Raw genomic sequence first — 57,671 nt, forward strand, 5'->3', positions numbered from 1 at the left:
CTGATGCAGGAAGGCCCGACCATCACCCTCACCTTCAAGACCGGCGCGGGGCTGGCGGCCAACAAGACCGAGGTACGTTACCGTAACGTGGTGATCGGTCACGTCACCGAAGTGGCCCTGAGTGACGACCAGAAAAACGTCAACGCCACCGTCAAGCTCGACAAGCAGGCCGAGAGCTTCACCCGCGAGGACTCGAAGTTCTGGGTAGTCCGCCCACGCATCGGCGCCGGTGGCGTGTCGGGCATCGACACCCTGCTTTCGGGCGATTACATCGGCGCCGACATCGGCCAGTCGAGCACCCGCGTGAAGCACTTCATCGGCTTGGAGAACCCGCCGGCCATCACCTACGGCGAGCCCGGCAAGCACTTCACCCTGCACACCCAGGACCTGGGCTCGCTGGACATCGGTTCGCCCGTGTATTACCGCAAGATCCCGGTCGGCCAGGTGGTCGCCTACGCCCTCGACCAGGAAGGTAAAGGGGTGGACGTGGAGATCTTCATCCATGCACCCAACGACGCCTTCGTGAGCGCCAACACACGTTTCTGGAACGCCAGCGGCATTGATGTGGAGGTCGGCGCCAATGGTTTTGCGCTGAAAACCGAGTCGTTGTCGTCGATCCTGGTCGGCGGCATCGCCTTCCGCGCGCCGGATTACAACCCGAACGACACGGCCGCCAGCGAGAACCAGCGCTTTGAACTGTTCGCCGACCAGGCCGGTGCATTGGCCCCGCCCGCCGGCAAGGCGCAGTACCTGGCGCTACGCTTCGACCAGGCGATGCGCGGCCTCAAGGTCGGTGCGCCGGTCGAGTTCCTGGGCGTGGAGATTGGCCGAGTGGTCGCGGTGAACCTGGACTTCGATGAAGTCAAACGCAGTTTCCCGGTCAATGTCGGCATCGTCATCTACCCGCAACGCTTGGGCCGGGCGCACGAGAAGATGCTCAAGGTGTTGCAGCACGACCCCAATGACGAAGCCTCCGCCGCCAAGCTGATCGGCACCTTTATCGACAACGGCCTGCGTGCCCAGGCGCGCAGTGGCAACCTGCTCACCGGCCAACTGTACATCGCCCTGGACTTCTTCCCCAAAGCCGAGAAGGTGGCCTTCGACCCGACGGCCCGCCCGGTGGTCATCCCGACCATTCCAGGCAGCCTGGAGCTGCTTCAGGAGCAGTTGCAGACCATGGTCGACAAGCTCAACCGGCTGCCGCTGGAGCGTATTGCCGGTAACCTCGATGCCAACCTGGTAGAGCTGCGCAAGGGCCTGACCCAGTTCAACGCACGGACCTTGCCAGGGGTGCAGAACACCCTGGCAGAGGTCAGCAATACCCTGAAGTCGGCCAATTCGACCCTGGCCGAAGACTCGCCACAGCGTGAACAGCTGACCCAGACGCTCGACGAGCTGGGGCGCATGTCGCGCTCCCTGCGCGAGCTTGCCGACTACCTGGGCCGCAACCCCGAGTCGCTGATCCGTGGCCGCCCGGACAACGCGGGGCCGATGGACTTGCAAGGGCCGCCCCGCAAATGACCACAGGAGTGTTGAACATGACCCAGCTGCCAAGGATTACCCTGCTGGTCGCGCTATTGGCCCTGGGCGCTTGCCGCAGCGACCCGATCCAGTTCCATACCCTCACGCCGGCGCAGCCGGCACCCACGTCGCACAACGCCGCGGACGAGATCCTGATCGAAAGTGTCAGCGTTCCGCCACAGGTCGACCGGCCACAACTGGTCATCCGCCAGGGCGACAGCAGCCTGGCGATTCTCGAGACGCAGTGGTGGGGCGCCACGCTGGTGGATGAGCTGCGCAGCGCGTTGGTCGACCAACTGAGCAATACTCGCCCCGCTCGCAAGCTGTCCCTGCGCGTGGATGTGCAACGTTTCGATTCACTGCCGGGGCAGTACGCACTGCTGGACGCCAGGTGGCGCTTGCGCGCCCGCGAAGCCAATACCCAGCTGACCTGCCGCAGCACCTTGCAGACCGCCGCTGGCAGCAGCATCGATGACGTGGTGATTGCCCAGCAAGCCAACGTCAAGCGTCTGGCGGCCCTGATCAGCCAGGCCGCCGCGTCGTCGAGCGGCACTTGCCCTGCCAATGGTTGAAGCTGCGAATTTACCGTGCCGCCCCTAGCGCCGCCGTCTGCGCTGAGGGCCGCGCCAGCAGGCAGGAGAACACCAGCACAGGAAGCACCGCACAGCTGGCGGCCACCCACAACAGCGCACTGTACCCCCCGCTGACCAGTTGCCCGGCCAACGCCGGCCCTGCTATGGAGCTCAGGGCAAACGCCCCCGGAATCAGCATGATCGACCGGCCACTGCTGTCCAGACGCGCGATGGCCGCAGTCTGATACACGCAGCCCCAGGTGAACCCCACCTCCCAGATCCAGGCGCCCAGGGCATAGCCCAGAAAGCCCTCGGCATTGGCCAGCAGCAACAGCCCGGAGCCCAGAACGGCCAGAACCACCCCATGCGGCAAGCGCACACCCAGGCGGTCACCGACCAAAGCCAATGCGAGGGCCGCCGCGCCGCCCAACAGCTTCAACACGGCGAAAACGACCCCCAGTTCAGTCGGCTGCAGGGCCAGGGCATGCCCCAAACGCTCCAGAAACGCCCACAACCCGATCTGCCCGGCACCAAACAGAAAAAAGCATGCCAGCGCGGCATAGGCGGCGGGTGGGCAGCTGAAGCGTGAAAGCAGCGACCCGTGGTGGGCCGGGCCACCCTCACCGACGAAGTCCTCGCGCCTGGGCAAGGCCAGGGCGCTGCAACTCAACAGCAGAATCATCACGGCCAGCATCAGCGCTGCGCCGGCGTAGTGAAAGTGCGCAATCACCAACGGCGGCAAGGCGAACAACACGGCCGCCACCACCGCCAGCTCGATCCCCAGGCGCATACCCAGGGCACGCTCCTTGTTGGCCATCTGCCCCATGATGCGCATGCCGAGGCAGGTCATCAGCGCCGCAAAGAAACCGATCAACGCCCACACCGGCAACTGCGCCGCGGCGGGCAGCCAGGACGACATCCAGTACGCCGCCGCAGCGCCGAGGGCACAGCCCAGCGTCAGCCCACGCCAGTTCATGCGGTCGATCAACGCCACAGCCACCACGGTGCCCAGCAGATAGCCGGCAAAACACACCGCCCCCAGCATGCCGATCTGCCCGGTATTGAAGCCAAGGCTGTCGACCATCGAGCCGAGCAGGATAGGCAAGGTGTTGAACGGCAGCCCTCCAATCGTCGAAGCGAAACTGGCGGCCAGCATGATCGACAGCGTTTTACGGCCATTCATGTTCATTGCGCACTCCTGCTCGTCTGGGTATCAGCGCTGGCCGACGGTGATGATTTCGCGCCGCTCGGCCATGGCAGGGGGCACGCAGGCTTCGTCCATGAAGAACTGCTCATACCATTCACGCAGCTGATAGACCGGGCCATCGCCTTGCGCGAGGACCGGGTTGTTGACCCGGACCTTGTGCGCCCAGATGTCCACGTCCTGGTAGAACGACTCGCGGTTGCGCATCACATAGTCTTGAGCCAGGGCGCGGTTCTGCTCTTCGCTCCAGCCATCGATCTTTTTCACCATGCAACCAAAGCGCAGCTCGAAGCTGTTGGCGTTGATCGGTACATGGCAGTTGAGCAGGATCGAATGGATCTCCATGCCCTCGAACACCGCGCGCATGCGGGTAAGGTGGGTCGCCGGGCCGTAGTAGGCCGACTCCGCCACCAGGTCGCCACCCAGGCGCTCGGAATCGCCATGGAAAATCTGCTGGGCAATATGGCCTTCGAACACGTTGGCAAAGTACTTGGTCGGCGTGCCGTGGACCGGGCCGAAGTGCTGGGCGTCTGCCAGGTTGTCGACCAGCTCCCGCGGGTTGGTCTCGATAATCAGCTTGTCCATGTGCCAGTCGTGCAGCCAGGCGTCGCTGTCTTGCTCCGGCAGGTGCGGGATCACCACGTCGGCGGCCGGGGCGTTGCCCTCCGGGTTGTTCCAGACGAACAACAGGTTGTTTTCTTCACAGGTCAGCCAGCTGCGGGTCTTGGCCTTGGGCGGTATGCGCTTGCAGTAAGGAATTTCCACGCATTTGCCGGTCGCATCGTACTGCCAGTGGTGGAAGGGGCAGACCACCCGATCGTTCTCCAGCGTGCCGCGCGAAAGGTCGGCGCCCATGTGCGGGCAGTGCGCATCAATCACGCTGATCTGGCCCGCGGAGGTGGCGAAGGCCAGCAAGCGCGTGCCGAAGATATTCAGGGTATGCAACTGGCCGTCACGGTAATCGGCCGCTTCACCCAGGCAATGCCAGCCTCGGCCAAAGCGAGGGGCCAGAACACTGTCGACATTGATTGCTGCGAGCTTGGTCATTGTTATTGTTCCTCGTGTGGAAATCCCCGGTAACTTGCCCGGCCAATCTTCACCGAGCAGGCGCCGAGGCTCATCCTCCGCATGGACTAGATAGCCCCCACACAAACCACTTCGCAGGCTTTGTCTCAGCGCCAGTCGTCGACGATACCGTGCTCCAGGGCAAAGGGTTGCGCGGCAATCGTGCGCCGTTGGAAGCGTGCGGCCTGCTCCGCAGTGGCCAGCCATACCATTACCTGGGCCGGCACCTGCGGCGGTGCCGTGCCGCTGCGCATGGCCAGCACGCCGCGCTCGCCCAGCGTGGCCTTGAGCGCATCGGTGGTGACTACACCGGGGTTGAGCGTGAACGCGCGAACCCCCTGCCCGCCCAACTCGGCGGCGATGACCCCGCTGGCCCTGGAGACTGCCGCCTTGCCGGCTCCATACGCATAGCCCCAGCCCCCGTCCGCCGCCGCCATCGGGGGGTCGCTTTCGCCAGCGCCCGAGGTGACGTTGATCACCACCCCGGCGCCTTGGGCAAGCATCGCCTTGAGTACCGACTGGGTCAGCAGCATCGGTGCCAATACATAGGCCCTGTACACGCGGTCCAGGGTGTGCGCCTGCAGGCTCATGTACGCCCCGTTCAGGTCATTGCCTTGATAGATGGCGTTATTGACCAGCACATCGATCCGGCCATAGGCCGACAATACCGCCTGGCTGGCCTGCAATACCGATTTGCTGTCGAGCAAGTCCATGGGCACCACCAACGCCTGACGCCCCAGTGCACGAATGGCTGCCGCGGTGTCGTTGAGGCTGCCGGGCAAGGGCTTGCCTTGCGCATCATGCAAGCGGTGCTCCAGGTGGGTGCCCTCTTCCACCGTGCGGGCACTGATGGCCACATCGAACCCCGCCCGGGCAAAGGCCAATGCCGTTTCGCGCCCGATACCGCGGCTGGCGCCGGTAATGAATGCCACCTTGGTCATGCGTGCTCTCCCTGGGATAAAAGTCAGAAGCGTGCCGGGCGAACCCTGGCATCCATTCCGCCATCGACGAATACCACGCTGCCGTGCACGAAACTCGCCTGCGCCGACTGCAGAAACACCACCACCTGGGCGACTTCCTCCGGGTGGGCCGAGCGCCCCAGCGGCGCGACGAACTCGCGTACCGCCTTGGCGAAACGTGGGTCATTGAGCGCTGCCTGGTGCAAGGGGGTCTCGACTGCACCCGGCGCCACCACATTCAAGCGGATACCCTGCCGGGCCCAGTCCACCGCCTTGCCGCGCGCGTTGGCGGTCACGGCATATTTGGAGCAGGCGTAGGCCACGTGCGACTGCTCAAGCGCATTGGCCTGTTCCAGGGCGAGGGCTTCGTTGCCCGCGAGCATGGCGGCAACCATCGGCTGTTGGTCGGGGTTAACATGGGTTGCCGCAATCGAGGCGATGACCACCGCTGCCGGCGCCTGGCCTTTGGCCAAGGCCTCGGCCAAGCCATCGAGCAGCTCGGTGACGCCAAAGTAGTTCACCGACACGATGGTATCGGACAACGCGCTGGAGCCCACCCCGGCGCAGCAGACCAGGCCGTCGAGCACACCCTCACCCTGTTCGAGCACTGCAGCGATGGCGACCTGGCGCCCGGCGGCGCTGGACAGGTCGGCAAGCACCTCGGCATTCGCCCGGTCGATGCCGATCACCCGATGGCCTGCGGCACGCAGCAACTGGCACACGGCGGCGCCGATCCCTGAAGCAGAACCGCTGACGGCTGTAACTGGCATAACGTCGTTCCTCGTTAAATAACGGTGCGGGCTAGTATTGGTGGCGCAGCCACCCGCCAACATCGTCCGCACGGACTAAAACGCCCCGGCCTGGCAGGCAGGCGCGGGGCGTTCGTGTGGTGACCGGTGAGGGTCAGGCGCTGTTGCGCAGCGGCGCTGCCAGCTTCAAGGCAGGTGCTTCGAGCTTATCGGGTGCCAGCAGGGCTGCCTTGGGCTTTCCCAGGGCAACCACGCTGTTGAGGATGATGCGCACCAACTCCGTCTGGCGGCGTACGCCGGTCTTGGAAAATATCGAACGCAAGTGGGCGCGGGCGGTGTTGCGGCGCACGTTCAACACTTCGGCCGCTTCTTCAAGCGACAGGCCGTTGGCCAACTCCATGGCCAGCGCGGTTTCGGCGCGGGTCAGGTTGAACAACTGCTTGGTCACGGTCTCGTTGGCCATGGAGCGGCCCACCGCATCACGGATATACACGACCACCACCGGTTTGGTTTTACCCTCTGCCCAGTCCTGGGTCGGAATGGCCTCGACCACCACGCCAAGGTTGACGTTGCCGGACGGCCTGGCCACCGACATGGCCTCGGCAGCGGCACTGACCTTTTCATTGCCCATGTCGCGCGCAAAGGCACTGCGCACCAGGCGCTGCAATTCGCGGTTATCGCTGGGGTAGGTCGCTTCCAGGCGCCCGCCGACCAGTTTCAGGCCGTCGGCGCGCTCAAGCAGCTCCCGGGCCACAGGGTTCAGGCGCAACACGCTGCCCGTCTGGTCAAGCACGATGGTGGCCACCGACAAGCGGCTGATCGCCTGGGAGTACAGCTCACTGATGGACTCGCTGCGGTCGAGCAGGTTGTGCACGTGCATGGCCCGCCGAAGGTGCGGCAGGAACATCTCGCAGAGGGTGCGTTCGGCCGCGGAAAATTTCGGCGCGCTTTTCGGCCGGGTGATGCGAAAGCGCAGTTTGCCGCCATCGGGCGTGGAGATGTCGGCGCCCATGACATGGTAGATGTCCTGGCTGATGCAGTAGGTCTTGAAGTAGGCCGACCCCGTCCACTCGGCCTCGGTCATCAGGTCTTCGACGGTGAACACACGGTCCAGCGGCTGGTTGCTGAAAGGCGTGACCGCTTGCGGGTAGGCCCAGTAACTGACCTCGCCTTCGCCTTCGATGTCGCCCACCACAATCATCAAGCCCATGTCGGGCTGCTCGGGCACGCGCAAGATCAAGGTCACATAGTTGGCCTGGAACAGACCGCGGATGTGCCGCAAGGACTTGGCCATCAGCTTCTGGTCTAGCGCACCGTCGTAAAACTCGCCAATCAGCCGATCGTACTCATCAAGCTCCAGGCCCATTTCGGCCAAGGCTTGAACGCTCAAGCTGGCATTTTCCATCGCCCGTCTCCTCGCAGGGCACAGCCCAGGCCGTGCCCGTTTTTATTGTTATGATTCGAACACTTGCGCATGCGGTGTGCGGCCAGGCTTGGCCAGCACGAGGGGTTTACCCTGATTGAACCAGGCGGCCAATGCCGGCAGCAGGAAAATCGCCCCCAGCACATTGACCAAGAACATGAATGAAAGCAAGACCCCCATATCGGCCTGAAACTTCAGCGGTGCGAACGCCCAGGTGCACACGCCGATGGCCATGGTCAGGGCCGTGAACACCGCCGCTGTGCCGCGTTGGCACATGGCTTGGTAAAACGCCTGGCGCAGGTCGGCACCGGCAGCCATTTCGTGCTGAATGCGCTCATAAAGGTAGATGCCATAGTCCACCCCAACCCCGACCCCCAGCGCCATCACTGGCAACGTCGCCACCTTCAGGCCGATACCGAGCATGGCCATCAACGCATTGCACAGCACTGCCACGATCGCCAGCGGCACCAGAATGCACAGCACCGCCCGCAGTGAGCCGAAGGTCAGCCAGCAGAACAGCCAGACCGAGCCGAACAGCGCCACCAGCATCACCACTTCGGCATGTTTGACGGCATCGTTGGACGCCGCCATGACGCCGACGTTGCCCCCGCCCAGCAGGAACGTGATCTGCGGCACCTGCACCTGCGCAATGATGCGCTGGGCCTCCTTGACCACATGGGCCACGGTGGCGCCATCGTGGTCGGTGAGAAACACCAGAATCTGCATGTGCTGGCAGCCATCGGTCACCAAGCCGTCTTCGGGTACATAAGCCCGCGCACCTTGGCTAAGGCCACGGGCCGAGCCCGGAATGGCCGCCCAGCGCGGGTTGCCTTCGTTGTTGCCGGCAATCACGGTCTTGCCAAACCCTGCCACGCTCTGCACCGACTGCACCCCGGTGACGCTGCGCATCTGGAAGTCGAACGCTTCGACCGCGCGCATCACCGTCGGCGACAGGCAGGCCTCTTCCACACCTTGGGCCTGAACGAACACGGCCAATACATCCAGACCGATGGAGTAACTGCTGATGATGTTCGCGTTGTCCTGGTTGTAGCGCGATTCGGCACGCAGTTCCGGCGCCCCGGCGCCGATGTCGCCCACCTCCAGCTGCCGCGCCTTGACCACCGCAACACTCAGCAGCATCACGCTGAGCACCAGCACCGCCAGCGCCGGGCGTGGCTCGGCCAGCGCCGACAGCCGCCACCACAGCGGGTGCCTGCCGTGTTGCTGAACCTGCCCCTTGCGCAACACCGCCGGCTCCAGGCGCAGGTGCGAAATGATGATCGGCAGCATCAACTTGTTGGTGATGATCATCAGCATCACACCAATACAGGCTGTCACCCCCAGCTCATGCACGATGGGGATATCGATCAGCATGATCACGGCAAAACCCAGCGCATTCATCAACAACGCCAGCGAACCGGGGATGAAGATCTTGCAGAAGGCCGACCGCGCCGCCTGCAGCGAGTCCTTCCCGGCCAGTACTTCCTGCTTCCAGGCGTTGGTCATCTGCACCGCATGGGAGACGCCAATGGAGAAAATCAGAAACGGCACCAGGATCGACATCGGGTCAATGCCCAGGCCCATGAGCGGTAGCAAGCCCAACAGCCACACCACCGGCAGCAGCGCCACCAGCAAGGCCACCACGGTCAGGCGCAGCGAGCGCGAGTACAGCCACAGCAACGCCCCGGTGATCAGGAAGGCGACGGCAAAGAAGCCGATGACCGTCATCAACCCCTCGACCACATCGCCCACCAGCTTGGCGAAACCGACGATGTTGATCTCGACCTGGTCGCTGGCGTACTTGGCGCGAATGGCTTCCAGGCGCTCGGCCACTTCAACGTAGTTGACCGCTTTCCCCGTTTGCGGGTCGATGTCCTGCAGGTCGGCACGCACCATGGCCGATTTCAGGTCATTGGCCACCAGGCGGCCCACTTGCCCGGAACGCGCCGCATTGCTACGCACCTGGGCCAGGTCTTGCGGGGTGCCGGTGAAGCGCGGCGGCACCACCACATCGCCAAAAAAGCCTTCTTCGGTAATCTCGATGTAACGCACATTGGCGGTGAACAGCGAGGTCACGCTCGCCCGGCTGACGCCATTGATGAAGAACACATCATCGGTGACCTTGCGCAGCGTCTCCAGAAACTGCGGGTTGTAGATGTCACCTTCGCCTTTCCACTTCACACTCACCAGAAAGCGGTTTGCGCCGGTGAAGTACTGGCTGAACGTGAGGAAATTGAGCATGTACGCGTGGCGCACCGGGATCTGCTTGTTGAACCCAGGGTCGAGTTGGGTGTGCGTGGCGCTGTAGCCCAACCCCAGGGTCAGCAGCATGAACAAGGTCAACAGCAGTTTACGGCGAGCCAGCAGCAAGTCGGCGCAACGCTCGACCTTGCGTTCAACCCAGGAATCAGCGCGCTTCATGTACAGCCCCCCGCTTGCCAAGGGCGGCAACGCTGTTACCGTTTCCCTGGAATACACCACGCTCACCGGCCACCAGCACCTGGTCAGCCCCCATGACAATGGCCGAGGTCAACGTCCCCAGACCGGGTTGACGATGAATACCGAGCAATCGGCCCTCCCCATCCAGCCGTACCATCGAGCTGCCCGCACCGACAATCAGCACACCTGCGTTGTCGGGCAGCAGCACATGGCCGTACAGCGGTTGGTTACTGCCCACCTTGAGGGCCTGCCACGACTGGCCGAAGTTGTCGGTGACAAAGACATTGCCACGCATGCCATAGGCCACCCAGCGTTCGGCGCTCAGGCGCACCACGCCAAACAGTGAGCCGCTGTAGAAGGCAGGCAGCTGCTGCCAGTGCAGGCCGTTATCGACGCTGAGCATCACCAGGCCCTGCTCGCCCACCAGCATGCGCCGCCCGTCCGGGCCGCCATCCATGGCATTGAGGTGCGCGCGGTCGACCGGCAGCGCCAGCGCCTGCCAGCTGAGGCCCGCGTCATCAGAGCGATAGAACTTGCCATAACTGCCGAAGGCGAAGACCTGCTGGCCGCCAGCGGCCCACACACCGAGCAAGGGCTCGCCGGCATCGGCCTCGATATGCACCTCGTGCCAGCTGCTGCCGGCGTCCTGCGAGCGCAGGATCAAGCCGTCCTGGCCAACCGCGATCAGTTGCTCGGTGTTCAGCGCTGCCAGGGCGGTCAGGGAGATATGCCGCTGCGGTTCAACAGTGGCCTGCTGCCAGCTGTGGCCGCGGTCATCGCTGATGAGAATGGTGCCGCGCTCGCCGACCGCGACCTGGCGCTTGCCGAGGTTGAGCAGCCCGTTGACCTGCATGCGGCCAGTGTCGAGCTGGGTGTCGGCGATACTCACGGGCTGGCGAGGCGTGAACGCCAAGGCAACCACCCCGGCGACCGTGATGCACACCAGATAGGCAATCAGCTGGCGCATGGGCGACTCCTTGCAGCAACATCCAGGCGCTCGACATTATCCATACGGCCCACCCTCTTCTTGTAATAGTGAATCAGCGCCCCGAGGTGCAGTGCGCGCAACGGGTCGTGACTGAGGTGTGTAGATAGTCCGTCTGCTTGGCTGCCGGTACATCGTCCAAATGGCCTAAGCCGGCGCCAAGCAGGCAAGCCCTGGTTAGCAGAGCCTGGTCAGCAGACCTCGAACAGCCCCGCCGCCCCCATGCCGCCGCCGATGCACATCGCCACCACCACGTAGCGCACGCCTCGGCGGCGCCCTTCAAGCAGGGCATGGCCGACCATGCGCGCACCCGACATGCCGAACGGGTGGCCAATGGCGATGGCGCCGCCGTTGACGTTCAGGCGTTGCGGGTCAATCCCCAAGGCGTCGCGGCAATGCAGCACCTGGCAAGCGAAGGCTTCGTTGATCTCCCACAAGCCGATATCGGCGGCCGACAGGCCAAAGCGCTTGAGCAACTTGGGTACCGCCAGCACGGGCCCGATGCCCATCTCCTCTGGGGCGCAACCGGCCACCGCGATACCTCGGTAGATGCCCAGAGGCTGCAGGCCATGCTCAGCGGCCTGGGCGCGGCTCATCAGCAAACTGGCCGAAGCGCCGTCGGAGAACTGCGAGGCGTTGCCGGCGGTGATGAACTCGCCTTGCGCTACCCACTGGCCGTTCTTCCACACCGGCTTCAATGCCGCCAGGTCTTCGGCCCGGGTCGAGGGGCGGTTGCACTCGTCGCGATCGGCCAGCACCTGCTCGTGGCCGTTTGGCTGGCCCTCCTTGTCGAAGCGCAGCTTGTGCGCCTGCAGGGGCACGATTTCATCCACGAACAGGCCATCACGCTGCGCCGCAGCCGTGCGCTGCTGGCTTCGCAGTGCATAGTCATCCTGGGCGGCGCGGCTGATGCCGTAGCGGCGTGCGACGATTTCGGCGGTTTCGATCATCGGGATGTAGGCGCTGGGCATGCAGGCCAGCACCGCCTCGGACTGGTTGCGATAGGTGTTCTTGTGCTTGTTCTGGGTCAGCGACAACGACTCGACGCCACCGGCCACGACAATGCTCATTTCACCGGCGATGATGTTCTTCGCCGCCACGCCGATACTCATCAGCCCAGACGCGCACATGCGGTCCAGGGCCATGCCGGGCACGCTGTCAGGCAGGCCGCCGGTGTAGGCGCACAGCCTGCCGATGTTGTAACCCTGGGTACCTTGCTGCACGGCCGCCCCCATGATCACGTCATCGACCGCCCCCGGTTCGATACCGGCGCGCTCGACCACCGCACGTACTACATGGCCACCCAGTACCGGCGCTTCGGTGTCGTTGAACGCGCCACGGAAGGACTTGGTCAATGCGGTACGCGCAGTTGCAACGATCACTACGTCATTCATGCTCATGTTCAGGCTCACTCACTCGTGGGGTTGAAGGTGTAGCGGCTGATGGTGTCGACCACGCAGCCGGGGCGCTCGGTGCCCTCGATCTCGATACTGATACGCACCACCACCTGCACTGCCGTACCGATCCTTTCGGCACTGACGACCTGGCCCTGGCCGCGTACCCGCGCACCCACCTTCACCACTGCCGGGAAACGCACGCGGTCGGTGCCGTAGTTCACCCCCATGGCCAGGTTGTCGATGGCCATCAGTTGCGGCATGAACAGGTTGGCCAGGGCCAGGGTCAGGTAGCCGTGGGCGATGCAACCGCCGAACGGGCCGCTGGCGGCGCGCTCGGGGTCGACGTGTATCCATTGCTGATCGCCGGTGGCCTCGGCAAACAGGTTGACCCGCGCCTGGGTAACCTCCAGCCAGTCGGTCACGCCCAGGTTCAGGCCCTGGGCCGCCAGCAGCTGCGTGGCATTGCTGAATCGTGTGCTCATGGCTTGCCCTCACGCCTGTTGTGAACTGACCGACAGCACTTCGCCGACCATGTACGAGGCGTAATCGCTGGCCAGGAACACCATCACATTGGCCACCTCCCACACCTCGGCGGCGCGGCCGAAGGCTTCGCGATCGGCCAGCGTGGCCAGCAATGCTTCGCTGGCGGCCTTCTTCAGAAACGCATGCAAGGCAATCGACGGTGCCACGGCATTGATGCGCACGCCGTACTCGGCGGCCTCCAGGGCGCTGCAGCGGGTCAGCGCCATGACCCCGGCCTTGGCGGCGGCGTAATGGGCCTGCTCCTTCTGTGCACGCCAACCGAGCACCGAGGCGTTGTTGACGATGGCGCCAGTACCGCGCCGTTCCATGTGCGGCAACATCGCGCGGGTCATGCGGAAGGTGCCGGTCAGGGTCACGTCGAGCACCCGCAGCCATTCCTCATCGCTCATGGCAGTGACGCGCTTCTGCCCACCCAGGCCTGCGTTGTTGATCAGCACATCGACCCCGCCCAGGGCCTGTTCGGCGGCACTGACCAGGGCTTGCACCTCGTCCTCGACGGTGACGTTGCACAGCTGGCCATACACCGTCTGCAGCCCGGTTTCGGCTTTCAGCTGCTCGACCGCCTGCTCCAGCCGGCGGGGGTGCACATCGGAAATCATCAACGCCCGGCAGCCTTCTTCGGCGCAGCGCCTGGCAGCGGCATAGCCGATACCGGCACCTGCCGCAGCAGTGATGAGTACGGATTTACCGGCCAACAGCTGATGGCCGGGTACATAGGGAGGGGCTTGCTTCACGATGACTACCTCTGACGGAATACAGGTTGCCGACAGGTATAAAGCCCGAGCCCATCGGGCACATCGTCAAAACGGACGGGGGAAGGCATTGCGGGCTGGGTTTTGCAGCGGGCTGACGCACACAGGCGCGGGGTTGCCCCACGCCTGCACCTTTGGGGCTTCAGGCGCCCCAGACCTTCTGCGCCTTGGGCGCTTCGTGCAAGATGGCGGCAACCACTTCGCCCACCTCGCCGACCTGCCAGCGCGCGCCCTTGTCGCGGGTCACCCCGGTTCGCCACCCATCACCCAGGGAAATCCGCCCGCCCTGGCTCTCGAACAGCTGACCGCTGACATGCCCGGATTCAGCACTGCCCAGCCACACCACCAAGGGTGCGACGTTCTCGGCCGCCCAGGCATCGAAGCTGTCGTCGTCGGGCTTTTTGACCATGTCAGGCATGGCACTTTCAGTCATCGACGTGCGCGCCGCCGGGGCCAGGGCGTTGGCAGTGACGCCATAGCGCCCAAGCTCGGCGGCCTGTACCAGCGTCAGTGAGGCGATGCCGCCTTTGGCGGCGGCATAGTTGGACTGCCCGATCGAGCCTTGCAAGCCTGCGCCGGAGCTGGTGTTGATGATCCGCGCCGGTACCGGTGTACCGGCCTTGGCCAGGTCACGCCAGCGCCGCCCGAGAATATTGGCCAGGCAGTAATGCCCCTTGAGGTGCACGCGCATCACCAGGTCCCAGTCTTCTTCCGAGAGGCTGATGAACATGCGGTCACGCAGGATGCCGGCATTGTTGACCAGCACATGCACCTCGCCAAACGCCGTCAGCGCGGCGTCGACGATGTGCTGCGCGCTACTCAGGGTGGTGATATCGTCGTCGTTGGCGATGGCCTGGCCGCCCCGCGTGTATATCTCGTCCACCACCGCCTCGGCCGCCTCGCGGCGGATGTCGTTGACCACGACATTGGCGCCCTCGGCGGCGAACGCCAACGCATAGGCGCGGCCCAGCCCGCCACCGGCGCCGGTGATAATCACGGTACGGCCTTCACAGATTGCCATGGGAGTGCTCCTGTTGCTGAGTGTTGGCGGCTTCAGAGCCGTTCGATGATGCTGACGTTGGCCTGGCCGCCGCCTTCGCACATGGTTTGCAGGCCATAGCGCCCGCCCGTGCGCTCCAGCGCATGCAGCAAGGTGGTCATCAAGCGTGCCCCGGTGGCGCCCAGCGGGTGGCCAAGGGCGATGGCGCCGCCGTGGAGGTTGGTGCGGGCCGGGTCGTAGTCGAGCTCCTTGGCCCAGGCCATGACCACCGACGCGAACGCTTCGTTGATCTCCACCAGGTCGATGTCGGCCATGCGCATGCCGGCCTTCTTCAACGCCGCACGGGTCGCGGCAATCGGCGCGGTGAGGTGCCAGATCGGGTCGTCGCCCAGTACCGACAAGTGATGAATACGCGCCCTGGGCGTCAGGTTGTAGCGCTTGAGCGCAGCTTCCGACACCACCAGCAAGGCCGCCGAGGCGTCGCAGGTCTGGCTGGACACGGCCGCCGTGATCGAGGGGTACTCCGTGCTTACCGGCTCCAGGCTGGCCATCTTTTCCAGGCTGCTGACACGTGGGGTTTCATCGTGTGCCAGGCCTTGGCAAGCCACGATCTCGCGGGTGAAATAGCCGGCATCGGCTGCTGCCAGCGCACGCCGGTGGCTTTCCAGGGCGAACACTTCCATGTCGGTGCGGCTGAGCTGCCAGTGATCGGCAATCCGTTGCGCGGCGTAGAACTGGTTGACCGGCTGGCTGCCGAAACGCGCCTGCCAGCCCTTGCTGCCCGAAAACGGGTCACTGAAACCCAAGGGTTGGCCGGCCAGCATGGCCGACGAAATCGGGATCTGGGTCATGGTCTGCACCCCACCCACCGCCACCACATCCTGGGTGCCACTCATCACTGCCTGGGCGGCAAAGTGCAGCGCCTGCTGAGACGAACCACACTGGCGGTCGACCGTGGTACCCGGCACATTCAGCGGCAGGCCGGCGGCCAGCCAACTGGTGCGGGCGATGTCACCGGCTTGCGAGCCGATGGCATCGACGCAGCCGAAGATCACATCGTCATACTCCTCGGCCGGTATCGCATTGCGCTCGACCAAAGCCTGCAGCACATGGGCGCCCAGGTCGATGGCATGCACATCGGCGAGGCTGCCCTTGCGCTTGCCGGTCGGGCTGCGTAGGGCATCGACAATATAGGCTTGGGGCATGGTTCATTCCTCGAAGGTGGCGCCCGGCCCAAGCCGGGCCTGATCGCTGAGTACATAGGCGGCTACGCGGGCCTTGTGGGTGGCGCGGTCACCCCATGACGGGTCAAGCGACCAGACACGCTTCATGAACATCTGCAGGTCCACTTCCCAGGTGTAACCCATCGCGCCATGCACCTGGATGCCATGGCGCGCCGCCAGCCAACTGGCATCACAACAGGCCAGCTTGGCTTGCGAGACATATACATCGGCGCCCCGCTCGCCGTGGGCCAATGCGTAGGCGGCGCGATAAAGCGCGGGCTTGGCGAACTCGATCTTGCTGGCGATATCGGCCAGGTGATGCTTGACCGCCTGGAAGCTGCCGATCGGCTTGCCGAACTGCTTGCGCTGGGCCACGTAGTCCACCGACAAGTCAAGGATGCGCTGGGCCAGGCCAAGCAACTGGCCGGCAACCGACAAAGCGCCGCGGTTCAAGGTTTCGGCCCACAACGCGCGGCCTTGCTCCCCCCCGATCAACAGCGTATCGGGGCTTGGCTGCCAGCTGACCTTTCCGAGCCGGCGCGAGGCATCGATGCTGGCGTTGGCTTGCACATCGACCTGCGCACGCGGCACCGCATGCACCTCATCGCCGTGGGCAAGTATCAGCCACTCGGCCACGGGCGCATCGGGCACCAAGGGGTTGATCGGGTGCCCGATGGCCATCCGCACACTGCCCTCGGCGATGCGCGGCAACAGGCTGGCTTTCACTGGGTGCTCGGCGGGCAGGCCGTTGAGCAGGCCGGTGACCACATAGGCGGTATCGGCCAGTGAATCGGGGATGGCGTAATACCCCAGTTCCTGGGTCATCAACGACCAGGCGACATCGTCCATGCCCAGGCCGCCGAACTGTTCGGGCACCGACAAGGCGGTCAAGCCCTGTTCGGCGATCTTGCCGCGCAGGTCGGCAGAACGGCCCACGTCGGTTTCCCAGATTTCGCGGAGCATCTCCGGCGCGGCTTCGGTCATCAGAAAACGGCTGATGGCCTCACGAAACGTGAGCTGATCATCGGTAAAGGTAAAGTCCATGGCCGGCTCCTATTTCGGCAGGCCGAGCATCCGCTCGGCGATGATGTTGCGCTGGATTTCGTTGGTACCGGCATAGATCGGCCCGGCCTGGGCAAACAGGAAGCCTTCGAGCCAGGCTCCCGCGACCGCTTGCGGGGCGCTGCTCAACAACTCGCCGTGGGCGCCGAGGATGCGCATGGCGGTGTCATGCATCTTCAGGTCGAGTTCGGACCAGACGATCTTGTTGATGCTCGATTCGGCACCGATCTGCGCGCCACGGCTCAAGCGGCCCACCGTGTGGTAAGAGGACAACGCATAGCCTTCGGCGCCCAGCCAAGCCTCGACCACCGCCTCGCGGATGCTCGGGTCACGGTCTGCGCTTTCCCGGTTAGCGTGGTACAGCTGCACCAACTTGCGCGCCGTGGCCTGGAACCGCGCCGGCGAGCGCAACAGCAAGCCACGCTCGAAGCCGGCGGTGGCCATTGCCACCTGCCAGCCCTGGCCTTCTTCACCGATGCAGTTTTCCACCGGCACCCGCACGTCGTCGAAGAACACTTCGGCGAAGGTGTTCTTGCCGTTGAGGGCCTTGATCGGGCGAATGGTCACGCCCGGTGAGTCGAGCGGTACGGTGATGAACGACAGGCCATGGTGCCGGCTGGAGTGCGGATCGCTGCGGAACAGGCCAAACAGCCAGTCGGCGAACAGCGCCCGGCTGGACCAGGTCTTCTGCCCATTGAGCACGTAGTGGTCACCGTCGCGAATGGCCTTGCTGGTAATCGCCGCCATGTCCGAGCCGGCATTGGGCTCTGACCAGCCCTGCGCCCACATGTCGACGCTGGAGGCCATGCGCGGCAAGAACCGTTGCTTCTGCGCCTCGGTGCCAAACTCCATCAGGGTCGGGCCGAGCATCAACTGGCCGTTCTGGTTGACGCGCATCGGCGCATCGGCGCCGTAGTACTCTTCCTCGAAAATCAGCCACTCGATCAGGTCACATCCCCGCCCGCCCAAGTGCTTGGGCCACATGACCATCGACAGGCGATGCTCGAACAGCTTGGCCTCCCAGGCGCGGTGCTGCTCGAAGCCCTCACGGGTGTCGTAGCTGCCCAGGGGGCTGGTCGGCAGGTTTGCGGCCAGCCATTCACGGACTTCCTGGCGGAAGGCCTTCTGCTTTGCGGTATAGGCTAGTTCCATGGCGCTCTCTCAGAACTTCGCGTCGCGTTTTTCGACGAAGGCGCGGCGGGTTTCGGCGGAATCCGGGCTGGTGTAGGCCTGAAGGGTGAAGCCCTGCTCCCAGCGGTACTTGTCTTCCAGGTTGCCGTCTTCGATGCCGTTGAGGGCTTCCTTGGCAATACGGATCATCGCCGGGCTCTTGGCGGCTATCTTGGCGGCGATTTCCAGGGCGGTTTCGCGCAGTTGCTCGCGCGGCACCACACGCTCGATAAAGCCGTACTGCGCCGCCTCGCCCGCGCTGATCTTGTCGCCGGTGAAAAACAGGTAGCGCACCTTCTGCACCGGGAACAACCGCTGCAGGTGCGCACCGCCGCCCATGGCGCCGCGGTCCACTTCAGGCAAGGCAAAGCTGGCGCACTCGGAGGCGACGACAATATCGGCCGCCCCGGTGATGCCAATGCCGCCACCCAGCACAAAACCATGCACGGCGACGATGACCGGCACCGGCGTGCGATGCACCGCCTTGAACGCGGCGTAGTTACCGGCGTTCACCGCCACGATCCGCTCGGGGTGGGCATCCAGCTCCTTGATGTCGACGCCTGCGCAAAAGCCGCGGCCCTCGGCACGGATGACGATCACCCGCACCTGCGGGTCGTTGCCCAGTGCCTCGACGTGCTGCGCCAGGTCAAACCACTCCTGGCTGTCGAGGGCGTTGACCGGCGGTTTGGCGAGCACCAGCTCAGCAATGCCCGCCTCGATTTGTGTAGTAAATGCTTGATTCACGATGGTTCTCTCCAAGGCTCAGCGGGGCAATTCAATTAACGGCTCAGGCAGGTCCTGGTCGCGATGGCGGGCCAGCAACGCCTCCAGGCACTGCTCGGCTTCCTGGACGATCTCGTCGATCAACTGCTGGCAGCTTTTCAGTTCGCCAATCGCCGCCGCCACCTGGCCACTGGGCAAAATGCCCTCGTCCGGCACGCCATCGATCATCGAGCGCTGCAGCAGCACCGGCTGGTTCGCCGCCATCACCGCCTGCGAGACCGCGCCAGGGTCCTCTGCCAGTGCCTGGCGCAGCACCGCAACCAGGTGCGCCAGGCTCATGCCGGTGTGTTGCTTCCACTTCCAGGCACTGCGCAGGGCAATGCCCAAGCGCCCAAGCGGCCCGGCCTGTTCCAGTCGGTTGATGTACGGGTTGTCGATCATGCGGTGGCGCATGCCATCGACGGCGGTGGTCACCCGCACCCGCTGCGGGTCGTTGACGTTGAGGTAGTGCACCAGGGTGGTCGAGGGCGTCGGTGAGTCTCGGCTCATCAAGAACCGCGTGCCCATGGCAATGCCCACGGCGCCTGCCGCCAGGGCACCGGCCAGGCCACGGCCGGTGGAATAGCCCCCGGCGGCGATGACCGGCACCGTCACGGCGTTCAATACCTGCGGCAGCAGGATCGAACTGGGCACGCCCCCGGTGTGGCCGCCGCCCTCGCCGCCCTGGATGGTGACCATGTCTGCGCCCAGCGCCACAGCCTTGATCGCGTGCTTGAGTGCCCCCACGGTGGGGATGCACAGCACGCCGGCAGCCTTGAAGCGGGCGATGGTCTGCTGGTCTGGCCCACGGCCATAGCTCACGGCACGCAGGCGGTGGCGGATGGCCAGGTCGACGCACTGCGCGGCGTTTTCCTGGAACATGTGGAAGTTCAGGCCAAAGTTGCGACTACCGGTGGCGGCAATCACCTTGTTGATCTCGCCCTCCAGGGCGTGCGCGGCGATGGTGGCCCCGGCCAGAAAACCAAAGCCGCCGGCCTTGGTCGTGGCAATCACCAGGTTGGCATCGGCCACCCAGCCCATGGCGGTTTGCACAATCGGGTAACGACAGCCCAACGCGTCGGTCAGTGGCGTGTTCATCCAGCGGCTCATGCCTGCTCTCCACTGGCAGCCTGCTTGTTGGCCTGGGCCATGGCCTTGGCATCGAAGCCGCCCAGCTTGTCGCCACTGAGCAGTTCATTGTGGGCATGGGCAAAGTGGTGCCAGGCAAACGCGGCATCCATCGCCGTACGCTTGCCCTGCAGGTCTTCGACGTGGTTGATCGCCTGCTTGGTCAAGGCCAGCCCCATGCGCGGCTGACGGGCAATGTTTGCCGCCAGCGCGTAGGTGCCCTGCTCCAGCTCTGCGCGCGGCAGCACCCGGTTGACCATGCCCATCTGGTAGGCGCGCTCGGCGCCCATGCGGTCGCCGGTAAACAGAAACTCCTTGGCGATGCGCGGGTTTAGCTCATAGGGGTGGGCGAAATACTCGACCCCCGGGATGCCCATGCGCACCACCGGGTCCTGGAAGAAGGCATCGTCGCTGGCGACGATCAAATCGCACACCCAGGCCAGCATCAGCCCGCCCGCCACGCAGGCGCCGTGCACCATCGCGATGGTCGGTTTGGGCAGTTCGCGCCAGCGGCGGCACATGCCCAGGTACACCTCCTGCTCACGTGCATACAGCTGCTCGCCGCCCGGCTTGTTGGTGTGGTCCCACCACAGGTGGGCGCGCTCGAACGGTCGGTTGATATCACGCCCGGGCGTACCGATGTCATGGCCCGCGGAAAAGTGCTTGCCCGACCCGCGCAGCACGATGACCTTGACGCCGTCATCGTCGACGGCCTGGCGCAGCGCCGCATCCAGCGCGTAGGTCATCTGCGAGTTTTGCGCGTTATTGAAGGCTGGCCGGTTCAGGGTCAGCGTGGCAATGCCGTCGGCCACGCTGTACAGCACCGGTTCTTGCGTTTCATAGACCGCGTGGTCTTCACGCTGGACGAATTCACTGTCAGGGCTGCTCATGCTCACCTCCCTCCCCTACACCTGACGGATGCCAGGCGGATTGCCCTTGATCGCCGCGCTGCGGTAATCGTGGGGGTCAAGCCGACGGATCAGGGCCAGTTGCTCAGGCGTCGGTGGTGCGGTTTCCATCAGCGCTGGCGACTTGAGCAGCGGGAAACCGGTCTTTTCCTGCACCTCTTCAAAGCTCACCCCAGGGTGCAAGGTGCGCACCTGCACCGCGCGTTCCGGCCCTTCGAAGTCCATCACGCACAGGTCGGTGACGATGCGGCGGATATCCATCAGGTCACGGCGCACGCCCTGCGGCCAGCGCTCGGCCTTGAAGCCGACGCCAGACACCATGTCCACCTCGCCGCTGACGAATACGCGGGTGTTATGGTTAGGCACGAAGAACGAGTTGATGTGGTTGATGCTGTTGCCAGGCAGGCCACGCACGCCGAGCATGGCCGCCTTGGGCTGGTGATAGTCGCCCACGCAGGACAAGTTGCTCTGGCCCCACCGGTCGATCTGGGTCGGGCCGATCATGGCGTGGCGGCGCCCGCCCCAGACGCACTCGAACACGCGCTCGAAACTCAGGTAGCCGGAGTACTTCGGCACGTAGTCACCGCGCGGCCCCAGCGGGATCGGCTCTTCCACCAGGAAGGCCTCACTGTCGGTCATCAGCAGTTGCGGGCTGTGGCTGAGCTTGGCCAGGCTCGCGCCCAGGCGCGGCACCACGCCCAGGCCCGAGGCCAACCATTCGCCGTTGTCGCGCCAGGCCTCGCTGGCGGCGACGATCAACAGTTCGGCGAGGGTGAAATCACAGGGGTTCTTCATGTTCATACTCCTCAGAACACCGGCAGGGGCAAGGCGCCCATGCGTGCGGCACCGCCATTCTTGTCGTGATAAGCCGACTCGCCCGGAACCACGAACGCGTCGACATAGGCCTGCCAGCCCCCCGCCTCTGCGGCACTGGCTGCATACTGCTTGAGGTGGTTGAGGTCCCAGCCGTACTCGGGCTGGCAGCAGGTCGGGTGGGCGCCGAACGGCGCGTGAATCACACCGCTGACCAGGTAACGCTCGAAGGTGTTGCCGCGTGCTTGTTCGGCTGTCAGCTCCAGGCGCTCGTGCAGCTGTTCGCAGGACACGAAGCACTGTTGCGCGGCACGGGCAAACAGGTGATCGAAGTACGGGTCCGGGCCGGTCAGGAGGGTGTTGCCCAAGCGGTCGGCGACATTGACGTGGACAAAGGCCACATCCAGGTTCAGCGCCGGCATGGCCAGCAGCACTTCACCGTCGGCATAGGGTGACTGAATGGTTTTCAGTGCAGGGTTGTGCGTTGTCACGTCCGTGGCCAGGCCGCAGCGTGTGGGCAGGAACGGCAGGCGCATGGCTGCGGCACGCAGGCCCCACTGGAACATGCCCTCATCGACCTCCAGCAGCTCCAGCCCGCCAGCTTCACGCGCCTTGCGGTAGTAAGGCTCCAGCGGGATGGCATCGAGCGTGGCAAAGCCGAACACCAGCTTCTTGACCTTGCCTGCCGCGCACAGCATGCCCACCTCGGGGCCACCGTAAGCCACCACGGTCAGGTCCTTGACCGCAGAGCGCAGGATCTCGCGCACAATGGCCATGGGCTTGCGCCGCGGGCCCCAGCCGCCGAAACCGATCGTCATGCCATCGCGCAGTTGAGCCACCGCATCGGCCGCTGTCATTTGCTTGTTCATTGCGTATCTCCTTGCTGTTGGCCGACCGAAAAATCGTGCCCCCACACGCTCACGCGGGTGAATTCGAAGGCCGAGTGCTCGGCCCAGTCCACTTGCAGGCCGCCGTAGCCGTACTCCAGGTCGAAGCCGGACGGGGTTTTCATGTAGAACGAGGTCATGCGGTCATTCAGGTGCTGGCCGAGGGTGGCCGACAATGGCACCTGGTGGGCCTGGCGCCGGTCATGGGCGCGGCCGACCTCGGTCATCGAGTCGACTTCCACCATCACGTGCACACACCCCGAAGGCACGGCGAACTCGGCCAGTGCCAAGGAGTGATGGCGGCTGTTCTGGCAGTGCAGGAAGTGGATGCGGATGGGTGCTGCCGCCGGGTCCGGACGGAAGTTGAAGATGTCCGACAGCTCGAAGCCGAGCACGTCCTTGGCAAAGGCCACGGTGGCGTCGAAGTCCGGGGCAGGCAGCACGGTGTGGCCCAGGCCCATGTTGCCGGTGAGAAAGCACGGCACTCCTTGTGGCGAAACGAACGGCAGGCAATCGGAGCGGTGGCCCCAGCTCAGTTCGTGGCGGTTACCGGACGGGTCGACCACGCACGCCAGGGCTTGCACGCCACGCTGCTCAAGCTCGGCGGCGCTGCCGGCTTCCCAGCGCACGCCTGCCTCGTCCAGCGAGCGAAGCGCAGCGTTGAACGCGCGTTCGCTGGCCAGCTCCCAACCGGAGGCCAGGTAGCCCGCCTCGGCGCCTTCGACGATCAACATGCGAAAGGGCCGCTCGTCCATTTTCACGTACAGACCGCCGCCGGGTGCTGGCGTGACCATCATGCCCAGCACGTCTTCGGCATAACGTTGCCATTGACTGAGGTTTTCGATTTGAGCGACGAAGTAGCTCAGACCTCGGATATCCATCATGCCTTGCTCCCCAACGACTGGACCTTTGATGAAGTCCATTGTGCTGAGGGCAAGCCATTGCCTCATCGTCCGTTGAGACTAAGCAACTGATCGGAGTGGGAAAACAAACCGGCAGCGGGCAAAAGCAAAAGGGGCGCAGCGCGCCCCCGTGCCGTCATTGCCGGCGATTACAAGTACAGGATCACCAGGTCATTGATGACCGAAGGGCGCTCGCTGCCGACAACATGGGTGTTCACCTCCAGGGTCAGTTGCATGCCACGCTTGCCCTGCGCCACCTGCTTGACCCTGGCCCGCGCGTGTATCCGCGAGCCTGCCGGTACCGGTGCCGGGAAACGCAGGCGGTCGGAGCCGTAGTTGACCAGGGTGCTGAAGCCGGTGATCTCGAAGCCCAACGGCAATTTCAGCCGGGACTGCAACACCTGCACCAGCGCACCGTGGGCAATGGTGCCGCCAAACGGGCTCTCCTTGCGGGCGCGCTGCGGGTCGGTGTGAATCCAGTAGTCATCACCCGAGAGGCTGGCGAACGCGTCGATCAACGCCTGGTCGACAACGATCTCGTTGCTCCAGCCGGTGAAGGTTTCGCTGACCAGGCTTTGCAGTGCCGGCTCATCGTCCATGGCCACTTTGCGCACGGGGGGCGCTTCGGGGGTGGCTTCGGCGTGCACCTGCTGGGCGCCTGCCCAACGTTGCAGCGGCAATGGGTCGTTGCCCAGGCCGGTGAAACGCAGCAAGCGCGAGCCTTGGGCATCGACTTCGGCAAACACGGGCTTGAGGCGCATGCCGACCTTGATCGCCTGCTCGTCCAGCCCCACCAGCGTGGTGTTGATCCGCACCCCTTCATCCAGCTCGACCACCGCCAGCATCTGCGGCATCTCATCGACGAAGTCCGGCAAGGTGGCAATCCGCGCCACGGTAAAGCTGTACAGGCTGGCGCCACCGCTGACCTCACGCCAGCTCAGGGCATGGGCCAGGCAGCGTGGGCAATGACGGCGTGGGTAGAACACCCAGTGGTCGCAGGCAGTGCACTGCTGGATCAACAGCCGCTGTGCCTTCAGGCCCTCCCAGAACGGTGCGGAAATCTCGGTTGGCACCGGCATTGGCTTATTGTTCGACATGCTGGTCATGCTCCCTGAAGAATCAACGCGGCCTGCTCGCTCATCACCCCACCGGTACCGGAGACATACACGCTGTCGCAGCGCTTGAGCTGCCGCTCGCCGGCCTCGCCACTGATCTGCGTCAGCGCCTCGATCACCTGCGACATGCCCCCCGCTGCACCCGCCTGGCCGAAGCTGAGCTGGCCACCGTGGGTGTTCATCGGGAAGTCGCCGCGCCAGGTGAGGTCATGTTCACGGACAAAGCGCATGCCCTCGCCCTTGGCACAGAACCCGGCATCTTCCAGGGTCAGCAAGGCGGTGATGGTGTAGCAGTCGTAGATTTGCGCGGCATGCACATCGCCAGGCTTGAGCCCGGCCATGTCGAACGCCCGACGTGACGCGGGGCCAATCGGGGTGTCGAGCATGTCCTTGGCATAGGAAGGCGACTTGAACGCCAGGTGTTCACCAAAACCGGTAATGAACGCCGGCCGTTTGCGCGCCCTGGCGGCCACTTCCTTGGAGGCGACGATCAGCGCTGCGCCACCGGCCACCGGCATGACGATTTCCAGAATGTGCAGCGGGTCGGCCACGCGCTTGCTGGCCAGCACCTGTTCGATGCTCAAGGGCTGGCCGTGGAACATCGCCTGGGGGTTGGCCAGGGCATTGGTGCGTTGGTCGACCGCGATCTTGGCCAGCGCCTGCGGGTCATAGCCGTACTGCGCGGCGTAGCGCTGGGCGATCATCGCATAGCCGGTGTTCTGGCCCATGTGGCCGTAGGGCAGGTCGAATTCCGCCTCGGGGGCGCCAAACGCCGTGCTGTGCCCGCCGTAGCGCATGGCGCGGGCCATGGCGCCGGGGTCTTCGTCCGGCCCCATCGGCGCCAGCCGTGCGGGCAGTACGCACAGTACCGCCTGGCATAAGCCAAGCTCGATGGCGGCAGCGGCGCGCCATACCATGCCCACGGAGGTGCAACCGCCGAGGTCGACCACTTCGGCGAAGTTCACGCTCAGGCCCAGGTACTCGGCGGCCATGGCCGGCACGAATACCGACGCCTCGTGGAAATGCGGGCCATTGATCACCAGGCCGTCGAGGTCTTCGGCGCGAAGGCCCGCGTCTTGCAACGCTTGCGCGGCAAGATCGGCGACTTGCTCGAGGTGGAACATTCTCGGCGCGGTGGCGTATTTTTCTGGTTTGTACTGGGCGGCGCCTACAATCGCCGCATGACCTTTCAGACCCATGTATCCCTCGCTCGAAGGCTTGTGAATCAGGTTTTTGTTGTGGGGTGACGATGACACAGTTGGGGGGAGCGGGTAATCGTCCGTTTTGATTAGGGGGAGGTTGGAGATGGTGGGGGGGCTAACAGGGGATCGCAATGCATTTTCAGCGCCTGTGAGATCGAGCGCCGCCCCCCCAAAGCCAAGCACCTCAGAAGCTGTACTTCACCGAAAACGACCCATAATCACGGTCCGCCAGTAAGCGCTTGACCGGGTCGGCATCCCCCAGGTAGCTGGTCACACGCAGCGCGACTTCCAGGTTGCCCAGGTACTTGAAGGTCGTCCCCACACTCAACCGACGATCCCCCTGCAGCCCAGAAATGGTGCCTGCCATCGGCGTGGCGCCACTGAACACGTTGGAGAAGTTCACCGGCACCTCCAGGTCCCACCCTTCGAACACGCCCGGGTAACTGAACGATGCACCCACGGTATAAGCGCTGGCCGTCTTGCTACGCCAGCCCGATGCAGTCTTGTAGGTGTAGTCGTCCGACGGCTGCACCAACGGGCGCATGGAGGGGATCAAGCTGTTGCCCAAGCCCAGCAGGTTCGGCGCCGCAGACGCCTCATCGACGCTGTCGACCCGTACATGGACGATCTCGGCAGTGAGCGACGTCTGGCTGGCCCACGGCCGGTCGCCGAGGATGCGGATGGCCGAAAGCTGCATCTGCTGGCCCTTGCCACGTGCCGGGGTAGGCCCCAGCCCAGTGTTGACCATCACCGGCGCACCGTCGCGGTACGACCACTCGGCCCCCACCTGGGTCTCGCCGATCTTGGTCGACGCACTGACACCGGTCAGCTTGATGTCCTCGAAATAGGTGATCCGATACCCGTCCGGGCTACCGAAGAACACGCCAGGCCCGGCCGGGTTGACGCGATAGCCCACCAAGGCAGTCGCTGGGTTCTTGTCGTGGTAGTTGACATGGAACAGCGACAGCTCCAATGCCTGCACGGGGCGAAACCGCACCTGCACGCCCCACTGCCCGCTGTCACGCGGCTCATCGGTACCCCGGTAGTTGATCCGCGAGCCATCGGCCCCCAGGATAAACTCGCGCCCCGGCCCGACCACATCGCTGGTGGACAGGTAGCTGCCCACCGGTGGCAGCTCTGTGCCCAGCCACTCGTACTGCACATAGGCACCAAAGCTCAGTTGCGGGTTGAGGCGATAAGAGGCCGAGACCTGCCCGACCGGCAACAGCACTTCCTTGACTTCGACGCCCGGTTGCGCCGCCTTGACCGCATCGGACGGGCTCTGCACACCGCTCACCCCTGGGTAGAACAAGCTTTCGCCCCAGGACTCGACATGCCGGCCCGCCTTCACATCGAGCATCGAGTCATTGGCGAAACGCCAGCCACCGAACACATAGGCATCGAGGAATTTGCTACGCCCGCCGCTGTAATACTTGGTGTCGCTGGTGAACTCGTTGAAGTCACCGTCCTTGTTCACCGTGCCCGGCGAATCGTTGTCGTTGCTGCGGTGGTACACATCGTCATAGAAGGTACTGGCGCGCAGCACCGCACCGTAGTTGTCCTTGCGCAGGATCATCTCGGCCAGGGCGCCAATGCGGTTGGTGACCAGGCTGCCCTTGTCGAAGTTGCGGTCGCCGTCGTCGGCGTTCAGCGTCAACAGGTCCTTGTCCGGGCTGGCCAGACGCACCCCCAGGCCATAGCTGGTGGTCACGGTCCAGTCCAGCGTCGCACCGTTGTCGAACTCGATGGTTTCGCCCGCCCAGGTTGGCGTCGCCACCAGCCCCATGGCCACCACCAGCCCCGACAACGCGACGCCCGGAACGCGTGGGCCAGCACCTTTCTTGTTGTTTTTATTCGTCACCATGCCTCTCCCGTTTTACGGCCCATTGGCCGCGCTTGAGTGCAACAACACCACGTCTCGTTCACCCGCTGCTCAGAGCTGCCCCAGCACAGGCCGAGCAACGGCACCCACCGGTGTGCGCCCGTAACGGAACACCCCGTCGATTTCTTCACGCCCCAATTGCCCCTGGGCAATCAGGTAATTGAGGTGCGCCAGGGTCTCGCCCAGGGCCATCAGTTCATCGAATTGCCCGTTCACCTTGGGGAACAGCACCGCCATCAGCTGCGCTGCGCTGCGCGGCGCCGTGCAGGCGTCCAGCAGTTGCTGCAGATGCACCAGGTGGTGGTCACGCAATTGGTCAAGGCGCAGGTGCAGGTTGAAGAAGGGCCGCTCGTGCGCCGGCAGTACCAGCACGTCATCCGGTACGCCGCGCAACCCTTCGATGGAGTCGAGCCATTCGCGCAGCGGGTTGGCGTCCGGTTCGGTCACCTGCACGCAGACACTCGACGTGATACGCGGCAGCACCTGGTCCCCGGCAATCAGCAACTGGTCTTCGGCGCAGTACAGGCAGGCATGCTCTGGCGAATGGCCACGGCCAATGCGCACCTGCCAGCGGCGCCCGCCAATGTTGAGTTCGCTGCCTTCGCTCAAGCGGTGAAAACTGGTGGGCACTTGCGGGCGAAAATGCGCCGAGTTCAGCAACGGGAACAGCGCTTCGGTCTGCTCGGTGCTCAAGCCCGCCCTGCGGTAATGCTCACGAAAGGCCCAACTGCTGCTGGGGTCGTTGTTGGCACCGAGTTGGTGCATGGCCTGGTACTCACTGGCGCTCATGAACACCGGGCAGCGAAAGCGTTCGGTCAGCCAACCGAGCACACCGACATGGTCGGAGTGAAAGTGCGTGCAGATCACCGCCAGCAATGGCAGCCCGCCCAGCACCTGCTCGAACACCCGCTCCCAGGCGTCGCGGGTTTGCCTGTTGTTCAGCCCGGTATCCACCGCGACCCAGCCTTGTGCATGCTTGAGCAGGTACAGGTTGATGTGGTCGAGCCCGAACGGCAGTGGCATGCGCAGCCATAGCATGCCTTCCGCGACGGCTTGCACTTCACCGTTGGCGGGCGGCGTGGGCCACGGAAAGCGCAGCCCTGCACGCCATTCGTGGCCGTGCGCGTCGAGGCTACTCACGGGCATCACCGGCGAAGGCAGCCAGGCCGAGGCTGGCCAGTACATCGCTGCTGTAGGGCACGTAGCTGCGGCTGCTGTCGTCGCGGATAAACAACGGGTCGCTGAACGCCGAGGGCGCATAGCCCTGGCGCTGCAAGTCGACCTTGCGCAACTTGAAGGTGCTGGTCAGGTCGGCGGCGGCCGACACCCGCACGAACACCGGCGCGGCATAGCGCGGCAGGCGCTGTTCGGTCAAGGCATAGAACGCGGCCGGGTCAAAGCTCTGCCCAGGCTGCATCAGTACGGCGGCCATGCCCGCCCGCCCCTCTTGGCCAGGCACGCGCACACCATAGATATTGATCAGTTCAAGGCCGGGGAAATCGCCCAGAGCGGCAGCGACCTCCTGGGTCGAGACGTTCTCGCTCTTCCAGCGGAAGGTGTCGCCCACACGGTCGACGAAATAAAAGTAGCCGTCTTCGTCATAGCGCAGCAGGTCCCCCGAGCTCCAGTAGGCATCACCCTCGGCGAACACGTTGCGACGGATCTTGCTGGCCGTCGCCTCGGCCGAGGTATAGCCCTCGAAACGACCGCCACCGATTTCCGGGTGGTCGATGATAAAGCCCAGGGCCTCGCCGACTTCGCCCACCTCGCACAGCTGGTAGAAACCCTGTTCGTCCCGTGGGTGGCTGTCGGTTTCCACGTCATAGCGCACCAGGCGCAGGTTGCTCTTGTCCCAGAACGGTACCCGGCCACAGGCACCCAGGTAGTTGTCGACGTTGACCAGGTTGGCATTGGACTCGGTCGAGCCCCAGCCCTCGAACACCTGGATATCACCAAAGCGCTGCACCCAGTGTTGCCAGGTGTCGCGTGAAAGCCCTGCCCCCAGCATGCAGCGCAGGCCATGCTCGCGGTCGCCCACCACCTCAGGCTGGTTGAGCAGGTAGCGGCAGATTTCACCGATGTACTGGAACACGCTGATCTGGTGCTCGCGCACGTCCTTCCAGAACTCGCGCACGCTGAACCTGCGCCGCACAACGATTGCCGCGCCCGTCTTCAGCGCCGTGGAGGTCACCGAGGTGGCCGCCGCACCGTGGTACAGCGGCAGGCAGCAATAGAACACGTCGTGCGCCGTGGTTTGCAGGGTGACTTCCATGATGTCGCCCGTCGACATCCAGCGCATGTGGCTGTAACGCGCCGCCTTCGGCAAGCCGGTAGTGCCCGAGGTGAAGATCAGCAAGCTGGGCGTTTCTGCCGGCAGGTTGGCGCGCAGGTCACGCGGGAACGGCGTGGCCGGAGCGTTGGCCAAGGCCTGGCCCAAGCCCGTATCGAGGTTGCCCGGCAATGCCCCGGCCCAGGGCCGTTCGCTGTCTGCTGCCAACCACAGGGGAAGCGTCGGCAAGCCTTCGGTGGCGACAAAGTTGCCGAGCACCTCCTCGCCGACGATCGCCGCCTTGGCCGCAATGGCTTGCAGCGCGTGCACCAGCGGCGGGCCGCTGACCTGGGTATTGACGAACCCCACCACCACCCCCAGCTTGGCCAGGGCGAACCAGCAGCAGAAAAACGCCGGGCGGTTCTCCATGGCCAACGCACACACATCACCAGGGCGCAGGCCGCGGGCGTGGAACACATGAGCCATACGGTCGGCCTCGGCGTTGACCTGGGCGTAACTCAGGCGCTGTTCGCCATAGATAATGAAGGGCCGGTCCGCATGACGCAGCGCCTGCTCCTCCACCCGGTCGGCCAAGGTGTAGCGGTCGGCCGGTTTGATCCGTGCGCTGGCCTCGGCCCGGCGATCAAGGATGGCCTGCGTCTGCTCGCGCGGCACGGGGCCGAACTCGACACTGGACCGTAGGCTGGCGTTATTGAAATTGTTCATCCCTACCTCCGAAATACCGGCTGTTCATGCAGGTGCTCAGGCGTGATTCGGATAGTCCGAATAGCCTCGCGCGCCTTTCGTATAAAGTGTCTTGCGGTCGAAGCCCGCCAGCGGCAGGCCTGCGCGCAGGCGTGCCACCAGGTCTGGGTTGCCGATGAAGTGCCGGGCAAACGACACCGCCACGCCCTGCCCTGCCTCCAAGGCAGCCGCCGCCGAGGGGCCGTCGAAACCATCATTGAGAATCAGCCCGCTGCGGCTGTGGCGCCGCGCCAGGGCGAAGGCGTCCAGCTCGGCCAGGGGCGAGCGCATGATGTGCAGGTAGGCCAGCCGCAAAGGGTCGACGGCCCGGCACAAGGCGGCAGCGGTAGCGGCCGGGTCGGCATCGCTGATGTCGTTGTAGGGGTTGCCCGGGCACAGGCGCACACCCACACGCCCGGCACCGATGGCCGCGCTCATGGCCTTGAGCAGCTCGACCGGGAAGCGCATGCGGTTTTCGACCGAGCCGCCATAGCCGTCGGTGCGTTGATTGCTGCCCGAGGCCATGAACTGCATGGGCAGGTAGCCGCTGGTACAATGCAGTTCGACCCCTTCGAACCCCGCTTCACGGGCATCCAGCGCCGCACGGCGGTAGTGCTCGATCACCTGGGCGATGTCTTCCAGGGTCATGGCCTGCGGCTCATCGGTGTCAACCAGGCCGGCACTGTCGCTGAACAGCTGGGTCCGTGCGCGTATCGCCGATGGCGCCAGGGTGCGCGCCCCGTCCGGTTTGTTCAGCCAGCTGGCCGCGCGGCCTACATGCATCAACTGCAACACCATCTGCCCGCCCGCCTCGCGCACGGCGCTGGTCACCTTGCGCCAGCCGGCAATCTGCGCGCTGTTGTAGATCGCCGGTGTGCGGCAATAACCCAGGCCATCGGCAGACGGCGCGGTGCCTTCGGCAATGATCAACCCGGCACTGGCACGCTGGCGGTAGTAGTCGACCATTTCGGCCGTGGGTACCGCCTGGTCGGTGGCACGGCTGCGGGTCATCGGGGCCATGACGATACGGTTGGCCAGCGCCAGCTCACCGAGGCGCACCGGTTCGAATAAAAGACTCATCGGAGGTCCTCAGCGCACGCGAATTTTCGGCGCCGAGGCGCCGCGTCGCAGGGTGGCCAGAAAGTGTTCCAGCGGGGCCGCAGCGGCCACGTCCGGCAGCTGTACCTTGTCGGGGCGATGCGCCCAGAACTCGGCCCAGGACGGGAACAGGTCATGGAAGGTGCCGGCATAGGGCTCACGCCCTGGCCAGCGCATCTTGCGCTCGCCGATCGGCGGTTTGTTCAGGTCGCTGGCGTACCAGTAGCACGGCAGGCGGCGGCGGAAGTACCAGCGGCCCTCGATGCGCTCGTAGTCATCCCAATAGAGCATCTGCATGGTGACCCACTCCGGGCCGGTCTCGTGCTCGTTCTTGGAATACACCACGCCCACCGCGTGGTCGGCGTCGAGCAGCTCGATCAGGTGCTGGCCCAGGTGGTGCGAGGTGCCGCTGAACTGGTCACGCAGGGTGGCGTCGACCCAGGCCTTGAGGTGCGCACGCCCGACCTTTTCGCGGCCCACGCGGATGTCTTCGGCAAACAGGTTGACGTGTGCGTCGAGGTCGCGCATGTCCAGCGACAGCGAGTACTTGGCGGCCAGCTGGCGGATCTCTTCGATCGACTCGAGGCGCTCGATGCGCGCCAACAACAGGTTCGGCTCCATACTCATCACTCCAGCACCGTGTAGAGTTCCGAGCTGCGTCCGCCATCCACCGGCAGGCAGGCGCCGGTGATGTAGGAGGCTTCGTCACTGACCAGAAAGACGATCGCGTTGGCCACTTCGAGGGGCAGGCCCACCCGACGCAGGGGGATCAGCTTCTCGGTGTTGGCGCGTGCGCGTGCATCCGCCAGCATGCCCGCCGTCGCCGGGGTGTCGATCACCCCTGGCACCACCACGTTGCACCGCACACCGTGGCTAGCGCCCTCACTGGCGGCCGCGCGGCTGAAGTTGATCACGGCGGCCTTGGCGGCAGAGTAACCGGCCATGCCGGGGGTGCCGAACAGGCCACAGATCGACGCGATATTGACGATCGCCCCGCCGCTGTGAGCCTTCATCAGCGCCATTGCCGTGCGCGTGCCCCAGAACGTGCCGTCGACCGTGGTGCTGAAGTTGGCGTGCCAGTCAGCGCGGGTGGTGGCCTCGATCGGGCCCCAGGTGTAGGCCATGGCATTGTTGACCAGAATGTCCAGGCGCCCATGGCGCTTGGCAGCGGCCTCGATGGCGCCGACAAAGGCCTGTTCATCGCTGACGTCGGCCACAGCCGATTCGGCCTGGCCGCCGGCCTCGCGAATGGCACTGGCCACCGCTTCCAGGGGCGCCAGGGTGCGCCCGCACAGCACTACCTTGGCGCCTTCCTCAGCCATGCGCGTGGCGGTGGCAGCACCGATCCCTGAACCCGCGCCGGTAATGAATGCCACCTTGCCTTGCAGTCGTCTGCTCATGCTCTGCTCCCGGTTCAAATGAAGGCCATGCCGCCGTTGACGGCGAGGTTCTGACCGGTAATGAAGCTGGCGTCCGCGCTGGCCAGAAACACCGCCGCCCGGGCAATTTCATCGGTCTCGCCCATGCGTCCGAGGGGGATGGCCTTGAGCATGTCCTGCAGCCACTGCTCGGGGATGTCGGCCATCATTGGCGTGTTGGTAGGCCCAGGGACCAAGGTGTTGACGCGAATGCCACTGGCCGCCAGCTCCCGCGCCATGCTGCGGGTCAGCCCCATCACACCGGCTTTGGCCGCGCAGTAATGGCCCGGGCCTTCACCGGTCATGGCCGCCGTACTGGAAATATTGATCAGCGCGCCCTGGGTGGCGTGCTTGTGCATCAGGCGCACGCCTTCGCGGCTGCACAAGAAGGTGCCCGTGAGATTGACGCCGATGACCCGCTGCCAATGCTCATCCGGGGTGTCGACCAGGGTGTCGACCGAGCCCACACCGGCGTTGTTGACCAGAATGTCCAGCCGCCCGAAGCGCGCTTCGATTGCCGCCATGGCAGCCACCACCGAGGCGCTGTCGGCGACATTGCAGGCCAATGCCAGGGCGTTCTCGCCCAGGCCTTCGACCGTTTGCCGGACAGCCTGCAGGTTGATGTCGGCCGCCACCACCCAAGCGCCGGCCTGGGCAAAGCGCTGGGCGATCGCCCGGCCCATGCCTTGCCCGGCACCGGTGATCAGGGCCACTTTGTTCGCTAACTTCATCGTTGATCTCCCGCATGCCTTGGCTACCTCGATCGCCGGCACGGTAGGCCGGGCGGTCGAGCACGGGACAAATCATCAACGCTGGCCAACACCCCAACATCGTCCGATAAGACTACGCAGCGTCGTTTGCCCAGCGCAGGGCACGCGGCTGGTCTGAACGGACGATGCAGGCGGCTGCAATAAGTGCGAGGCTCCTGCTCACTAGAACAAGACCGGGAGCATCCGTTGTGAACTCATCGATCCGCGTCACCTGGCGCAGCCACTACGCACTGTTCGTGCTGGCCGTGATTTACATCTTCAACTACATCGACCGGCAGCTGATGGCGATCCTGATCGAACCGGTCAAGGCCGAATTCGGCATCTCCGATACCGGCATCGGCCTGCTCTCGGGCGTGACCTTCGCGGTGTTCTACACCCTGTTCGGGTTCCCGCTGGGGCGGCTGTCCGACCGCATCGGGCCAAAACCGGTGATTGCCGCCTGTTGCATCGCCTGGAGCGTGATGACCATGGCCTGCGGCCTGGCCACCAGCTTCTGGCTGCTGGTACTGGCGCGCATCGGCGTAGCGGTGGGCGAAGCGGGGGGCACTGCACCTTCGGTGGCGATGATCTCGCAGTTGTACCCGGCGAAAAACCGCTCTACCGCGCTGTCCATCCTGATGCTCGGCTCCAGTTTCGGGGCAATCTTCGGCCTGGGTTTCGGCGGCTGGATCGCCCAGCACTACGGCTGGCGTTCGGCGTTTCTGATCATCGGCGTACCGGGCATTCTGCTCGGGCTGCTACTGTGGCTGACGGTGCGCGCGCCAAAAATCGCGAGCCAGGCGCAACTGAAGGTCGAAGTGATTCAGGAAGGCTGGGCCACCACCGTGGCCAAACTGATGGAAACCCCCTCGTTTGTCTGGCTGCTGCTGACCGGTGCTTCCAGCGCGATTGCCGGTTACGCGATCGGTACCTGGAGCCCCAGCTTTCTGATCCGCTCCCACGGTTTGAACTTGCAGGATGCCGGGTTCCTGGTCGGCGTGGTGGGCGGCACAGGTGCCACCTTCGGCACCTTGGCCTGCGGCATCATCTCTGACCGCATGGCCCGCCGCGACGCGGGCTGGCAAATCGGTGTGCCGTTGCTGGCCACCCTGGTCAGCATCCCGTTCGGCCTGGCGTATTTCCTTTGGCCTACCGGCATTCTGTTTCACCTGGGCAACACGCCGGTCCCTACTGCGTTCCTGTTCTATGCAGGCTTCGCCTTCTTCGGCACCTGGTGGGCAACCCCGTGCCTGGGCGCGGTCACCCACCTGTTCCCGGCAGCGCGCCTGGCCCAGGCCACGTCGATATTCGTCATGGCCATGACCTTGCTCGGGGTTGGCGTCGGCCCGCTGCTGATCGGCGTGCTCAGCGACTGGTTCGCCCCGGCCCTGGGCACTGAAGCCTTGCGCTATGCGCTGGCGACGTCGATATCGATGCTGATGCTTTCCACCGTATTCCTGGGCATGGCCCTGCCGCGCTACCGCGCTCGCATGGTGCAATCGGCAGCCCAGCCCGCCGCCCCTGAAACCGCAGTAACCGCCTGATGAATGGAGAACAGAAGATGTCAGAACAAGACCTACCGCTGCCCGTAGGCCACTTCGTCACCCTGGACAACGGCCTGCGCCTGCACTACCTCGACGAAGGCAGTGGCCCCGTGGTGCTGTGGTTGCACGGCAGTGGGCCAGGCGCCAGTGGCTACAGCAACTTCAAAGGCAACTACCCCGACTTCGTGGCCGCCGGCTTTCGCAACCTGGTCATCGACCTGCCAGGCTTCGGGCGCTCGGACAAACCCGATAACATCCAGTACGACCTGGACTTCTTTGTCAGTGCGGTGTCCGGCCTGCTCAAGGCCCTCGACATCCAGCGCTGCACCCTGCTCGGCAATTCCCTGGGCGGCGCCATTGCCATCGGCCTGGGCCTGGCCGAGCCCGCGCTGCTCGACAAGCTGATCCTGATGGCACCGGGCGGTGTCGAAGAGCGTGAAACCTACTTCAAGAAGATCGGCATCCAGCGCATGGTCGAGCTGTTCAATGCAGGCCCGCTGGACATCGACAAAATGCGCCAGATCATGAGCCTGCAACTGTTCGATGCCTCACAGCTGCCCGACAGCCTGCTAGCCGAGCGTGTGGCGGTAGCGGCGCATCAGCCGCGCTGCCTGTTCTCGACCATGATGGTGCCGAACATGACCGAGCGCCTTGAAGAGTTGCAGGTGCCGATCCTCGGTTTCTGGGGCACCAACGACAACTTCAACCCGGTGGGCGGTGCCATGAAAGTGCTCGACAACGCCCCCAACGCCCGCTTTATTGTGCTCAACCGATGCGGCCACTGGGTTCAGGTCGAACACCGTGAGTTGTTCAACCGCGAGTGCCTGGACTTCCTTCGCCACGCATGAGCCCTGTGCGGCAGCGACAGCCTGGTCGCTGCCGCACACGCTCGTTACCTCCAAGGGCTGAATAACAATGACAAACTTGTCCCACTTGCTTGCACCTGGGCGCATAGGCCCGTTGCAGTTGCGTAACCGCCTGATCATGGCGCCCATGGGCTCCAACTATGCCGAGGCCGACGGCCACTGCGGCGAACGCATCCAGGCCTACTATGAAGCCCGCGCCGCCGGTGGCGCGGGCTTGCTCATCATGGGCGTGTGTGCCATCGCGTTTCCGGCCGGCACTGCCGAACCGTACCAGGTCGGCGTCTCTTCCGATGCGTTCATCCCAGGCCTTGAGCGCCTGGCCGAACGCGTGCACAAGCACGGCGCAAAAATTGCCATGCAACTGCAGCACGCGGGCAAGAACGCCATACGCGACATGGCTGCAGGCCGGCCGTTGTGGGTGCCTTCGCTGCCCCCTGCCAGCAGCTCCGACATGATGCAGGCCCTGACCCCGGAAGAGCTGGCCTCGTTTGTCAGCGCCGTGCGCGGGCGCAAGGGCGGTATCGAAATGCGCGTGATGGACCAGGACGACATCGCGCAGATGGTCGAATGGTTCGCCGCCGCAGCCGAGCGGGCACAGCGGGCGGGTTTCGATGGCGTCGAGCTGCATGCCGCGCACAACTACATCCTCGCCGGGTTCCTGTCGCCGTATTACAACCGCCGCGAAGACCAGTACGGCGGTGTGTTGGAAAACCGCGCACGCTTGCTGCTGCAAGTGCTGGCCGCCGTGCGCGCCCGGGTCGGGCCCGGCTTTGGTGTGTGGCTGCGCCTGGATGCCGAAGAAATGCACACCCCTGGCGGTATCACCTTGGCTGACGCGCAGGCGGTGGCGAAGCTGGCCGAGGCCGCGGGGGCGGACGCCATCAGCGTGTCGGCGTATGCCGCCACCACCAGTGGCGTCGCCTTCACGCAAGCGCCGCTGGTGCAGAAACCCGCGGGGTTTCTGGAGTGGACAGCAGCCATCAAGCAGTGTGTGAATGTGCCGGTGATCGCGGTGGGGCGCATCGAGCCGGAGGTCGGCGAACAGGCCATTGCCACCGGCCAATGCGACTACATCGCCATGGGCCGCAAGCTGCTGGCCGACCCCGAGTTGCCCAACAAGCTCGCCGCTGGCCAGCTGCAGGCTGTCCGCCCGTGCATCTATTGCTATGTGTGTGTCAGCCAGATCTTCATCAATGAACGTGTGAAGTGCGCGGTCAACCCGCAAACCGGTCACGAGGCCGAGCGGGTGATCAGCCCAGCCACCACGGCGCAGCACGTGGCGGTGGTCGGCGCCGGCCCGGCCGGACTGGAAGCCGCACGTGTCGCCGCCTTGCGCGGGCACCGAGTGACCTTGCTGGAACGTGGCGAGCGCCTCGGCGGTACCTTGTTCTTTGCCGCCCTCGCCTACCCGGAAAACGGCCGCCTGCTCGACAACCTGCAGCACCAGGTCCGCCAACTGCCCATCGAGGTGCGCCTTGGCACCGCGGTGGATGCAGCGCTGCTGCGTGAACTTGCGGTCGACCAGGTGATCGTCGCCACCGGCGCCCAGCGCGCAGCCCCTGACATACCCGGCGCCGACCAGGACCATGTGTGGAGTGGCGATGAGCTGCGCCGCTTGATGACCGGAGATCGCGCCGAGGCCATCGCCAAACGCAAACTGTCGCTGGCCCAGCGCGCCATGATGAAGGCCGGCAGCCTGATCGGCGTTACCGACAGCACCGAAGCCATGCAAAAGCTTTCGCATGTCTGGATGCCCCTGGGCAAGCGCGTGACTATCATCGGCGGTGGGCTGGTGGGGCTGGAGCTGGCGGAGTTCCTCATCGAGCGTGGGCGCCAGGTGTGCGTGCTGGAAAGTTCGAGCCACCTCGGCCGGGAACTGGCCATCGTGCGCCGTTGGCGGGTACTGCATGGCATTCGTGAACATGGCGGGCAACTGTTGGCGGGGATTACCGTCACGGCGATTGAAGGCAACCGCGTGCGCTATCAAACGGCCGAGGGTGAAGCGGGCGAGGTGCGCGGCGATTCAGTGGTACTGGCGAGCGGTGCAATGCCGGATACCACCTTGAGCGATGCCCTGGGCCGTGCCGGTTTCAAGGTCGTCAGTATTGGTGACTGTCAGAACTTGGGTTATATCGAAGGGGCGATTGCGGCGGGTCACCGGGCGGGGCGCGAAGCTTGATCTCGTTAGTGTGGTGTTTCAGAAGTGCCAATGAAAATTACATGCCCGAGGCCCGTGCCGCACGGGCGATGGAGGCCAGGGTGTCCTCGGCTTTTTCAGGGGGGTTGTGAATGCCTGGAGCTTGTATTCGGGGCCACCAGGTGCCTGGCTTGGCATTTTCGTCGCCTATCAGATCGAGCGCCGCGCGGGCGGCGCTCGGTTTCCGCCCCACCTCCAAACCCAAGACAGCCATTTACAGCGTTTGCGCGGGCGGCCACGTTGGGTTGACGGGATGCTGACTTCGTCCAGCAGCGGCTGGGCGTAATTGATGTCTGGCTTGACCGCCAGAGAGTAGGAAGCGCAACGGTGTCCCGTTGGCGTCGCAGAGCATGTGGAATTTGGAGGCTCGGGTTACACGTACTGCGGTTGAGCCATCATCACGTTTTTGCATGTCGATCAAACCTTGATGATTGAGCTTGAGGTGCAGGACGCGAAAGGGCCGCAAAGCGGCCCCGATGTAACCAATACAGGCCTCGTTAACGCCCCATCGCCCGCGCCGCATCAGCGGTGTACATGTCGGGGGTGAACTTGGCTTCGTTGAGGACCGGTCCCTTCTTCGCTTCGTTGGTCATGCCGTAGCCGGTGTACTGGCCCGAGTTCAGGTCCATGAAGAACTGCGAACCCGCTTGCCAGGCGCTCATGTCCGGGTGGTAGTAGTAGTTGACCATCGCATGCTTCCACAATGCGCCACGGCTGTCGTAGTTGTCCGAAAGCACCGAGTTCCAGGTGTCCTCGTCGATGAACAGCACGCGCTTGCCATACACATGGCGATAGCCTTCCTTCAAGGTTGCCTCCAGCACCCACACCCGACGCAACTCATAGCGCATGTAGTCCGGGTTGGGGTGGTTAGGGGTCAGCAAGCTTGCGTATTTCACATCGCCGGCGTTGGGCTTGTACGCGTTGGCGGGTACGTAGATCTCGCGCTTGCCGATCAGCTTCCAGTTGTAGCGTTCGGGCGAGCCGTTGTACAGGCGGTCTTCATCCACGGTCATGGTGCCGTTGGTACCGATCATCGGTTGGTCGTAACCGTACCCGGGCAACTGCCGCACGCGCCGCGTCGAAGGGCTGTAGCTCCAGGCCTGGCGCGGGTTGGCGAGGAAGTTGTAGGGCTCATGCGAGATGCTTACCACACCATTGTCCCGGGCAGGCTTCAAGGTGGTGTTCCAGCTCATCGCCTGGACCGAGTCCTCGGTCTTGGGCTCGACCGTCGGTGAGTTGGCCTGCGACATGTTTCGCGCATGGGCACGCCCCCAGCCGATGCTGCCGTTGGGCAGTACCGACGCCAGGTCGCTGATCTTTTCTTCGGTATAGGCACGCGCCGGAAGTTGGTGATTCCACAGCAGCTCCAGACCGTTCCTGGGGATCGGGAACGGCACCTGGCCGAGGCCTTCGATGCCCATGCCGTCGTCGACCAGCTTGGCATTCAAGGCGTTGTACTTGACCCGCTCGCAGACGTAGTCCGGGTAGCGGAAGTCGCGATGGCCTGGGTAGATGTTCATCTTGTAGGTGGTCGGGTAACGCTTGAGCAATGCCTTCTGCCCTTCGGTCAGGTGGCTTTCGTACTGGCTCATGTTCTGCGCCGTGATCACCAGGATCGGCTGCTCGTTCGCGTAGGGGTCCACCGGTTGATCACCGGAGAATTTCACATGGTTCCAGCCCGGCACTTCTCCCAGGAACTTACCGGTGTAGGGCGGGATGGTACCTTCGGCGTTGCCGGCTTTTTCTGCACCGACACAGGTGAGTTCCTTGCCGAGCTTCGCCGCTTCTTCGGGCGAAACTTGCGCAAGTGCGTTGCCTTGCAGGCCGACATTGACGGCCAATGAAGCTACGAACATCACGCCTTTTGTTATTTTCATCGGGTGGCTCCTTCGCAGACCAGGACTACTGGGGTACTCCATTGTTCCTGATCTGCTGGGGAGAACATCGTCCGGAAAGACTACACAGTCACGCGCCGACCACTAATTGCCTGACCTGCGCCTTGACCAGTTTGCCCGACGCATTACGCGGCAACGGGGTGTATGCCGTATGGACCTCTGCCGGGACTTTGTAGGCTGCCAGGCGCTGGCCGATGAAAGCACACACCTGCTCGCTGGAGGGCGGTGGCTGCAGCTCGCTGCGCACGACCAGCGCCAGGCGCTCACCCAAGGCCTCGTCGGCTACCGCAAAGGCGGCCGCTTCAAGCACCCCAGGCATCTCGCAGATACAGGACTCCACTTCACTGGCAGAAATCATCTCGCCGGCGCGGTTGATCATGTCCTTGGCCCGGTCGGTGATGAACAGGAAGCCCTCCTCGTCCAGATGGCCAATATCGCCGGTGTCCAGCCAGCCGTCCTGCAGCGTCTCGGCGCTGGTCTGCGGCAACTGCCAGTAGGCCGTCATCAAGGTCGGCGAGCGCAACCAGATCAGCCCCGTCTGGCCCGGCGGCAGCGGCGACGTCGGGTGGGGGCCGATGCACACATCGACGATCGGCAGCGGCCAGCCGACCGAGTCAGGTTTGTAGACGAACTGATCGCCGCCCACCGCCGCGCAGATGCCATTGCTTTCGGTCAGGCCGTAGCCACTGCCGCTGATGGCCAGGGGCTTGCGCTTGGTGATGTGCGACAGCAGCCGGCCGGACGCCGCCGCACCGCCCAGGCCAAGGCCGTACAAGCTGTCGCTGTCACGGCTGTCAAAGCGCGGCGAGCCGAGCAACTGCTGCATCATCACCGGCGCGCCATTGAACTGGGTGCAACGCTCGTCGCGGATCAGATCGAAGGCTTTGTCCACGTCCCACTTGTACATCAGCAACAAGCGCCGGCCACTGCGCAGCGCCAACAAGAACTGCGCATGCAACCCACTGACATGAAACAACGGCACCGCCATCAGGTTGGTCGGCGCCAGGCCGCTGGCGATTACCGCCTTGATCCGCTCGGGCGAGCTCATGGCGCAGAACGCGGCCTGAAACTCCAGCGCTGCCAATGCCTGACAAATGGCCCGGTGACTGGAAAGCACACCTTTGGCGCGGCTGGTGGTACCAGAGGTGTAGAGGATCAGCGCAGGGTCATCCAGGGCGATGGTGATCGCTGGCAAGCTCAGCGCGGGGGCCTCGATCAGCGCCTCGAAACGCTGGCAGTTGGCTGGCAACGGTTGCCCCGGCGGCATGCCGACCACAATACTGAGTAGCCGCTCTTCGAGCAGGTCGCCTGCCAACAGCTGCTGGCGCTGTTCGTCGCACACCAGCACCTGGGCGCCGCTGTCCTGCAGGCCATGGAACAACTCGTCACGCAGCCCCCAGCTGTTGAGCGGTACACACACCGCCCCACAGCGCTGGATGGCGACGAACGCCACCAGCCACGCCGGCTGGTTGCGCATGGCGATGGCTACCCGATCACCTGGGCGCACCGCAAAGCGCTGCACCAGTTGCGCGGCCAGCCGGTCGGCCTGGTCAAAGAACGCGGTGAAGGTCAGGCGCTGCTGCTCCCATACCAGAAACTCACGCTCGCCGTGCGCACGGCCGATATCGATGGCCTCAAGCAGGTTCGCAGCCGCATAGCGAAAATACCGTACCCCACCCTCGGCCGCAGACACCACCTCGTACGGCGAGCCTGGGCCAATCAACTGCTGCCAGGTGGTACGCCACTGTTGCAGGTTCATTGTTCACTTCTCCAAAGACTTGAGGGCGCCATAGCGCGCGCACTGAAAGTCACTGTCACCCAGGCAGGCCTGAGCCACCCGAATGCGCTTGAGGTACAGGCCGACGTCCAGCTCGTCGGTGACGCCGATGCCGCCATGCATCTGCACCGCTTCATTGCTGACCTGCGCCGCGGTTTCACCGGCCTTCCATTTGGCCAGGCTGACCAGGCGGCCACGTTCGCTGGCGCTCAGCGTGCCGTCATCCAGTGCCGACAACCCGGCCATCACCGCGCTGCGGGCCAGCTGCAACTCCACGTACAAGCGTGCCGCCCGGTGCTGCAGGGCCTGGAACGAACCGATCGGCACATCGAACTGCACGCGGGTCTTGAGGTATTCCAGGGTCATGGCAAACAGCTGCTCGGCAGCGCCAAGCATTTCTGCCGCCAGGCACACCCGGCCGCGGTCGAGGGCTTCGTCCAGCGCTGCCCAGGCCGCGCCTGCGCTGCCGAGCAAGGCATCCTCGCAAAGCTGCACGGCATTCAGGCGCAGCCACGCGCAGTTGCGTGAATCGATCAACGACAGCGCATTGGCCTGCAGCCCCGGCGTGTCGGCCGGCACCAGGAACAGACTGACCCCCTGCTCTTCCCCGGCCTGCCCGGCCGTACGGGCCGCCACCAGGTAGGCATCCGCACCAAGGCCGTCAATCACGAAATACTTCTCGCCATCCAGGCGGTAACCGCCCGGCACGGCCGTCGCCGCCAGTGCGGTGTGGGCCGGGTCGTGCCGCGGCTTTTCATCCAGCGCCAGGGCCAGGCGCCGCTCACCGCTGATCAGCGCCGTCAGCCACGGGTCCTGCTGCGCAGGTGAGCCCGCCAAGTGCAGCAGCGAGCCCCCCAGCACCACGCTGGACAACAATGGCGACGCCGAGAGGTTCTTGCCAATGGCTTCGAAAATCGGCCCCAGGCCCATGCAACCAAAATCCAGCCCACCCAGGGCCTCGGGAAACGGTATGGCAGTCCAACCCAGGCCAACAGCCTCTTGCCACACCTGCCGGTCATACCCCGACGGCTGTGCCAGGTCTCGCAGCTGGCGCTGCGCCGCTACCGGGCTGCGCGCCGCCAGAAACTCATGGGCACTGTCGGCCAACAGGCGTTGCTCATCGCTATACACCAGACTCATGGTCAAACTCCCCTTAGGCGCTTGGCAGGTTCAAGACCCGCTTGGCGATCACATTCAACTGCACTTCCGACGAGCCGCCAGAGATGGTCAAGGCATAGCTGTTGAGCCAGCCGCGAGTAATCGCCAGTTCCTGGGCACTGAACGGCTGATCGGCAACACCCAGCGCGCGATAGCCGAGGGCGTCGAGCAGCACCTCGAACTTGTCGCGCTCCTGCTCGGTATGCACCAGCTTCATGATTGCCATCAGCGCGCTGGTGTCCCTGCCGGCCCGCCCCTCCTCGCCCATGCGCTGCACGGTCAGGTTGTAGGCGTGCTCGTTCATCGCACAGGCCTGGGCACGGGCGCGCAACGCCTGGTCGGCGGGTGCCTGGCTGGCGGGCAGGTATTGCTCGATCAGCGGCAGCAGGTGGAAATGCGTTGGCAGGCTGAACTCGCCGAACTTGGACATGGCCTTGCGCTCGTGCTGCAACAAGCGCTTGCCCAGGTCCCAGCCGCCGTTGAGCGGGCCGATCAGCTGGCTTCGCGGCACCCGGACATTGTCGAAAAACACCTGGCAGAACGCCGACTTGCCGCTGATCAGGTCGATCGGCGCTACGCTCACCCCGGGGCTTGTCATGTCCAGCACGATCAGGCTGATACCCTGGTGCTTCGGCGCCTTGGGGTCGGTGCGCACCAGCGCATACATCCAGTCGGATTTGTCGCCGTAGGAGGTCCAGATCTTGGTGCCATTGATCACGAAGTCATCGCCCTCGGCGATGGCCGAGGTTTTCAGGCTGGCAAGGTCGGAGCCGGCATTGGGTTCGGAAAAGCCCTGGCACCAGCGCACTTCGCCGCGGCACATCGGCGGCAGCAGCGCCTGCTTCTGTGCCTCGCTGGCAAATTCCAGCAGCACCGGGCCGAGCATCCAGATACCCAGGTTGATTTGCGCCGGCCGGCACTTGAGCCTGCGCAGTTCGCTTTCGAGCACGGCGTTGTACTCGGCACTCAGGCCTGCGCCGCCGTACTCGACGGGCCATTGTGGGCAAAACCAACCTTTGTCGCGCATGCGCTCGAACCACACGCGGGCATCGTCGCTCGGGAAGTCCACCTGACGGCCGCCCCAGACGATCTCCCCGTCGGGGGTAGGCGTGCGCAGCGACGCGGGGCAATTGGCCTCCAGCCAGTCACGCGTCGCTTGCCTGAATTGCTCGATTGCGCTCATTCGTTCACCTTGCAGGGACGTTATTGTTATTCATTTGGCGGTGGTTCAACGCTGCGCGCGTGGCATGCCCAGACCAAACTGGGCGATCAACTCGCGCTGGATTTCATTGGTGCCACCGCCAAAGGTCAGGTTCACCGAAGCCCGTACTTCATACTCCAGCTCACCCAGCAGGTAGGCGGCCGCTGAGCCTGCACGGGTCAAGCCACTGGCACCGACGATGGCCGACAACTTGCGCAGGATTTCGATAGCCGACTCCGAGCCATAAACTTTGGTGGTCGACGCGAGCGCGACATCAACCCGGTCGCGCTCAAGGTCGGCGGCGATGCGGAAGTTGATCAGGCGCATGGCCTCAAGCCTGGCATAGCACTCTGCCAGATCACGCCGTACCCAGGCATGGTCGGTGGCACGCTGGCCCTGCTCGTCGGCGCAACGCGCCCACAGGTACACCCGGCTGAACAGGCTGACCACTTTGTCCGACCAGGCGCCCAGGCCCAGGCGCTCGTGATTGAGCTGCGCGGTGATCAGCTTCCAGCCACCGTGCAGCTCGCCCACCAGCATCTCCCGGGGGACCCGTACGTTATCGTAATACGTGGCCGCCGTGGGGTTTCCCGAGGTTGGGATCAGCGTGCTGGAAAAGCCCTCGGCCTGGGTGTCCAGAATCAGGATCGATATGCCCCTGTGGCGCGGCCGTTCGGGGTCGGTACGGGCCGCCAGCCAGATGTAATCGGCCGAGTCGGCGCCGGATGTCCAAAGCTTGCTGCCATTGACCAGAAAACCCTCGGCATCTTCACGCGCGCTGGTTTTCAGCACCGCCAGGTCGCTGCCGGCGCTGGCTTCGGAGTAACCGATGGCAAAGTTGATTTCACCGGCGGCGATACCGGGCAGAAACTTCTCTTTCTGCAGCGCCGAGCCATGGGCCATCAAGGCCGGTCCGACCGTGCTGATGGTCACGAACGGCAGCGGCGCACCGGCAATATTGGCCTCTTCGAAGAATATCAACTGCTCGGTGGCCGCGTAGCCCTGGCCGCCATAGGCTTTTGGCCAGCCTACGGCGAGCCAGCCGTCACGGCCGATCTGCGCGATGGTGCGGCGAAACAGCTCGCCGCCTTCGGTGCCGCGCATCTGCTGGCGCAGTTCGGGGGTCATCAGGTTCTGGAAATAATCCCGAACCTTCAGGCGCAGCGCTCGCTGCTCGGGGGTAAGGTCGACGAACATGGGGGCACTCCTCAAACCGCGCCGAGAATCAGGCCGCTGGTGGGCACGCCGGTACCGGCGGTGACCAGCACGTTTTCTACATCGGCCACCTGGTTCACGGCCGTACCGCGCACCTGGCGTACCGCTTCGGCAATGCCATTCATGCCGTGGATGTAGGCCTCGCCCAACTGGCCGCCATGGGTATTGATCGGCAGCTTGCCACCACGGGCATGGTGGCCGGCGCGGATGAACGCCTTCGCCTCCCCGCGTTCGACAAAGCCGAACTCTTCCAGCTGCGGCAGTACGAAGGGGGTGAAGTGGTCGTAGATGATTGCCGTCTGAAACGCGTCCGGGCCCAGCCCCGACTGGCCGTACAGCGCCTTGGCAACCACGCCCATCTCGGGCAGGCCGGTAATGTCGTCGCGGTAATACGAGGTCATCACTTGCTGGCCAGCACTGATGCCCTGGGCGCCGGCCTTGATGATCACCGGTTTTTGCTTCAGATCACGGGCACGCTCGGCCGAGGTGATGACCATCGCCACCGCCCCATCGGACTCCTGGCAGCAATCGAGCAGGTGCAGGGGCTCGCAGATCCAGCGCGAGGCCTGATGCTCTTCCAGGGTAATCGGCTTGCCGTAGAAGAACGCCTGGGGGTTGCTGGCGGCAAAATCGCGCACGGCCACCGCCACCCGGCCGAAGTCTTCGGAGGTGGCGCCGTAAGTGTGCATGTAGCGTTGCGCGAACATCCCCACCCAAGCCGCCGGGGTATGGAAGCCATGCGGCATGTACCAGCCGTAATTGACGTTCTCGAAGGTCGGCGTCGAGGCGAAGCCATAGTTGCCGGTGCCAAAGCGGTACCAGGAGCGCTCGTTCATCGCCCGGTACACCACCACCACCTTGGCCACACCGGTGGCGACGGCCATCGCCGCGTGCATCACCGGCCCGCATGCCGCACCGCCGCCGTGCGGCACCTGGGAGAAGAACTTGACGTCCTTGCAGCCCAGCAAGCGTGCAATCTCGTACTCGGGCACCTTGTCCACCGAGTAGGAGCTGAAACCCTCCACTTCGCTGGGGTCGATACCCGCGTCCTTGAGCGCGGCCAATGTGGCTTCCATGGCAAGGCGCAGCTCGGTGCGCCCGGAGTGCTTGGAAAACTCGGTCGCGCCCAAGCCGACAATGGCGGCGCGCCCGGAAATCGACGAATGCATCATCTGTGTTGTCCCCGCGAATTAAGGCAGAACCAGCGCGACCGTGCCGGTCACGTGATTGCCCATGGAGTTCTTGCCCCGGAGGGTCACTTCCAGGCTGCGCGTCGCGACATCCTGATGCGTCACTTCACCACTGAAGGTCATGCTGTCCCCGGGGTAGTTCGGTGCCCCCAACTTGATTTTCAGGGCACGAAACTGCACTTCGGGGCCGGTCCACTGCTCGATGAAGCGTTGCACCAGGCCATTGGTGGTGAGGATGTTCATGAAAATATGCGGTGAGCCCAGCGCCCGCGCCGCCTCCAGGTCGTGATGGCCCGGGAAGTAGTCACGGGTGGCAATCGCCCCGCCGGCAATCAGGCCGACGGTGATCGGGATCGTCAGCTCCGGCAGTCGTTCGCCGGGCTGCACGTCGTCAAAGCGCTTGGTGTTCTTCGAGGTCATATTTCCATCCCAAGGTGTCGTTTTCGTTCAGCCAGTCGCCAAGCTGCTCCAGGATCGCCGACGACCCTCCCAAAGCACTGCTCAGGGCGCGGCTCCAGTACAGGAACCGGTGAATCGGGTACGTCAGGTCAACCCCGATGCCGCCATGCACGTGTTGTGCGGTGTGGCCGATACGGTGCCCGGCCTCACACGCCAGGTACGCCGTGGCCAAGGCCTCGCTGGGGGCCGGCAGGCCCGCGTCGAGGCGGTAGCACAGCTGCCAGAGCGCGCTGCGCAGCACCTCCAGCTGCACATGGGTGTCGGCCATGCTCATTTGCACTGCCTGGAAGCTGCCAATGGCGCGGTCGAACTGCTGGCGCTCGCTGATGTAGGCCACCGTGCGGTGCACCTGCTCGGCGCTGACGCCCAGTTGCAATGCGGCCAATGCAGCAATCGCACGCGGCGCCAGCCAACCCAGGGCCGCTTCGGGCAGCACCTGGCTGGCGTTGATGCGCACGCCCTGCAGGTGTAATTCAGCGTGCGCTTCGCCATGGGTCATCACCCCAGGCACCTTGCAGATACCGGCTTGAGCCAGGTCCAGCAACACCAGCCGCGGCTGCCCCAGCACCCGCGCCGGCACCAGCGCTGCCGCCGATTGTTCGGCCAGCGGCAGCGCTGCAACGCGCCCGCTCAGCTGCCAGTCAGGCCCGTCAGCCGTCGCCAGCAGCTCGATACCGCGCACGTTGCTCAGGCCGTCGAGGGTCAGGCTCAGCAAACTGCTGGCCGTCGCCGCTTGCGCTACCCAAGGCGCCAGGGCCGCACCGCCGAATTCAGCCAGGGTGGCCGCCGCCAGCTGATGCCGCCACAGCGGCACCTGCGCCAAGGCACCGCCCTGGGCATCGAGCACCTGGATCAACTCGGTCATGCCCAGGCCACTGCCGCCGGCAGCCTCCGGTATGGCCAGTGCGTGCAGGCCGGTTTCGACACAGCTTGCCCACAGCGCTTGCATGTAGGGCTGCCCCGACAGGTCCCAGTCGCGCAAACACTCGTCGGTGCAGTAATCGCTCATCAGGCTGCCCGCCATTTCGGCAATGGCGCGCTGGTCTTCATTGAGTTCGAAATCCATGCTGCCCCCTACTCTGCCAGTGGCCGGAACAACGGCAACGCCAGGTCGTCGTCGAAGGTCTGGAACTCGACCTGCACACGCTGACCGATGCGCAGGTCTTCACGCGCGACCCCGACCAGGCCGGCGATCAGGCGCACGCCTTCGTCCAGCTCGATCAGACCGATCGGGTTGGGGTGGTCGAACGGCGCCACTTCGGGGTAGTGCATGACCACGAAGGAATACAGCTGCCCCTTGCCGCTGGCCGCCAGGGTGTCCCATTCGAAGCTGTGACAGGCGATACAGACCGGCGCTGGCGGGTGGCGCAAGATCGCGCACTGGGTACAACGCTGGATCAGCAACTGGCCTTGCTTGCAGCCGTCCCAGAAGTACCGGGTGTCATCGCTGACCCCAGGCTTCGGCCGCTTGGCCAGCACCGGCTCCGGTTGGGCGGGCTTGTCGGGCGTGTGCGCCTGGGCTGGGCGGAACTTGAACACCCGGAACAGCAGTTCGCCGACTTTCTCGTCACCGCTGGCCTGTTGTGCGTAGTAGTCCATGATCAAGGTGACAAAAAAGCCGGTGCCCAGGCCGGTGGTTTTCTCATCGCCGACCGATTCCAGGCGCGTGGTGTAGTAGAGCTTCTCGCCCAGGCGCAGGTTGCGCTCGAAGGTCAGCTCGGAGTTCACCGCCACCACCGAGGGGTAGCCATAACGCTCGATCAGGCCGAGCACCTCATAAGGGTTTTCGGCAGTCGAACCTGGGGCATAGTTGTTGATGTGGAAGCCTTCCATGCACCAGATCTGCAGCATGGGCGGCGGTGCGACAATGCCGTCGTTGCAGCTGTTGGCTGCAGCCACAGGGTCGGTGTAGAGCGGGTTGTCCAGGCCGATGACTTCGCACCACTGGCGAATCATCGGCGCGTTGACCTCGTCCCAGGCATTGACACGCCCGTATTGGCGGCCGATCAGGGCGCGCACTTCGGATAGCAATTGTGGATCAGCCAAGTTCGTCTCCTGCGTGTTCTAAGCGGCGCCCGCGACTGCAACGCCGACGTGGGTCGATCAGTGCGGCGCGACCTGCGCCACGCCGAGATAAGCCGGGCGCTCGCCGCCCCCGTGCAGCAACAGGTTGCAACCGCTGGCGTAACCGGCCAGGGGGGATGCGATGTACAAGCAGGCGTTGCCGATGTCTTCGGGCGAGGCCATGCGCCCCGCCGGGATGCCGGCACTGACCGCCGCGATACCGGCATCGTCGCCGTAATGCAGGTGGGCAAGCTCGGTGCGTACCAGGCCCGGGCTGACCGCCACCACGCGCACCTTGGGTGCCCATTCCGCAGCCAGCGACTGCACCAGGGCCAATACACCGGCCTTGGCGGCACCGTAGGCGGCCGTGCCTGGGGATGCGCGCAAGCCGCTGATGCTGCCGATGAAGACGATGCAGCCGCCGTCGGCCTGCGCCTGCATCAACAGGTTGGCCTGCTGGGCAACGTTCAACGGGGCAATCAGGTTGAGGCGGATCACCCCCTCATGAAACCGTGGCGAGGCACTGGCGGCCTCTGCCGACGGGCTGCCGCCGGCGTTGTTGATCAGCACATCCAGGCGCCCGTAGTCCTTGCGCAGGGTGTCGAACAGGCCTTGCAGCGCGGCCAGGTCGCGCACGTCGGCGGCGATGAAATCGGCCTGGGCGTGCCCCACGCGGGGCAGTTGCTCGGGCGCTGTGCGGCCACACACGACCACCTTGGCGCCGGCCGCCAGAAAGCTGCGGGCAATGCCTGCGCCGATGCCTTTGGTACCCCCGGTGACCAACACCACCTTGCCTATGTAATCCAGCCCCGCGTGACTGCTCATGGCGTATTCCTCAGCCTGTATTGAGCTTCACTCTAAGGGCAATGCGCGCCGCCCTCGTCGTCTGAACGGACGATGAAAACCGGGGGCGTGATCGCAACAATCCGCGCAACGGCGCCCGCCCGCTGGCGCCTTCTGCCTGAGGTTGACCATGTCTGACTCACTGACCGCGCCGGTACTGCTGGAGTACCCGGCCCAAGGCGTCGCCCTGGTGCGGCTCAACCGGCCGCACGCCACCAATGCCCTGAGCCTGGCGTTGCAGGCATTGCTGTCGCAGTACTTCAGCGAGCTGGCCAACAACAGCGAGGTGCGCTGTATCGTGTTGACCGGCGGCGACACGGTGTTCGCCGCCGGTGGCGACATCAACAGCCTGGCGGGGGTGGGGCCGATCGACATCTACCAGCGCCATACCGAGCGCGTCTGGGCACCGATCCAGCATTGCCCGAAGCCTGTGATTGCAGCGGTGTGTGGTTATGCCTACGGCGGTGGCTGCGAGCTGGCGATGCTGGCCGACATCATCGTTGCCGGGCGCAGTGCGCGGTTTTGTCAGCCCGAGATTCGCATCGGCATCATGCCCGGCATCGGCGGTACCCAGCGCCTGGTGCGCGCGGTGGGCAAGGTCAAGGCCATGCGCATGGCGCTGACCGGGCAGCCGATCACAGCCGAAGAGGCCTGGGTGGCAGGGCTGGTCAGCGAGGTAGTGGAGGATGACCAGGTGCTGGCGCAGGCGCTGAAGCTGGCCGAGGTGATCGCCGCGATGCCACCCTTGGCGGCCGAGCAGATAAAAGAAGTGATTCTGGCCGGGATGGACGCGCCGCTGGAAGCCGGCCTTGCCCTGGAGCGCAAGGCCAATGCCCTGCTGTTTGCCTCGCGCGACCAGCAAGAAGGCATGCAGGCGTTCATCGAGAAACGCCCGGCACGTTTCGAGGGGCGTTGAAGCCCACGGCAAGGGCGGCGCAACGCCGCCCTTGCCGTTTCAGGCACCCACTGCGTCGCGCAGCTCACCCTTGACCACTTTGTTCGATGCATTGACCGGCAACGCCTGAAAGAAGCGCACATGCCGCGGCACTTTGTAGTTGGCCATGCGCTCCCGCGCCCAGGCGATGAGTGACGGCGCGTCCAGCTGCTGGCCCTGGCGCAGCACCACACAGGCGCAGCCCACCTCCCCCATGCGCTCATCTGCCACGCCGATGACCGCCACCTGGGCAATGGCCGGGTGTTCGATCAGGCCGGCCTCGATCTCTGCCGGGTAACAGTTGAAGCCCCCGACGATGAACATGTCCTTGAGCCGGTCGGTGATCTTCAGGTTGCCATTGGCGTCGAGGTGGCCGATATCACCGGTGTGCAGCCAGCCGTCAGCGTCGATGGCTTGCGCGGTGGCCTCGGGGTCGTTGAAGTAGCCGCGCATCACATGGAAGCCGCGCAGGCAGATCTCCCCCGATTCGCCGGCGGCCACCGGTTCGTTGCGCGCCGAGCGGATGCTCACTTGGGTGTCCTCGATCGCCCGACCGCTGGTGCCCGCGATCACTTCTGCCGGGTCATCAGGGTTGCAGATGGTGGCCAACCCGCCGCATTCGGTCAGGCCGTAGGCGGTGGTCACCACGGCCACGCCGAGCTCATGGCGCATGCGCTCGATCAGCACCGGCGGTATGGTCGACGAGCCGGTGACGGCAATGCGCAGGCTCGACAGGTCAGTCTGGGCCAGGCGCGGGTGCGCCAGCATCGACAGGTACAGAGTCGGTGGCCCGGGCAGTACGCTGATGCGCTCGGCGGCAATGCGCTGAAACACCGCTTCGGCATCGAACACGGCATGCGGCAGGATGGTGGCGCCGGCCAGCAGGCAGGTCAGCCAGCCGGCCTTGTAGCCAAAAGCATGGAAAAACGGATTGATGATCAGGTAGCGGTCGCCTGGCAGCAGGCCGATGACCTTCACGTACTGGTGAAAGGCGCGCAGGGTTTGCCCATGGGCGCTCATCACGCCCTTGGGTTTGCCGGTGGTACCGGAGGTGAACAACAGGTCGGACAAGTCCCGTGGGCCGACCCCCGCCGCACGCTGGCGCGCCTGCAAGTCACTGACCGCAGCGCCTTTGGCAATGAACGCCGGCCAGTCCAGGTCTATGCCCGCACAGGCCTGCGCTGCCCCCAGCAACACCCGCTGCTGCAGGCTCACGGGGCACAGTGGCTGCAGCATTGCCGGGTAGTCCACACCCAGAAACTGCCCTTGCATCAGCAACACACGGGCCTCGCTGCGCAGCAGGATGTCGGCCGCCTCGGCGCCTTTCATACGCGTGTTGATCGGGACCAGCACCGCGCCGGCGCAATGCACGCCGAGCGCAGCGATCACCCAGTCGCGGCAGTTAGGCGCCCAGATGGCCACGCGGTCACCCGCTTCGATGCCCAGGGCCATCAAGCTGCGGCACACCTGCAGGGCCAGCGCGGGCAGGTCACGGTAATCGGTAACAACACCCTGCTCCTCGATCGCCGCCCGGCCGGCGTAACGCTCGGCACTGGCGAACAGCAGGGCGGGGATCGAGAGGGGCAACGGGTCCCAGGTATTCAGGGTGCTTGGGGAAACGGAACATGCTGTCATGGTCACGGACTCGGCAGTCGGGTTATTCGGGGAAGAGCACGCGCAGATGCTCACTGCGGGCCAGCGACTGGCACGCCAGCGTCCAGCCCTGGTCAATTTCGTGGGGTTCCAGCGCGTCGTTGCGCAGCATCTCGACGGCGCCGCTTTCAACGGTGCACATGCAGGTGGCGCAGGCGCCGACCAGGCACGAACTGGGCGGCCTCAGGCCCGCACGGCGCATGGCATCGAGCAAGGTCTCGCCCTCGGCGCACGGCACCTCGAACTCCTCACCGTCCAGGCGTACCGAAAGCAGGCTGGTGGGGTGCGCAGTGTCGACGGCGACAGGCACGGCAACCGCCCCCTCTTCGGGCAACGAGACAAAACGCTCCACATGCACCTTGGCCGCCGGCATGCCGAGGGCCTGCAGCGCGCTGACCGTCGCATCCATGAACGGCCCGGGCCCACAGATAAAGGCTTCGGCATGGGCAAACGGGCGTGCCAGCTCGGCCAGCTGGCTGGCTGACGGTATGCCTTGCACCGAGTCCAGCCAGTGGATCACCTGCAAGCGCTGCGGGTGGGCGCTGGCCAGCAGCTTGAGCTGTTCGCGAAAGATCACCGAGGCTTCATCGCGGTTGGCATAAACCAGCAAGATCCGCCCGCTACCGGCCAACAACGCCGAGCGCAGGATCGACAGCATCGGCGTTACCCCGCTGCCGGCACCGAACAGCAGCAGGTCGGTGTCCAGCTGCGGCGGCACGAAGACACCGGCCGGGGCCAGCACCTGCAGGCTATCGCCGGCTTGCACGGCATCGCACAGCCAGTTCGAGGCGCGCCCGTCGCGAACCCGCTTGATGGTCACCCGCAGCGGCTCATCAAGCAGTGGGGTGCTGGACAGCGAGTAGCAGCGCGGTAACCAGCCATCACCGCAGGGCACACGCAAGGTCAGAAATTGCCCAGGCCGGTAGCGAAAATGCGCGATTTGCGCTTCAGGTAGTTCGAACTCCAGCGAACGGCTGTCAGCGGTTTCTTCAATCACGCGCGTGACGCGCAGGGTCAGGTAATCCAGGCTCATATCAGATGCTCACGGCTGTGGACTGTGCTGCGCGCCACTGCAGCGGCCGCCGCCTGCCCCGCACGCCGTCCGGAAAACACACAATCGGCCAGCGACAAGCCGCTGACGTACAAATGCGAAGGGATACCGATTGCCGTACGGCCCGCCGCGAACAGGCCTGCGATGGCCTGGCCTTGCCCATCAAGCACGGCGCCGTTGTGCTCATCGACCTTGAGGCCGCCGAGGGTCAGCGCGCCCAGCGGAAACAGCGGGTTGCCCACCGAGATGTCGCAGGCATAGAACGGCCCCTTGTCGAGCACTTGCCGGCTTTGCGCAGACTTGCCGAAAGGGTCGCTGGCATCGCCGCGGGCTGCGGCGTTGTAGGTCTGCAGTGCATTGCGCAGCTCATCGCTGCGCATGCCGGTGGCCTGCGCCAGTTGCTCGATGCTCTGGCCCTTGCGCGCCTGCAACAGCATCAGCACCAGTGCTGGCAAGCTCTGGAACCACCAGTAACCGGAGAACAGCGCTTGCTTGATGGACTGCTTGCGCAAGCGGGCGTCGAGCACCAGCCATGCCTTGCCCCCCTGCTCTTCGCACAGCGGCTGGCCCAGGGTGGCGCCGTAGACCTCTTCGTTGACGAAGCGCCGGCCCAGGGTGTTGACCACGATGCCCTTGGGCCAGCACAGCGGCGGGTTGATGAAGCGCCAGGCAGAAACCCGCGCCAGGCGATCGGCCACGGCACCGACGCTTAGCCCAAGGCGCAAGCCACTGCCGTCGCAGCCGGTGGCACCCACCTTGAAGTTGCGACGAAACTTCGGCGCATGCTGGCTGATCAGTTCGCGGTTGAAAATGAACCCACCGGTGCTCAACACCACGCCCCGCCTGGCCCGCACCAGCCGTGGCCTGGCAAAGGTGCGCTCGAGGTGGTGCAGGCGCTTGCGCAACGTGTCGCAGTAGCGCGGTGCGAAGTTTTGCAGACGCTCGGCACGTGCTGCCCATTTGGCGTGCAGCCGCGCCTCTTCGCTGCCAGCAGGCAGGCACCAGAGCTCCGCGCCCAGCACACAGCCGCTGTCATCGACCACCAGGCGCCGGGCCGCAGCCTGCACCTGGGCGCGCACACCCTCGCGCAAACATGCAGCCTTCAGGTGCGAATACAGCACCGCGCCGCACTGCCCCTTGCCCACGGTACGGTGGCCACGCGGGGCGGGTGGCAAATCACCGCGGTGCGAAGGCACCGTCTCATTGCCGGAGTAATACAGAAAACAGCCATCGGGTGGGTACGAGGTCTTGCCACCGGGCGGCATGCGGTGGTCGTAAGGCGCACCCTGGCGCTCCAGCCACGCCAGGTTGCTGGCGCTGTCCTGGCAAAAGCGCTGCAAGGTGGCGTCCGCCACCACGCCCTGGGTCTCGTGCTTGAGGTAGGCGAACATCGCCTCGGGCGTGTCGTCAAAACCCGCAGCACGCTGCTGGCGAGTGCCACCGCCGGCATAGACTACACCGCCACTCTTGGCGCTGGCGCCGCCGCCGGTGAAGCGGTCGACGACCAGTACATCAGCGCCCTGGGAGCGCGCTTCAAGGGCTGCGCAGGCACCCGCAGCGCCCCAGCCAATCACCAGCACATCACAGTGCTGATCCCAGCGCAGCGCCTCGGCATCGGCCACCTGCAGCGCGGGTTGGATATCGGTGCAGGTTGATTTGTCAGCAGCAGACATGGCGAATCCTCACGCATGGGCGGCAATGTGCCTGGCCGCGATGTAACCGAAGGTCATGGCCGGGCCGAGCGTGCCGCCGGCGCCGGGGTAGCTGGTGCCCATGACCGACGCCGAGCAGTTGCCAATGGCATACAACCCCGGGATCGCTACGCCGTCCTGGCAAACCACCTGCGCATGCTCGTTGGTCAACAACCCACCCTTGGTGCCGATATCGCCGGCGTCCAGGCGCATGGCGTAATACGGGCCCTTGCTCAGCGGTGCCAGGCACGGGTTGGGTTTGACGTTGCTGTCGCCGTAATAACGGTCGAAGACGTTGCCGCCACGGCCGAATTCGAGGTCGACACCGCTTTGCGCGTAAGCATTCATGCGCGCCACGGTCTCTTGCAGCCCTTGTGCATCGACGCCGATCTGCCCGGCCAGTGCCGCCAGGCTGTCGGCCTTGAAGTACAGGCTGTTGAGCCACTCCTTGCGCAAACGGCTGTCGGGCATCACCTGGGCCGGCATCAACGGGCCCATGGCGTAATTGAAGCGAAAGTGCCCATCGAAGATGACCCAGGCCGGAATGCTCTTGCCGCCGCCCTGGTTGTCGCGGTACATGGCATCGACAAACTCCAGGTATGGCGCGGCCTCGTTGACAAAACGCAGGCCCCGCCCGTTGACCACGATGGCGCCGGGGAAGGCGCGCTCGGCAAACACCCCGCGTGGTTTGTCTTCGCCGGGTACCGCAATGGTCGGTGCCCACCAGGCCCAGTCCATCAAGGCGGTTGCCGCCCCCAGCGCCTGGCCGGCCTGCAAGGCCGCACCGGTGTTGTTGCCCGGTGGCGTGGCGCTCCAGTTGCGTTGGGTGGGTTGCGGCAGGTACTGCTCGCGCAGCGCCTGGTTCTGCTCGAAGCCGCCCGAACCGAAGATCACCGCATGCCGGGCATGCAGTTCGACGACCTGGCCGTCACGGCGTACCTGCACACCACTGACGCGGCCGTTTTCGGTCAACAGCGCTTCAAAGTCGGTGTTCAGCCACAGCGGTACCTGGCGGTCCATCAATGAACGGCGCAGCGAAGCGACCAACGCGCTGCCCAACGCCGCACGGCGGTCACGGCGGCCCTTGCGCCGCCACTTGAAGTCCAGCTTGTAACGCAGCATCAGGCCCACGATCAGCAAGCGCCAACCGAATGAGCGCGACATGACTTTATGGGCATGCCGGGCCGTCCAGGCCACCCGGCCCATGAGCAAGGTCGAAGGCGATGGCTTGCGCAGGTTCTCCAGCTCGTCGCCGAGCAGGCTGGTGTCGAACAACTGCGGGTCGAGGGTGCGGCCGCCTTGCAGTGCGCCGGGCAATTGCGGGTAGTAATCCGGGTACTTCTCGGCCACGGCGTAGCGCACATGGCTGCTCTGCTCCAGGGCATGGATCATCTGCGGCGCGTGTTCAAGGTAGGCGCGCAAGCGCTTCTCGTCGCCGTGTTCACCCGTGGCGGCCTTGAGGTAGCGCAGCGCCAGGTCGACACTGTCGCGGCCGCCCTTGGCGGCAAAGTAGTGGTTGTTGGGGATCCAGATACCGCCGCCGGAAATCGCCGACGTGCCACCAAACTTGTCGCTTTTTTCGACGACCAGTACCGAGAGGCCCTGGTCGGCCGCAAACAGGGCCGACGTCATCGCACCGGCGCCGGAGCCAACGACGATCACGTCATAGTGGGAAGCAGGCTGAGCGTTAGCGTTCATTGTTGTTATGCCTTGGCTGTGTGATCGGATAATCCCGGCGCTGCGGCCAGGGGGCTGCGGGCGCGGCTCACACGTAGGGGTCAGGGTTGGGCAGGCCCAGTTGCACCGCCCCCAGGCTGCGGCTGAAGGCCATGTAGTTGTTGGCAATGTGCCCGCGCGCCTGGTGCAGGTCGCGGAACAGCCTGGCCACCGGGTTGGTGTTGTACAGCCCGGACGCGGCCATGCAGCGCAGCAGCTCGTTGACTTTTTCGGCACAGATATTGGTCACATAGGAGGACTGGTAGCGGTACAGCA

Annotated in this window: 50 protein-coding genes and 1 pseudogene (2 of these 51 running past the window's edge); 6 read left to right on the forward strand and 45 right to left on the reverse strand. The window is 64.8% G+C overall.

Annotated elements, in window-relative coordinates; translation table 11 throughout:
- Both DJ563_RS08705 and DJ563_RS08710 read left to right on the forward strand, forming a co-directional pair.
- Window positions 1-1,521: the 3' portion of an intermembrane transport protein PqiB gene (locus tag DJ563_RS08705; RefSeq protein WP_274098251.1), read on the forward strand. The gene continues 135 nt to the left of window position 1, outside the view; 1,521 of the gene's 1,656 nt are visible here — the last part of the coding sequence; its start codon lies off the left edge, out of view; it ends in the stop codon at window positions 1,519-1,521.
- Window positions 1,522-1,538: 17 nt separating this feature from the next.
- On the forward strand, window positions 1,539-2,093 hold the full coding sequence (locus DJ563_RS08710) for a PqiC family protein (RefSeq protein ID WP_033698495.1): 555 nt from the start codon (window positions 1,539-1,541) through the stop codon (window positions 2,091-2,093).
- A 10-nt stretch (window positions 2,094-2,103) separates the two neighbouring features.
- Here the strand turns inward: DJ563_RS08710 and DJ563_RS08715 are convergent, their stop codons facing one another.
- The 29 genes from DJ563_RS08715 to DJ563_RS08855 all read right to left on the reverse strand — a co-directional run bounded on the left by DJ563_RS08715 (window position 2,104) and on the right by DJ563_RS08855 (window position 33,923).
- Window positions 2,104-3,282, reverse strand: coding sequence for an MFS transporter (locus DJ563_RS08715; RefSeq protein WP_434519299.1), 1,179 nt, complete (start codon window positions 3,280-3,282; stop codon window positions 2,104-2,106).
- A gap of 24 nt (window positions 3,283-3,306) precedes the next feature.
- A complete protein-coding gene (locus tag DJ563_RS08720; RefSeq protein WP_434519300.1) occupies window positions 3,307-4,344 on the reverse strand; it encodes a Rieske 2Fe-2S domain-containing protein in 1,038 nt (345 codons plus the stop codon).
- 125 nt (window positions 4,345-4,469) lie between these two features.
- Entirely contained in the window at window positions 4,470-5,303 is an 834-nt protein-coding gene (locus tag DJ563_RS08725; protein WP_274098253.1) for an SDR family NAD(P)-dependent oxidoreductase, read from the reverse strand.
- Between the two features lie 23 nt (window positions 5,304-5,326).
- A complete protein-coding gene (locus DJ563_RS08730; protein ID WP_434519301.1) occupies window positions 5,327-6,091 on the reverse strand; it encodes an SDR family oxidoreductase in 765 nt (254 codons plus the stop codon).
- A 133-nt stretch (window positions 6,092-6,224) separates the two neighbouring features.
- Window positions 6,225-7,475 (reverse strand): helix-turn-helix transcriptional regulator, encoded by a 1,251-nt coding sequence (locus tag DJ563_RS08735; RefSeq protein ID WP_274098255.1) that lies wholly within the window; start codon window positions 7,473-7,475, stop codon window positions 6,225-6,227.
- Window positions 7,476-7,523: 48 nt separating this feature from the next.
- Window positions 7,524-9,914 (reverse strand): efflux RND transporter permease subunit, encoded by a 2,391-nt coding sequence (locus DJ563_RS08740; RefSeq protein ID WP_434519302.1) that lies wholly within the window; start codon window positions 9,912-9,914, stop codon window positions 7,524-7,526.
- Window positions 9,901-10,899, reverse strand: coding sequence for a WD40/YVTN/BNR-like repeat-containing protein (locus DJ563_RS08745; protein WP_258713733.1), 999 nt, complete (start codon window positions 10,897-10,899; stop codon window positions 9,901-9,903). Before DJ563_RS08745 ends, DJ563_RS08740 begins: the two co-directional genes overlap by 14 nt.
- Window positions 10,900-11,108: 209 nt before the next feature.
- Complete coding sequence (locus tag DJ563_RS08750; RefSeq protein ID WP_434519303.1) at window positions 11,109-12,317, reverse strand: acetyl-CoA C-acyltransferase; 1,209 nt, start codon at window positions 12,315-12,317, stop codon at window positions 11,109-11,111.
- Between the two features lie 8 nt (window positions 12,318-12,325).
- Complete coding sequence (locus DJ563_RS08755) at window positions 12,326-12,796, reverse strand: MaoC family dehydratase (RefSeq protein WP_434519304.1); 471 nt, start codon at window positions 12,794-12,796, stop codon at window positions 12,326-12,328.
- Between the two features lie 9 nt (window positions 12,797-12,805).
- On the reverse strand, window positions 12,806-13,591 hold the full coding sequence (locus DJ563_RS08760) for an SDR family oxidoreductase (RefSeq protein WP_434519305.1): 786 nt from the start codon (window positions 13,589-13,591) through the stop codon (window positions 12,806-12,808).
- A 160-nt stretch (window positions 13,592-13,751) separates the two neighbouring features.
- Window positions 13,752-14,630 carry an SDR family oxidoreductase gene (locus tag DJ563_RS08765; RefSeq protein WP_434519306.1) on the reverse strand — a complete coding sequence of 293 codons (879 nt, stop codon included), beginning with the start codon at window positions 14,628-14,630 and terminating at the stop codon, window positions 13,752-13,754.
- Between the two features lie 32 nt (window positions 14,631-14,662).
- Complete coding sequence (locus tag DJ563_RS08770) at window positions 14,663-15,814, reverse strand: acetyl-CoA C-acetyltransferase (RefSeq protein ID WP_434519307.1); 1,152 nt, start codon at window positions 15,812-15,814, stop codon at window positions 14,663-14,665.
- Between the two features lie 3 nt (window positions 15,815-15,817).
- Window positions 15,818-16,876, reverse strand: coding sequence for an acyl-CoA dehydrogenase family protein (locus tag DJ563_RS08775; protein WP_274098261.1), 1,059 nt, complete (start codon window positions 16,874-16,876; stop codon window positions 15,818-15,820).
- A 9-nt stretch (window positions 16,877-16,885) separates the two neighbouring features.
- Complete coding sequence (locus DJ563_RS08780; protein WP_186664308.1) at window positions 16,886-18,046, reverse strand: acyl-CoA dehydrogenase family protein; 1,161 nt, start codon at window positions 18,044-18,046, stop codon at window positions 16,886-16,888.
- Window positions 18,047-18,055: 9 nt separating this feature from the next.
- Window positions 18,056-18,808: an enoyl-CoA hydratase family protein gene (locus DJ563_RS08785; protein WP_274098262.1), complete on the reverse strand. Its 753-nt coding sequence runs from the start codon at window positions 18,806-18,808 to the stop codon at window positions 18,056-18,058.
- 18 nt (window positions 18,809-18,826) lie between these two features.
- A complete protein-coding gene (locus tag DJ563_RS08790; protein ID WP_274098263.1) occupies window positions 18,827-19,936 on the reverse strand; it encodes an NAD(P)H-dependent flavin oxidoreductase in 1,110 nt (369 codons plus the stop codon).
- On the reverse strand, window positions 19,933-20,844 hold the full coding sequence (locus DJ563_RS08795) for an enoyl-CoA hydratase (RefSeq protein WP_274098264.1): 912 nt from the start codon (window positions 20,842-20,844) through the stop codon (window positions 19,933-19,935). Before DJ563_RS08795 ends, DJ563_RS08790 begins: the two co-directional genes overlap by 4 nt.
- Window positions 20,845-20,859: 15 nt before the next feature.
- Window positions 20,860-21,657: a CoA-transferase subunit beta gene (locus DJ563_RS08800; RefSeq protein WP_434519308.1), complete on the reverse strand. Its 798-nt coding sequence runs from the start codon at window positions 21,655-21,657 to the stop codon at window positions 20,860-20,862.
- Window positions 21,658-21,668: 11 nt separating this feature from the next.
- Window positions 21,669-22,544, reverse strand: a complete 876-nt coding sequence (locus DJ563_RS08805; protein WP_274098266.1) for a CoA transferase subunit A — start codon at window positions 22,542-22,544, stop codon at window positions 21,669-21,671.
- On the reverse strand, window positions 22,541-23,446 hold the full coding sequence (locus DJ563_RS08810; RefSeq protein ID WP_274098267.1) for a VOC family protein: 906 nt from the start codon (window positions 23,444-23,446) through the stop codon (window positions 22,541-22,543). The genes DJ563_RS08805 and DJ563_RS08810 overlap by 4 nt, the downstream gene beginning before the upstream one ends.
- A 167-nt stretch (window positions 23,447-23,613) precedes the next feature.
- Window positions 23,614-24,561, reverse strand: a complete 948-nt coding sequence (locus DJ563_RS08815; RefSeq protein WP_274098268.1) for an OB-fold domain-containing protein — start codon at window positions 24,559-24,561, stop codon at window positions 23,614-23,616.
- A gap of 5 nt (window positions 24,562-24,566) precedes the next feature.
- The gene (locus DJ563_RS08820) at window positions 24,567-25,778 is read right to left on the reverse strand and encodes a thiolase family protein (RefSeq protein WP_274098269.1); all 1,212 of its coding nucleotides are present in this window, start codon (window positions 25,776-25,778) and stop codon (window positions 24,567-24,569) included.
- A 187-nt stretch (window positions 25,779-25,965) separates the two neighbouring features.
- Entirely contained in the window at window positions 25,966-27,642 is a 1,677-nt protein-coding gene (locus tag DJ563_RS08825; protein ID WP_434519709.1) for a DUF1302 domain-containing protein, read from the reverse strand.
- Window positions 27,643-27,714: 72 nt separating this feature from the next.
- On the reverse strand, window positions 27,715-28,803 hold the full coding sequence (locus tag DJ563_RS08830; RefSeq protein WP_274098271.1) for an MBL fold metallo-hydrolase: 1,089 nt from the start codon (window positions 28,801-28,803) through the stop codon (window positions 27,715-27,717).
- Window positions 28,796-30,658 (reverse strand): long-chain-acyl-CoA synthetase, encoded by a 1,863-nt coding sequence (locus DJ563_RS08835; protein ID WP_434519309.1) that lies wholly within the window; start codon window positions 30,656-30,658, stop codon window positions 28,796-28,798. The genes DJ563_RS08830 and DJ563_RS08835 overlap by 8 nt, the downstream gene beginning before the upstream one ends.
- Window positions 30,659-30,694: 36 nt before the next feature.
- A complete protein-coding gene (locus tag DJ563_RS08840) occupies window positions 30,695-31,756 on the reverse strand; it encodes an alkene reductase (RefSeq protein ID WP_274098273.1) in 1,062 nt (353 codons plus the stop codon).
- Between the two features lie 9 nt (window positions 31,757-31,765).
- Complete coding sequence (locus DJ563_RS08845; RefSeq protein ID WP_274098280.1) at window positions 31,766-32,395, reverse strand: nuclear transport factor 2 family protein; 630 nt, start codon at window positions 32,393-32,395, stop codon at window positions 31,766-31,768.
- A gap of 5 nt (window positions 32,396-32,400) precedes the next feature.
- Entirely contained in the window at window positions 32,401-33,174 is a 774-nt protein-coding gene (locus tag DJ563_RS08850) for an SDR family NAD(P)-dependent oxidoreductase (RefSeq protein ID WP_274098274.1), read from the reverse strand.
- A 14-nt stretch (window positions 33,175-33,188) separates the two neighbouring features.
- Window positions 33,189-33,923, reverse strand: coding sequence for an SDR family NAD(P)-dependent oxidoreductase (locus tag DJ563_RS08855; RefSeq protein WP_274098275.1), 735 nt, complete (start codon window positions 33,921-33,923; stop codon window positions 33,189-33,191).
- Between the two features lie 227 nt (window positions 33,924-34,150).
- On the opposite strand from DJ563_RS08855, the gene DJ563_RS08860 reads away from it, so the two are divergent.
- The 3 genes from DJ563_RS08860 to DJ563_RS08870 all read left to right on the forward strand — a co-directional run bounded on the left by DJ563_RS08860 (window position 34,151) and on the right by DJ563_RS08870 (window position 38,530).
- Window positions 34,151-35,485: a spinster family MFS transporter gene (locus DJ563_RS08860; RefSeq protein ID WP_186664340.1), complete on the forward strand. Its 1,335-nt coding sequence runs from the start codon at window positions 34,151-34,153 to the stop codon at window positions 35,483-35,485.
- 17 nt (window positions 35,486-35,502) lie between these two features.
- Entirely contained in the window at window positions 35,503-36,333 is an 831-nt protein-coding gene (locus DJ563_RS08865) for an alpha/beta fold hydrolase (RefSeq protein ID WP_274098276.1), read from the forward strand.
- 67 nt (window positions 36,334-36,400) lie between these two features.
- Entirely contained in the window at window positions 36,401-38,530 is a 2,130-nt protein-coding gene (locus DJ563_RS08870) for an FAD-dependent oxidoreductase (protein ID WP_274098277.1), read from the forward strand.
- A gap of 225 nt (window positions 38,531-38,755) precedes the next feature.
- Here the strand turns inward: DJ563_RS08870 and DJ563_RS08875 are convergent.
- The 11 genes and pseudogenes from DJ563_RS08875 to DJ563_RS08925 all read right to left on the reverse strand — a co-directional run.
- Window positions 38,756-38,996 (reverse strand): annotated as a pseudogene (locus DJ563_RS08875) (IS5/IS1182 family transposase); the annotation flags it as partial.
- Between the two features lie 49 nt (window positions 38,997-39,045).
- Window positions 39,046-40,425, reverse strand: a complete 1,380-nt coding sequence (locus tag DJ563_RS08880; protein ID WP_434519310.1) for a DUF1329 domain-containing protein — start codon at window positions 40,423-40,425, stop codon at window positions 39,046-39,048.
- Between the two features lie 88 nt (window positions 40,426-40,513).
- Window positions 40,514-42,202, reverse strand: a complete 1,689-nt coding sequence (locus DJ563_RS08885) for a class I adenylate-forming enzyme family protein (protein ID WP_434519311.1) — start codon at window positions 42,200-42,202, stop codon at window positions 40,514-40,516.
- A 3-nt stretch (window positions 42,203-42,205) separates the two neighbouring features.
- Window positions 42,206-43,360: an acyl-CoA dehydrogenase family protein gene (locus DJ563_RS08890; RefSeq protein WP_274099774.1), complete on the reverse strand. Its 1,155-nt coding sequence runs from the start codon at window positions 43,358-43,360 to the stop codon at window positions 42,206-42,208.
- 13 nt (window positions 43,361-43,373) lie between these two features.
- Window positions 43,374-44,561 carry an acyl-CoA dehydrogenase family protein gene (locus tag DJ563_RS08895; RefSeq protein ID WP_274099775.1) on the reverse strand — a complete coding sequence of 396 codons (1,188 nt, stop codon included), beginning with the start codon at window positions 44,559-44,561 and terminating at the stop codon, window positions 43,374-43,376.
- Window positions 44,562-44,606: 45 nt separating this feature from the next.
- Complete coding sequence (locus tag DJ563_RS08900; protein ID WP_186664355.1) at window positions 44,607-45,776, reverse strand: acyl-CoA dehydrogenase family protein; 1,170 nt, start codon at window positions 45,774-45,776, stop codon at window positions 44,607-44,609.
- An 11-nt stretch (window positions 45,777-45,787) separates the two neighbouring features.
- Window positions 45,788-46,966 (reverse strand): lipid-transfer protein, encoded by a 1,179-nt coding sequence (locus DJ563_RS08905; RefSeq protein WP_274099776.1) that lies wholly within the window; start codon window positions 46,964-46,966, stop codon window positions 45,788-45,790.
- Window positions 46,967-46,984: 18 nt separating this feature from the next.
- Window positions 46,985-47,404, reverse strand: coding sequence for a MaoC family dehydratase (locus DJ563_RS08910; RefSeq protein ID WP_274099777.1), 420 nt, complete (start codon window positions 47,402-47,404; stop codon window positions 46,985-46,987).
- Complete coding sequence (locus tag DJ563_RS08915; RefSeq protein WP_274099778.1) at window positions 47,376-48,509, reverse strand: acyl-CoA dehydrogenase family protein; 1,134 nt, start codon at window positions 48,507-48,509, stop codon at window positions 47,376-47,378. The genes DJ563_RS08910 and DJ563_RS08915 overlap by 29 nt, the downstream gene beginning before the upstream one ends.
- Before the next feature lie 8 nt (window positions 48,510-48,517).
- Entirely contained in the window at window positions 48,518-49,489 is a 972-nt protein-coding gene (locus DJ563_RS08920; RefSeq protein ID WP_434519312.1) for a bifunctional MaoC family dehydratase N-terminal/OB-fold nucleic acid binding domain-containing protein, read from the reverse strand.
- 57 nt (window positions 49,490-49,546) lie between these two features.
- Window positions 49,547-50,332, reverse strand: a complete 786-nt coding sequence (locus DJ563_RS08925) for an SDR family oxidoreductase (protein WP_274099780.1) — start codon at window positions 50,330-50,332, stop codon at window positions 49,547-49,549.
- A gap of 148 nt (window positions 50,333-50,480) precedes the next feature.
- On the opposite strand from DJ563_RS08925, the gene DJ563_RS08930 reads away from it, so the two are divergent.
- Window positions 50,481-51,266, forward strand: coding sequence for an enoyl-CoA hydratase (locus DJ563_RS08930; RefSeq protein WP_274099781.1), 786 nt, complete (start codon window positions 50,481-50,483; stop codon window positions 51,264-51,266).
- Between the two features lie 39 nt (window positions 51,267-51,305).
- On the opposite strand, the gene DJ563_RS08935 is transcribed toward DJ563_RS08930, so the two are convergent.
- From DJ563_RS08935 to DJ563_RS08955, 5 genes are all read right to left on the reverse strand, one after another.
- Window positions 51,306-52,919, reverse strand: a complete 1,614-nt coding sequence (locus DJ563_RS08935; RefSeq protein ID WP_274099782.1) for a FadD3 family acyl-CoA ligase — start codon at window positions 52,917-52,919, stop codon at window positions 51,306-51,308.
- A gap of 22 nt (window positions 52,920-52,941) precedes the next feature.
- Window positions 52,942-53,970, reverse strand: a complete 1,029-nt coding sequence (locus DJ563_RS08940; protein WP_274099783.1) for a ferredoxin--NADP reductase — start codon at window positions 53,968-53,970, stop codon at window positions 52,942-52,944.
- On the reverse strand, window positions 53,967-55,661 hold the full coding sequence (locus DJ563_RS08945; RefSeq protein WP_434519313.1) for an FAD-binding protein: 1,695 nt from the start codon (window positions 55,659-55,661) through the stop codon (window positions 53,967-53,969). Before DJ563_RS08945 ends, DJ563_RS08940 begins: the two co-directional genes overlap by 4 nt.
- 9 nt (window positions 55,662-55,670) lie before the next feature.
- Entirely contained in the window at window positions 55,671-57,377 is a 1,707-nt protein-coding gene (locus DJ563_RS08950) for an FAD-dependent oxidoreductase (RefSeq protein ID WP_274099785.1), read from the reverse strand.
- Window positions 57,378-57,444: 67 nt separating this feature from the next.
- Window positions 57,445-57,671, reverse strand: partial view of an acyl-CoA dehydrogenase family protein gene (locus DJ563_RS08955; RefSeq protein WP_434519314.1) — the 3' end only. It continues 961 nt past the right edge of the window; 227 of the gene's 1,188 nt are visible here — the last part of the coding sequence; its start codon lies off the right edge, out of view; the stop codon is at window positions 57,445-57,447.

It is taken from the genome of Pseudomonas sp. NFX1 (assembly GCF_051123555.1).
In the GTDB taxonomy this organism is placed as follows: domain Bacteria; phylum Pseudomonadota; class Gammaproteobacteria; order Pseudomonadales; family Pseudomonadaceae; genus Aquipseudomonas; species Aquipseudomonas capeferrum.

Bases quoted from the DNA above. Each gene is read 5' to 3' on its own strand.
- DJ563_RS08710 (WP_033698495.1), top strand. From the start codon at position 1,539: ATGACCCAGCTGCCAAGGATTACCCTGCTGGTCGCGCTATTGGCCCTG.
- DJ563_RS08715 (WP_434519299.1), bottom strand. From the start codon at position 3,282: ATGAACATGAATGGCCGTAAAACGCTGTCGATCATGCTGGCCGCCAGT.
- DJ563_RS08720 (WP_434519300.1), bottom strand. From the start codon at position 4,344: ATGACCAAGCTCGCAGCAATCAATGTCGACAGTGTTCTGGCCCCTCGC.
- DJ563_RS08725 (WP_274098253.1), bottom strand. From the start codon at position 5,303: ATGACCAAGGTGGCATTCATTACCGGCGCCAGCCGCGGTATCGGGCGC.
- DJ563_RS08730 (WP_434519301.1), bottom strand. From the start codon at position 6,091: ATGCCAGTTACAGCCGTCAGCGGTTCTGCTTCAGGGATCGGCGCCGCC.
- DJ563_RS08735 (WP_274098255.1), bottom strand. From the start codon at position 7,475: ATGGAAAATGCCAGCTTGAGCGTTCAAGCCTTGGCCGAAATGGGCCTG.
- DJ563_RS08740 (WP_434519302.1), bottom strand. From the start codon at position 9,914: ATGAAGCGCGCTGATTCCTGGGTTGAACGCAAGGTCGAGCGTTGCGCC.
- DJ563_RS08745 (WP_258713733.1), bottom strand. From the start codon at position 10,899: ATGCGCCAGCTGATTGCCTATCTGGTGTGCATCACGGTCGCCGGGGTG.
- DJ563_RS08750 (WP_434519303.1), bottom strand. From the start codon at position 12,317: ATGAGCATGAATGACGTAGTGATCGTTGCAACTGCGCGTACCGCATTG.
- DJ563_RS08755 (WP_434519304.1), bottom strand. From the start codon at position 12,796: ATGAGCACACGATTCAGCAATGCCACGCAGCTGCTGGCGGCCCAGGGC.
- DJ563_RS08765 (WP_434519306.1), bottom strand. From the start codon at position 14,630: ATGGCAATCTGTGAAGGCCGTACCGTGATTATCACCGGCGCCGGTGGC.
- DJ563_RS08770 (WP_434519307.1), bottom strand. From the start codon at position 15,814: ATGCCCCAAGCCTATATTGTCGATGCCCTACGCAGCCCGACCGGCAAG.
- DJ563_RS08775 (WP_274098261.1), bottom strand. From the start codon at position 16,876: ATGGACTTTACCTTTACCGATGATCAGCTCACGTTTCGTGAGGCCATC.
- DJ563_RS08780 (WP_186664308.1), bottom strand. From the start codon at position 18,046: ATGGAACTAGCCTATACCGCAAAGCAGAAGGCCTTCCGCCAGGAAGTC.
- DJ563_RS08790 (WP_274098263.1), bottom strand. From the start codon at position 19,936: ATGAGCCGCTGGATGAACACGCCACTGACCGACGCGTTGGGCTGTCGT.
- DJ563_RS08795 (WP_274098264.1), bottom strand. From the start codon at position 20,844: ATGAGCAGCCCTGACAGTGAATTCGTCCAGCGTGAAGACCACGCGGTC.
- DJ563_RS08800 (WP_434519308.1), bottom strand. From the start codon at position 21,657: ATGAAGAACCCCTGTGATTTCACCCTCGCCGAACTGTTGATCGTCGCC.
- DJ563_RS08805 (WP_274098266.1), bottom strand. From the start codon at position 22,544: ATGAACAAGCAAATGACAGCGGCCGATGCGGTGGCTCAACTGCGCGAT.
- DJ563_RS08810 (WP_274098267.1), bottom strand. From the start codon at position 23,446: ATGATGGATATCCGAGGTCTGAGCTACTTCGTCGCTCAAATCGAAAAC.
- DJ563_RS08815 (WP_274098268.1), bottom strand. From the start codon at position 24,561: ATGTCGAACAATAAGCCAATGCCGGTGCCAACCGAGATTTCCGCACCG.
- DJ563_RS08820 (WP_274098269.1), bottom strand. From the start codon at position 25,778: ATGGGTCTGAAAGGTCATGCGGCGATTGTAGGCGCCGCCCAGTACAAA.
- DJ563_RS08835 (WP_434519309.1), bottom strand. From the start codon at position 30,658: ATGAACAATTTCAATAACGCCAGCCTACGGTCCAGTGTCGAGTTCGGC.
- DJ563_RS08840 (WP_274098273.1), bottom strand. From the start codon at position 31,756: ATGAGTCTTTTATTCGAACCGGTGCGCCTCGGTGAGCTGGCGCTGGCC.
- DJ563_RS08845 (WP_274098280.1), bottom strand. From the start codon at position 32,395: ATGGAGCCGAACCTGTTGTTGGCGCGCATCGAGCGCCTCGAGTCGATC.
- DJ563_RS08850 (WP_274098274.1), bottom strand. From the start codon at position 33,174: ATGAGCAGACGACTGCAAGGCAAGGTGGCATTCATTACCGGCGCGGGT.
- DJ563_RS08855 (WP_274098275.1), bottom strand. From the start codon at position 33,923: ATGAAGTTAGCGAACAAAGTGGCCCTGATCACCGGTGCCGGGCAAGGC.
- DJ563_RS08865 (WP_274098276.1), top strand. From the start codon at position 35,503: ATGTCAGAACAAGACCTACCGCTGCCCGTAGGCCACTTCGTCACCCTG.
- DJ563_RS08870 (WP_274098277.1), top strand. From the start codon at position 36,401: ATGACAAACTTGTCCCACTTGCTTGCACCTGGGCGCATAGGCCCGTTG.
- DJ563_RS08880 (WP_434519310.1), bottom strand. From the start codon at position 40,425: ATGAAAATAACAAAAGGCGTGATGTTCGTAGCTTCATTGGCCGTCAAT.
- DJ563_RS08885 (WP_434519311.1), bottom strand. From the start codon at position 42,202: ATGAACCTGCAACAGTGGCGTACCACCTGGCAGCAGTTGATTGGCCCA.
- DJ563_RS08890 (WP_274099774.1), bottom strand. From the start codon at position 43,360: ATGAGTCTGGTGTATAGCGATGAGCAACGCCTGTTGGCCGACAGTGCC.
- DJ563_RS08895 (WP_274099775.1), bottom strand. From the start codon at position 44,561: ATGAGCGCAATCGAGCAATTCAGGCAAGCGACGCGTGACTGGCTGGAG.
- DJ563_RS08900 (WP_186664355.1), bottom strand. From the start codon at position 45,776: ATGTTCGTCGACCTTACCCCCGAGCAGCGAGCGCTGCGCCTGAAGGTT.
- DJ563_RS08905 (WP_274099776.1), bottom strand. From the start codon at position 46,966: ATGATGCATTCGTCGATTTCCGGGCGCGCCGCCATTGTCGGCTTGGGC.
- DJ563_RS08910 (WP_274099777.1), bottom strand. From the start codon at position 47,404: ATGACCTCGAAGAACACCAAGCGCTTTGACGACGTGCAGCCCGGCGAA.
- DJ563_RS08915 (WP_274099778.1), bottom strand. From the start codon at position 48,509: ATGGATTTCGAACTCAATGAAGACCAGCGCGCCATTGCCGAAATGGCG.
- DJ563_RS08925 (WP_274099780.1), bottom strand. From the start codon at position 50,332: ATGAGCAGTCACGCGGGGCTGGATTACATAGGCAAGGTGGTGTTGGTC.
- DJ563_RS08930 (WP_274099781.1), top strand. From the start codon at position 50,481: ATGTCTGACTCACTGACCGCGCCGGTACTGCTGGAGTACCCGGCCCAA.
- DJ563_RS08935 (WP_274099782.1), bottom strand. From the start codon at position 52,919: ATGACAGCATGTTCCGTTTCCCCAAGCACCCTGAATACCTGGGACCCG.
- DJ563_RS08940 (WP_274099783.1), bottom strand. From the start codon at position 53,970: ATGAGCCTGGATTACCTGACCCTGCGCGTCACGCGCGTGATTGAAGAA.
- DJ563_RS08945 (WP_434519313.1), bottom strand. From the start codon at position 55,661: ATGTCTGCTGCTGACAAATCAACCTGCACCGATATCCAACCCGCGCTG.
- DJ563_RS08950 (WP_274099785.1), bottom strand. From the start codon at position 57,377: ATGAACGCTAACGCTCAGCCTGCTTCCCACTATGACGTGATCGTCGTT.